Source organism: Streptomyces sp. NPDC036764 (assembly GCF_055609385.1).
In genome coordinates this window covers 57,672-113,779 of sequence record NZ_JBVJPT010000021.1, presented here as the reverse complement: position 1 = coordinate 113,779, position 56,108 = coordinate 57,672, and the positions used below count along the sequence as shown (strand labels likewise).

Sequence of the window (56,108 nt, the reverse complement as noted above, 5' to 3'; positions counted from 1 at the left end):
CGGTGCGACATCGGAGCGCCGGACGGCGCCCCCGAGTGCTTGGCGTGCGCCCGCACACCGGCTGGTGTGGTCGTTGCCATGGGATTCCTTTTCCTACTGGGTGATCGCGGGTGTACGGGTGGGGTGTTCGGGTTGGTCGGGGGCCGGCGGCCGGTGCGCGGACCGGCAGTCGTCGAAGCTCGCCCGCAGCCGGGTCATGAGCCGGGTCAGCAGGGTGATCTCGTCGTCGGTCCAGTCGCTCAGCCGCTCGGCCAGCAGTTCGGTGGTCAGCCGGGACATCTCCCGGACGCGGTCCTCGCCCGCCGGGGTGAGGCGCAGAATGCGGCTGCGTTTGTCCGCCGGGTCGGGGGAGCGCTCGATCCAGCCGCGCTCGGCGACGTGGGCGACATGGCGGCTGGTGACCGACATGTCCACGGCCAGCAGCTCCGCGAGCTTGCTCATGCGCATGTCCCCGTGGCGGCTCAGCAACGTCAGTACGGCGGCGGAGCCGGACGGGCAGTCGGACGGCAGGATCCGTCCCATCTCCCTCTTCACGGCGCCGAAGGCGCTGAACTGACGGACCAGCTCCTCGTACTGCGCCTGCTCGGCCATCACACCCCCGGTCGTTTGTTGCTTAGGGCAACCATAGAAGCGCTTGGTTGCTACAGGCAAATAAGTAGGGGTGGGTGCGATACAAAAACTTGGCAAAGGCAAGTATTGCGACCGTAAATGTGCAGGTGGGGCGGGTTCTGTGGCCCCCTGTGCAGGGGTCGGGCCCCCACTTGGGCCGCACGGGCGGATTCGCTAGGGTCTCAGGCCATGGCTAACACCCAGGGCCCCCAGGGCAACCACGACCCCGCAGGCAGCACCCAGATGTTCCGCGCGTTCGTCGACGAGGGCCCGCAGGGCGGTCGGCAGCAGCAGGCTTCCTCCGGTCCGCGCATCGGCATGATCATCGGCGTGCTCGCCGCGGTCGTGATCGTGGCGGCGGTGGCCTGGCTGGCGCTCAAGTAGTCGCCGCCGGCTCCCGTCGGCGCCGGTTCACTTCCACTGGACGGCGACGTCCCGCGTCTCGATGTGCATGCCGAGCGGCACGCGCCAGGCGTCGACGCACACCGTCCAGGTCTTCTTCTTGCGCACCCCGGCCCCGATCGGCGCCGGGAGTTCCTCCGACGACTCGATCGTCGCCCAGTCGATGCCGAGCGCGCCGATGATGTGGGTGCCGAAGGTCACGGTGCCCGAACGCACGGCCGTGCCGCCCGAGTTGTGCAGATCGAGGGTCACCTCCTCGCACCAGCGCTGGTCCGTGGGCTCCCGCACGGGGTCGCTCACGGTCAGCCTCGCGGGCGAGGGGGTCGCCGAGGGCGCCGAGCCGCCGGGCGTGGCGGGCGAGTCGGACGGCGGGGCCGCGGGGCCGTGGGTGCCGCCCGGGGGTCGGGCGGGGTTGTCCGTCCCGGCGGGTTCCGTTCCGGAAGAGGGCGTCGGCCCCTGACTCCCGCCCGATCCGGGGGAGTTGCCGGGATCCCCCGCACCGCTGCCGGCGTCCTCGCCCGTGCCGGCATCCGTGCCGGCGTCGCTCTCCGGTTCGTCGAGCGGCACCAGCGTCACCTCGCCCGTCGGCGCGGCGGCCGTACCGACGACCCGGGGCGGGCCTCCCGCCGCTCCCGTGGCGACGTACCCGTCCTCGCCCCCGCCGCTCCCGCACGCGGCCAGCGTCCCGCCCAGGCAGACGACGGCCGCCGACGCGCCGATCAGGGCGCACCGACGGCCATGTGTCGAGGTCGTCCATATCCGGCGAAGCATCCGGCCATGGTGGCTGACGCTCCGTCAAATATGAAGGGGTCAGTCGGAGATGAGACCCTCGCGGAGCTGCGCCAGGGTCCGGGTCAGCAGCCGGGAGACGTGCATCTGGGAGATGCCGACCTCCTCGCCGATCTGCGACTGGGTCATGTTGGCGAAGAAGCGCAGCATGATGATCCGCCGCTCGCGGGGCGGGAGTTTGGCCAGCAGCGGCTTGAGGGACTCGCGGTACTCCACGCCCTCCAGCGCGGTGTCCTCGTAGCCGAGCCGGTCGGCCAGGGAGCCCTCGCCGCCGTCGTCCTCCGGGGCCGGGGAGTCCAGCGAGGAGGCCGTGTAGGCGTTGCCGACCGCGAGGCCGTCGACGACGTCCTCCTCGGACACGCCCAGCACGTTGGCCAGTTCGGTGACCGTCGGGGAGCGGTCCAGCTTCTGGGAGAGCTCGTCGCTGGCCTTGGTGAGCGCCAGGCGCAGCTCCTGGAGCCGCCTGGGCACCCGCACCGACCAGGACGTGTCGCGGAAGAACCGCTTGATCTCGCCGACCACCGTCGGCATCGCGAACGTCGGGAACTCCACGCCCCGTTCGCAGTCGAAGCGGTCGATCGCCTTGATCAGGCCGATGGTGCCGACCTGGACGATGTCCTCCATCGGCTCGTTGCGCGAGCGGAACCGGGCCGCCGCATAGCGCACGAGCGGGAGGTTGAGCTCGATCAGCGTGTCCCGGACGTAGGCGCGCTCGGGGCTGTTCTCGTCCAGTGCGGCGAGCCGCAGGAACAGGGAGCGGGACAGGGTGCGGGTGTCGATGGCTCCCGGGGACGGGAGGGCCGGTACGGCCTCGAGGGCCGTGACGTCGTCGAGAACGGCGTCGGGCGCGGACTCGCTCTTCGTGAGCGTGAGCACCTTCGAGCTGCCCTGGTCTGCGGACATGCCACCCCCTTTGGGTCGCGGGACGGTCGTGACGAACGCTCCGATCGAGGAACGCCAGCCTTCACCTGAATACCGGAGCCGAAGCCACGGCAAACGCGCTTCCCGAAGAATGTCACATGTCGGCAACACGCTGTAGTGACATGTCGACATGTGAGACTTGAATCCGCCCTGGATAAAGGGGGTCTGACGGTATTTCGGGTCAGAACTGTCGGGATCGGTCCTGGTGAGCGATTCGCTCGCGACGGTTACCGGTCGATCGTCTATGCGGTTACGCGTCGATCCGGTTCGCCGAACGAAGCCGCTGGAAGCTACGCGCGAGTAGCCTCGAAACGTGCATCTGTGATACCCCGAGTTCCGCACTGATTTGCGACTGGGTGAGGTTGCTGTAGTACCGCAGAAGAAGGATTCTCTGCTCCCGTTCGGGGAGTTGCACCAGCAGATGCCGTACGAGGTCCCGGTGCTCCACGCCGTCCAGGGCCGGATCCTCGTAGCCGAGCCGGTCCAGCAGTCCGGGCAGTCCGTCGCCCTCCTGGGCGGCCTCCAGCGAGGTGGCGTGGTACGACCGTCCGGCCTCGATGCAGGACAGCACCTCGTCCTCGGTGATGCGCAGCCGCTCGGCGATCTCGGCGGTCGTGGGGGTGCGTCCGAAGGCGGTGGTGAGGTCCTCGGTCGCGCTGTTGACCTGGACCCACAGCTCGTGCAGCCGGCGCGGCACATGCACCGTGCGGACGTTGTCCCGGAAGTACCGCTTGATCTCGCCGACCACCGTCGGCATCGCGAACGTCGGGAACTGCACGCCCCGGTCCGGATCGAAGCGGTCGATGGCGTTGATGAGCCCGATGGTGCCGACCTGGATCACGTCCTCCATCGGCTCGTTGCGGGAGCGGAAGCGGGCGGCCGCGTAGCGCACGAGCGGGAGGTTCGCCTCGATGAGCGCCCCACGTACGCGGTTGTGCTCCGGCGTGCCCGGCGTCAGCTCCTTGAGCTCGCCGAAGAGGACCTGGGTGAGTGCCCGGGTGTCGGCGCCGCGGCTGCGGGGCGGCGGGGACGCGGGGGTGTCCTCCTGGGTCGGGGCCTGAGGCGCAGTACTGGCCGGCACGGTCAACTCCACCTCGTGATCCATCAACTCATCCGTCAAAAGCGGTCATAGCATCACAAGACAGTTCATTGTGTTCAAGTACCGCATAATCCCGTGTTGAGAATGAAAGGATGCGTAAGACACGCGAAAACCCCCCGCCGTTCCGGCGGAGGGCATCGGGTGGATCGAGGGGCGGCCCGGCTCAGAATTCGTAGTCGGCGATCACCCAGGTGGCGAACTCCCGCCACAGGGCGACGCCCGCCTGGTGCTCGGGGTGCTCCGCGTAGACGCGCAGGGCGGCCGTGTCCTCGAAGGCGGAGTTGATGGCGAAGTCGTAGGCGATGGGGCGGTCGCTGAAGTTCCAGCCCAGCTCCCAGTGCCGTAGCTCGGGGATCTTGCCCTCCAGCGAGCGGAAGGCCTCGACGCCCTCCACGACCCGCGGGTCGTCGCGCTCGACACCCTCGTTCAGCTTGAACAGGACGAGGTGGCGGATCATGAGTCTCCTCCGTTGGCGATCCAGGTCATGAAGTCGCCGATGGCCTTCGCGGCGTCCGAAATGCCTTCGAACCCTACCTGGACGTAGTCCGCCGCCTTGGCCGGGTCCGTGATGATCACGTAGAGCACGAAGACCGCGAGCACGTAGACGGCGATCTTCTTCGAATTCACCGCCATCGCGGCCTCCCCTGTGGCTGGTGCGCCTGCCATGCCTGCCGTGCCGAATGAGTCGAAAGAGCCGAAAGGGCCTCGAGTTACCGGCGGTGAGTGTAACCTTCGCCCCTCTCGGGAGATCAACAGCACGAAGGGCCCCGTCCATCGGACGGGGCCCTTCTTCAGCGGTAGCGGAGGGATTTGAACCCTCGGTGACTTGCGCCACACTCGCTTTCGAGGCGAGCTCCTTCGGCCGCTCGGACACGCTACCGAGGGAGACCTTACAGCAAGCCGGGCCATGCTCTGAAATCGGTATTCGCGGACCGTCAGCGAGCCCTGAAGAAGTCGGTGAGCTGCCGGGCGCACTCCTCGGCGAGCACGCCCTCGATCACCTCGGGCCGGTGGTTGAGCCTGCGGTCGCGCACGACGTCCCAGAGGGAGCCGGCCGCGCCCGCCTTCTCGTCCCGTGCGCCGTAGACGACCCGGTCCACCCGGGACTGCACGATCGCGCCGGCGCACATCGTGCAGGGCTCCAGCGTGACCACGAGCGTGCAGCCCGACAGCCGCCACTCGCCGAGTTCGGCCGCTGCCCTGCGGATCGCCAGCACCTCGGCGTGGGCGGTCGGATCGCCGGTCGCCTCACGCTCGTTGTGGCCGGCGCCCAGCACGGTCGTGCCGTCGGCGCCCAGCACGACGGCACCGACAGGGACGTCCCCGCCCCGGACGGCCCGTTCGGCCTCGTCCAGGGCGAGCCGCATCGCGGGCCGCCAGCGGTCTCGTACGGGGTCGGGCACCGAGGCCTTCGGGGGCTCCGAGGGCACCCCGGCTGCCGACCCCCGGTCGAACGAGGTCAGCGGACGGTCTCCAGCACCTCCGAGGCGCCCAGCGCCTCGGCGATGGTGCTGAGGGCGTCCTCGGCGTCCAGCGACTTCAGCTCCTTCTCGCCGACGCCGAGGTCGTCGAGGATCTCGCTGTCGCCGACGGGGCTGTGCGGGACCGCGTCGGCGCCGCCACCGCCCTCGTCGTCGTCCTCGGAGTCCCCGTCCGGCTCCTCAGTGCCGTCGAGGTCCAGGGAGTCGAGGTCGGCGCCGTCGTCGCCGGGCTCCCTTCCGAGCAGTTCGTCGGTGAGCAGGATCTCGCCGTAACTGCTGCGGGCGGCTGCTGCGGCGTCCGAGACGTAGATACGAGGGTCGTCCTCGCCGTCGATGCGGACGACACCGAACCAGGCGTCCTCCTGCTCGATCAGCACCAGCACCGTGTCGTCCTCCGGTGAGGCTTCACGGGCCAGTTCGGCCAGATCCGACAAGGTCTCCACATCGTCGAGCTCTGTGTCGCTCGCTTCCCACCCGTCTTCGGTGCGCGCGAGCAGTGCGGCGAAGTACACCGTGACTCTCCCACTGGTCATAGGCGTGCCGGTTGGGGGTCCCCCCGGCGGAGGTTGGGGGTGGGGTGGCTTGGGGTCCGAGCCCCACCCACTCGGAATCGTGGCAGAAACAAGGCGTTCAGGGGACGTCTTCGGCTCCCTGTGTCCGGCAGTTTTGATCGCGTTGGCCCGAGGGGGTCCGCGAGCGCGTCCGCAAAGGACTCACCAGCGCACTCGTTGCCGCCACGTGCGGATCGTACGCGGCTTTTCCGGGTGTCCACGCACGCCCACCACGCAACCGCCCGCAGACCAGCCGATCTTCCCGCGCGACTCGCCCTACCAGCGGAACGTGCGCATGCGCAGGGCGTGCCGCAGACGGGCCGCCTTGGCGCGGCGCGGCTGGACGCGGTCCCGCAGTTCGCGGGCCTCGGCGAGTTCCCGCAGGAACTGGGCCCGGCGCCGCCGGCGCGCGGCATCGCTCTCGTCCGGCGCGTCCTGCATGGGACGCTCTGGGGTCTCACGATCAGGCATCGGCTCACCACCCCCGCTACGTCCCTCCCACTTTCCCTCCGATGGGCGGTTTGATGCCAGCGGTCGGGTGATGCCGGGGCCCCGGACTTGCCGGGTGAGGGGGCGCCGGGCATACCCGGCACGGTTAATGTTGTGGACATGCGTCTCCACGTCGTCGACCACCCCCTGGTCGCCCACAAGCTCACCACGCTGCGCGACCAGCGCACCGACTCCGCGACCTTCCGTCGGCTGGCCGACGAACTGGTCACCCTGCTCGCCTACGAGGCCACGCGGGACGTGCGCACCGAAGCGGTCGACATCACGACCCCGGTCACCGCCACCACCGGCGTCAAGCTGTCCCACCCGCGCCCGCTGGTGGTGCCGATCCTGCGCGCCGGGCTCGGCATGCTGGACGGCATGGTCCGGCTGCTGCCGACCGCCGAGGTGGGCTTCCTGGGCATGATCCGCAACGAGGAGACGCTCCAGGCGTCCACGTACGCCTCGCGCATGCCGGAGGACCTCTCGGGGCGCCAGGTGTACGTCCTGGACCCGATGCTGGCCACCGGCGGCACGCTGGTCGCGGCGATCCAGGAGCTCATCAAGCGCGGCGCGGACGACGTGACCGCCGTGGTGCTGCTCGCCGCGCCCGAGGGCGTGGAGCTGATGGAGCGGGAGCTGGCGGGGACGCCGGTGACCGTGGTGACGGCCGCCGTCGACGACCACCTCAATGAGCACGGGTACATCGTGCCGGGGCTGGGCGACGCGGGGGATCGTCTTTACGGGGCGGCCGAGTAGGGGGCGGGAACGCCCTCTTTCGCCGTAGGGGTGCGGTTGCGTGGCGACTGCGGGTCCGTCGTGGCTGGTCGCGCCCACGCGGCGGAGCCGCATGTCGACACGGTCCCGCGCCCCTTTCGGGGCGCTTCTAGCAGCCCTTCTTCGAAGTGGAGGGTGCCGGCTTCGGGTTGGCCAGCGCGGCCAGGGCCTTGTCGGCGTCCGGCTTCTTCGCGAGCTGCTTGAAGCGGTCGCCGATGATCAGGTCCACGGTCGCGCCCTTGCGGGTGGCGTCGGTGCGGCGTTCGGCCGTGGTGAGCTGGGTGGCGAGCACCGGCAGCGAGGTGTTCAGGGACGCGGCCGGGCCGAGGAGCAGCCCGGTGCCCTTCACCTTCTTGTCGTAGTCCTTGGTCGCGTTGCCCACGTCACCGATCTTGAAGCCGCGTTTCTTCAGCTCGTCCGCCGTCTGCTTGGCGAGCCCGCTTCGGGTCGTGGCGTTGAGCACGTTGACGGTGATGCCGGCCGGCTTGGGCAGCGGCGCGGTCGCGGCGGGCGAGGGCGTCGCCCGGGTCCCGCAGTCGGACTTGGGGCCGGCCGCCGAAGCCTCTCCGCCGCCGCCCGTGAAGACGTCGATGAGCTGGAGCGTGCCCCAGCCGGCCATGCCGAGCGCGGCGACGGAGGCTACGGCGAGAACGACGAGTCTGCCGCGCCGCCGACGCGGCCGCATCCGTGGGTACTTGTCCCCCCGGATGCGGTACTGGCCGCCCATGCCGGAGGGAGTCAGCATGCTCATGGGCGCAGCGTAGTGCGCCCGGGCGGCAATGCCTACTAGATGATCAATCGAGGCGGCCGTTCGGACCAACCCGAAATGGGCAACGGCTGACGCCCGGGCGTGTCAGCCCGGGGTCGGTCCGTGGTCGGCCGGGGGTCAGCCCGCAGTTCAGTCCAGTTCCAGGACTCTCGCGTGCAGCACCTGGCGCTGCTGGAGCGCCGCGCGCACCGCGCGGTGCAGGCCGTCCTCCAGATACAGGTCGCCCTGCCACTTCACGACGTGCGCGAAGAGGTCGCCGTAGAACGTCGAGTCCTCGGCCAGCAGGGTTTCCAGATCGAGCTGACCCTTGGTCGTCACGAGCTGATCGAGGCGGACCGGGCGCGGCGCGACGTCCGCCCACTGCCGGGTGCTTTCCCGGCCGTGGTCGGGGTACGGCCGGCCGTTTCCGATGCGCTTGAAGATCACACGGAAAGCCTACCGGTCAAGACCTTCCGGGCGCAGCCATGGCGCCGGAGTGCGACGCTGGAAAAGATGCACCAAACCAGGATCAAACGGCAAAGGTCGAGAGAATGACGGCCGGATCGGAAGCCGGAAACGGCCCGTACGGAAGCCGAGGTGGCGACCGGGGCCGGGTCGAACACCGTGTCGGATCGGGTGGAACGCCGTGTCGGACCCGAGTCGGTCGCCCGTTCGAGGGCGGGAAGCGTGCGGAGGGCTGACATGAGCGACCGCAAGAGCACGCCCAAGGCCGGGGCAGGGGCCGGGACCGCGCCGCGGGCCGGTGCGCCGGAGGTGGGCCGTGCCGCCGCCCTGCCGCGCGAGGCCCTGGAGATCGCCGCCGGCTACGCCTTCACCGGGCCCGCCCTGAACCTCGGCGCCCTGCTCTGGGAGGGCGGCTGCCTGCCGGACGCGCAGATCCGGGTGCCGTTGCCCATGCTCAACCGGCACGGCCTGGTCGCGGGCGCCACCGGCACCGGCAAGACCAAGACGCTCCAGCTCATCGCCGAGCAGCTTTCGGCGCAGGGCGTGCCGGTGTTCCTGGCGGACGTGAAGGGCGACCTCAGCGGGATCGCGGCGCCGGGGCAGCCGGACGACAGGGTCGGCGCGCGTGCCGCCGAGGTCCATCAGCGGTGGGCGGCGAAGGGATGTCCGGCCGAGTTCTACGCCCTTGGCGGCATCGGCCGGGGCATCCCCGTGCGCGCCACGATCACCAGCTTCGGCCCGGTGCTGCTGTCCAAGGTCCTGCGGCTGAACGCGACCCAGGAGCAGTCCCTCGGACTGATCTTCCACTACGCCGACACCAAGGGCCTGGAGCTGGTCGATCTCAAGGACCTCAGGGCCGTCGTCGCCTTCCTGACGTCGGACGAGGGCAAGGGCGAGCTGAAGGGCATCGGCGGGCTGTCGACCGCCACCGCCGGGGTGATCCTGCGCTCCCTCACCGCCTTCGAGGCGCAGGGCATGGCCGACTTCTTCGGGGAACCGGAGTTCGACACGGGCGAGCTGCTGCGGACGGCGCCGGACGGGCGGGGTGTGGTGTCGGTGCTCGAACTGCCCGCGGTGCAGGACCGGCCGCGGCTCTTCTCGACGTTCCTGATGTGGCTGCTGGCCGACCTCTTCCACGATCTGCCCGAGGTCGGGGACGCCGACCGGCCGAAGCTCGTGTTCTTCTTCGACGAGGCGCATCTGCTGTTCGACGACGCGTCCGAGGCGTTCCTGGACGCGATCACGCAGACCGTCCGGCTGATTCGCTCGAAAGGGGTCGGTGTCTTCTTCGTGACGCAGACGCCGAAGGACGTGCCCGCCGAGGTGCTCGGCCAGCTCGGCAACCGCATCCAGCACGCGCTTCGCGCCTTCACCCCGGACGATCAGAAGGCGCTGAAGGCCACGGTGAAGACGTTCCCCAACTCGGCGTACGACCTGGAGGAACTCCTGACCGGCCTGGGCACCGGCGAGGCCGTGGTGACCGTCCTGAGCGAGAAGGGCGCCCCGACACCGGTCGCCGCGACCCGGCTGCGCGCACCGGAGTCACTGATGGGCCCGCTCGACGCCACCGCGCTGGAGCGGGCGGTGACCTCGTCCGCGCTGTACGGGCTGTATGCACAGGCTGTGGACAGGCAATCGGCGTACGAGAGGCTCCGGACGCCGCGCGGGGGGAAGGGACCCGACGAGATGCGGGGAGGGAAGGGGCCCGACGAGATCCGCGGGGGCAAGGGGCCCGACGAGATCCGCGAGGCGGAGGCGGGGGCAGGCGAGGACAGGGCCCGGCAGAAGGAGCAGCCCTCCGTCGTCGAACAGGTTGTCGGGAGCGCCATGTTCAAGTCCCTGGCTCGGTCGGTCGGTACGCAGATCGGACGGGAGATCACCCGGTCGGTCTTCGGCACGGCGCGTCGGAGGCGGTAGGTCCGGTCGGCTCCGTTGCGGGGCGGCGCCAATCGGTGGATCCGGTCGGTCCCGGTACGGGGTGGCGGAATCGGTGGGCCCGGTGACGTGCTGTGCGGCGGAGGCGGTGACCCGGAGAAGTCCGCCTCCGCCGCGGCCATGTCAGCCGCGCTCCCGGTCCTTCCGGGGTTGCTGCGGCTTGTCCTTCTTCGACTGCGGTTTCGGCGTGTTGCGTACGGCCTCGGCGCGCAGCAGGGCGCGCAGGACCGCGTAGTGGTCGGTGGGCATGACTGTGCTCCTTGCGTCGAACTGGCAGACCTCATCGCGGGGTCTGTCAGCAACGCAGGACCACGGTGCGCAGGATGTGCGGGACGTACGGCGGCCGGGGCGGCGCGCAGCGCCGGGTGCCCGCCGGGGTGCCGGTCGCCGGCCCGGGCGCCATGCCCGGCCGCTGCTGTACGGCGGTGCGCCGCTCGGCGCGGGCCACCGGCCGCAGGGCCGTGTCGAGGACGTCCTGCTCGGCGATCTCGGCGGCGGCCACCGAGGGCAGGGCGTGCGCCTGCGTGTGCGCGCCCGGCACCAGCAGCGCGAGCAGCAGCACGAGGACCCGCAGCCAGGTGCGGCTGCGCGAGCGGCATCGTGCGGTACTCACGGAAGGTCATCTCCCCGGATGCCGTACGAGGTTCATCCCGTCCGGCGGGAGAACCGCCCGCACGGCGTACGGGGCAGGGGTGGGTATCACTGTGCGTGTCACAGTTCGCGGGGGACCTGTCGGGCCAGTCCCCTCAGCCGCAGCGCGGTGACCATCTCGACCAGGCCGACCGCAATCAGCCAGCAGCCGCCGAGCACCATCAGCACGGTGATCGACTCGACCGGCGAGACGATCAGCACGACCCCGGCGAGGAAGGTGACGACGCCGAGCAGGATCTGCCAGCCGCGGGCCGGTACGGAGCTGTCGGAGGCGGCGGCCAGGGACTGGGTGATACCGCGGATCAGCCAGCCGATCCCGATCCACAGCGCGAGCAGCAGGATCGACTGCATCGCGCCGCGGAAGCAGAACAGGCCGAGCAGGACCGACACGGCGCCGCTGACGAAGGCCAGTACGCGCAGCGAGGTCGTGCGGTGTGTGCCGAAGGCGGCGACCAGTTGGAAGACGCCGCTGATCAGGAGGTAGAGACCGAAGAGGACGCCGGCGACCCGCAGCGAGGCGTCCGGCCACACCAGCACGAAGACGCCGAGGACCAGGGAGGCGACGCCGGTGACGAGGACGACCTGCCAGGCGGCGCGGGAGAGGGCGTGCAGCGGGCCCTCGAAGGGCGGCTCGGGCTCATGGGCGGGGCCCGGGGGCCCGGTCGGGTGGCCGGAGTGGATCCGGCGGTCGTCGTAGTCCCGGCCCCAAGGGGAGCCGCTCGGCGCCTCGGTCATGCTCCATGCTGCGAACGAGGCCGCCCGACCCGCCATCCGGGGCGGTCCAGTCGACTGACGCCGGCGCCTGGCTGCGCGGGGGCGCTGCCGGGTGTGGGGGCCCCGCCGGCCGCCATCCGGGGCGGACCTGTCGGCTGCCCACGGCGCCTGCCCGTGCGGGGATGAGGCCGCACCACACGCCTTCCGGGGCGGGTCAGTCGGCTGAGGCCGGCGCGCCCGGTGCGGGGATGAGGCCGCCCGACCCGCCATCCGGGACGGTCCAGTCGACTGACGCCGGCGCCCGCCCGTGCCGGGACGCTACTGGCGGCTCGCCTTCGCTGCCTTTGCCGCCGCCTTCATCTCCTGCTTGTGTGCGCGCACCTTGGTCAGCGACTCGGGCCCGGTGATGTCGGCGACCGACCGGAAGGACTCGGCCTCACCGTAGGCGCCCGCGGCCTCCTGCCAGCCCTTCGGGTGGACGCCGAGCTGCTTGCCCAGCAGCGCCAGGAAGATCTGTGCCTTCTGCTTGCCGAACCCCGGCAGCTCCTCCAGCCGGCGCAGCAGCTCGCGCCCGTCGTCGACGCCCTTCCAGACGAGCTCGGCGTCGCCGTCGTAGCGCTCGACGAGGTACTGGCAGAGCTGCTGGATCCGCTTGGCCATGGAGCCCGGGTAGCGGTGCACGGCCGGCTTCTCGGACAGCAGGGCCACGAAGGCGTCCGGGTCCTGGGCGGCGATGTCGTGCGCGTCCAGGTCGTCCGCCCCGAGCCGGTCCGCGATCGTGCGGGGTCCCTTGAACGCCCACTCCATCGGAACCTGCTGGTCCAGCAGCATGCCGACGAGCGCGGCGAGCGGGCTGCGGCCGAGGAGTTCGTCGGCCTCGGGGTCCTGGGCGAGATGCAGGGTGACGTCCATGCCCCCGATGATGCCGCGCACCCCGCCCGGACGCGCGCGGGGGCTGCCGGGTCCGGCACGGGCGTATCAAGGGGTGTACGCCCGTGCCGGGATCAGGGGCGCCAGTACCCCAGCGCGTTCACCCGCTGCTTGGGCAGGCCCAGCTCCTTGCGGACGTAGGAGGTGAGGGCGCGGGTGGTCGCCGTGTCGCAGGCGATCCAGACGTACGGGTCAGGCGTGTCGGCGAGCAGGCCGGGCAGGTTCTCCTTCACCTGCGCGACCAGGTGGGCCCCGGCGTCGCGCCGCGGCAGGGTCCGTACGTCGTGGCGGGACGCCTCGTCGCGGAAGGGCAGGCCGTCGCGCTCGCCCTCGAACCACACCGTCGCCGGGGCCTCGTCCAGGGCGTCGAGCAGGGAGTTGAGGGCGGGCAGGGAGGCGGTGTCGGCGATGGCGAAGACGTGCGAGGGGGCCGGGTCGGGGTCGGTGAATCCCGTGCCGTGGATGGTCGCCTCGATCGTGTCGCCGGGCTTCGCCGAGCGCGCCCAGTCGCTGGCGACGCCCTCGTGCAGGGCGAACTCCAGGCTGAAGGTGCCGGCCTCGGGGTCCGGGTCGACGAGGGTGTAGGCGCGCTGATGGGGCTTGCCCGCGTTGTCGAACCACAGCCGGACCCACATCGTGGGGTGGACGCCGGTCGCCGCCAGCATGCCGCCGTCAGTGAGATGCACGCGGCGGTAGTGCTCGGTGACGTCCTCGCCGCCCGTCACCGTGAACGCGAAGTCCTTCGCGCGCAGCAGCTTCAGGACCGCGCCCTCCCAGCCGTGCCCCTGCCCCATGGCTTCTTCACCCTTCAAGTACCATTCCCGCACCAATAACTTAGGGAAGCCTAACCTAAAGCAAAGGAGGGGCACAGGTGACCGGCGAGATCTTCCGCGATGCCTGGGGCATTCCGCATCTCCGGGCCGACGGGGCGAGTGAACTCGCCCGGGTACAGGGCCGCGTCACCGCCCGCGACCGGGCCTGGCAACTGGAGGTGGAACGGCACCGGGCGCGGGGCACCTCCGCCTCCTTCCTCGGTGCCGAGGCCCTGCCCTGGGACCGGTTCGTCAGACGGGCCCGCCTCGACGACACGGCCAGACGCTGTTTCGCCGAGCTGGAGAGACGGGACCCGGAGACGGCGCGGTGGGTGGGGGCGTACGTCGACGGGGTCAACGAGGGGCTGGACGAAGGCGCTCGCCGCACACCGGAGTTCGCGAAGACGGGTCTGACTCCGGGGCGTTGGGAGCCCTGGACCCCGCTCGGCATCTGGCTGGGCATCCACATCCTGTTCGCGGGCTTCCCGGCCAAGCTCTGGCGCGAGCAGGCCGTACGGCACCTCGGTGCCGACGCGGTCGGGCTGTTCGCCGCCGACGGGCCGGGCACCTCGGGCAGCAACGGCTGGCTGGTGAGCGGCGAGCGGACCGTCACCGGGCAGGCGATCATCGCCGGCGACCCGCACCGCTTCATCGAGGACCCCGGCGTCTACCAGCAGATCCATCTCTCCTGCCCCGAGTTCGACGTCATCGGCCTCGCCGTCCCCGGCATCCCCGGCATCGCCCACTTCGGCCACACCGGCACGGTCGCCTGGGCCATCACCAACGCCATGGCCGACTACCAGGACCTGTACCGCGAGAAGCTGCGGCGCACCGGGGCGGGCATCGAGGCCCTGGACCCGGACGGGGTGTGGCGGCGCGCGGCGCGGCACACCGAGGTCGTGGAGGTCGCGGGGGAGGACCCGGTCGAGATCGAGGTGATCGAGACGGCTCGGGGGCCGGTGGTGATCGGGGGCCCGGAGGGGTTGCCCGACGGCTCGCAGGAGGACTTGCGAGGGGGTCTGCCGGAGGACTTGCCGGACGGCTTGGGAGAGGGCTTGCAGCAGGGGCTGCCGGAGGGCCTGCGGGAGGGCTCGCAGGCGGGTCTGCCGGACGGCTTGCGAGAGGGCCTGCAGGAAGGTTTCGCCAGCGAGTTCTCCGACGACACGCCGCCCCTCGCCATGGCCCTGCGCTACCCGCCCCGCGTCACCGCCGACCTCGGCTTCGGCGCACTGCTCCCCCTCCTGCGTGCCCGCCGCGTCGCCGACGTCGACCGGGCCGTGGACCTGTGGGCCGAGCCCGTCAACGTCGTGCAGGCCGCCGACACCGAGGGCGGGCTGCTGCACCGCGTCGCCGGGAAGGTGCCGGTGCGGTCCGCGGCCAACGGCATCCGGCCGGTGCCCGCCTGGGAGAGCGGCCACGACTGGGACGGCTGGCACGAGCCACCGCGCGGCGATCTCACCGACGGCGTCGCCGCCATGGCCAACCAGCGCGGGGTCGCCGCACCGCTGGGCGTCGAGTTCGCCCCACCTCATCGCGCCGACCGCATCACGGCCCTGCTGGGGGAGAAGGAGCGCTGGTCGGCCGCCGACATGCCGGCGATCCACATGGACACCCGACTGGCCTCGGCGGAGCCCCTGCTGGACCTCCTGCGCACCCTCGACACCCTCGGCCCCGAGGCGGATCGGATCCGCCGGACCCTGCTGGACTGGGACCGCCGGATGGACGCGGACAGCGAGGCCGCGGCCGTGTACGCGGCGGTGCGCGGTGCCGTCGTACGGCGGCTCGCCGCGCACCCGGCCTTCGCCGCACTGGCCGTCCCGCCCGCCTACCCCGAGGTCCTCCTGCCCTGGCTGGCCCTGCTCCCGCGCGTCGGCTTCGCCCTCGAACACCTGCTGCGCGCCGAGGAGCTGTACGGCATCGACCGCGCCGAGGCCGTCCGGGCGGCGGTCGAGGAGGTGGCCGCCGAGCCGCCCTCCGGTGGCTGGGGCGACACCCACCGCCTCGCCCCCTGGCGGGCGCTGACCGACACGTCGTACGAGGAACCCCGCCTGTCCGGCGACCACGACTGCGTGCTGTGCACCTCCGCCGTCCCCGGCCTCACCGACCTGAGCGCGCGCGGGCCCGCCGCCCGCTACGTCTGGGATCTGGCCGACCGCGAGGCCGGCGGCTGGCTGGTCCCGCTCGGCGCCTGGGGCATCCCCGGTTCGCCCCACCACCGCGACCAACTCCCCCTGTGGGTCCGGGGAGACCTGGTTCCGGTCGTCACCGATTTCACCCAGTTCGAGAAGGAATCCGATGCCTGAGCCGTCCGCGACGATCCACGAGACCACCGTCCGACCCGTCCACGAGCAGACCGTCGACGGCTTCGGCAGCGTCCGCATCCGCCCCCTCGACCCGCACGCCGACGCCGGGATCGTCCATGAGTGGGCCAGCGCGGAGCGCGCCTCCTTCTGGGGCATGAACGGCCTGACCAGGGACCAGGTGTCCGAGATCTACGCCCACATGGCCGGCCTCGACACGCACCACGCCTTCCTGATCCTGTGCGACGACGTCCCGGTCGCGCTCCTGCAGACCTACGATCCGCAGGCGGACCGGGTCGGCGAGGTCTACGAGGTCCTGCCCGGGGACATCGGCGTCCATCTGCTGCTCGCCCCCGCCGGTCCCGAGGGGGCGCGGCCCGGCTGGACCTCGGTGCTGCTCTCCGTCGTCGCGTCGTACGTCTTCGGCACCCTGGAGCGCCGGCGCGTGGTCGTCGACCCGGACGTCCGCAACGACAAGGCCGTCGCCCGTTTCCTCAAGCAGGGCTTCGAAGCCGGTCCCGTGGTCGTGCTGCCGGAGGTCGACATCCCGGACGTGTACATCCCGTCGAAGGAAGCCCAACTCGCCTTCCTCACAAGGGAGGTAGCTTTTGGGGCGTGACCCCCGAAGAACTCGTCGCGCACTACGGCCTGGAGCCGATCCCGCGTGAGGGCGGGCTGTTCCGGCGCACCTGGGCGGGGCCCGAGCTGTCCGACGGGCGGCCGCAGGGCACCGCGATCGTCGTCCTGCTCACCGCGGACGACTACTCGGCCCTGCACCGCCTGCCGTCGGACGAGGTGTGGCACTTCTACCTGGGCGACCCCCTGGAGATGCTGCTCCTCGCTCCCGACGGCACGTCCCGCACCGCCGTGCTCGGCCCCGACATACAGCGCGGCCAGCACATCCAGCTCACGGTCCCGGCAGGGACCTGGATGGGGGCGCGGCCGGCGGCCGGTGGTTCGTGGACCTTCTTCGGCTGCACGATGGCGCCCGGCTTCACCTACGAGGGCTACGAGCACGGCGACCTGGCGGACCTGACGGCGCGCTATCCCGCCGAAGCGGCCCGGATCGCGGGACTGTGCCGCCCATGAGCGGACTCCTCGAAGGACAGGTCGCCCTGGTCACGGGCGCCGGCGGCGGCATCGGGCGGGGGATCGCGACGCGGTTCGCCGAGGAGGGCGCGGCGGTCGTCCTGCACTGCCGTACGGCGGTGCGGGCGGCGGACGAGGTCGCTCGCCGCGTCCGGGATTCGGGCGGGCGCTCGCTCGTGCTGCGGGCCGACCTGACGGACGAGGAGGAGTGCCGGCGACTGCTGGGCGAGGCCGCCGAGTGGGGCGGCGGGCGGCTGACGGCGCTGGTCAACAACGCGGGCGTACAGCCGCTGCGGGAGCTGCCGGGGATGTCGGCGGCCGAGTGGCGGGCGGTCGTGGACGCCAATCTGACGAGTGTGTTCGCCTGCACGCAGGCGGCCGCCGAGATCATGCGGACGCAGGCCGGCGGCGGTTCGGTGACCCACATCGCCTCCATCGAGGCGACCCACCCGGCTCCCCTGCACGCCCACTACAGTGCCGCCAAGGCGGCGGTACGCATGCACGCGCGCTCCGCGGCCCTGGAGTACGGTCCCGCGGGAATCCGCGTCAACACGGTCTCCCCCGGTCTGATCGACCGCGAGGGGCTGGAGGAGTCCTGGCCGGAGGGCGTGCGCCGCTGGAAGCAGGCGGTCCCCACCGGACGCCTGGGCCGGCCCGAGGACGTGGCGGGCGCCTGCGTGTTCCTCGCTTCGCACCTGGCGTCCTGGATCACCGGGCACGACCTGGTGGTGGACGGAGGGGTGTCGGCCCGGCCGACGTGGTGAGCCCGGTGGGGGAAGGGCCGGGCGGCAAGTGTGCCGGGTGGCCGGTGAGTGCTGCCGGCTTCCCGCCCGTACATAACCCCTGAGGCCTCAAGTCCGACGACGGAGATGTGAACAGACGTGGTGGGGTGCGATGACCGACGACGCCCGCGGAGCCGATTCACCGACCGGCGACGACTTCAGAGGCTGGTGCTGCTGGGCACCCTGCTGGTCGTGCTCCTCCTCGGCGGCACGGGCCCCGCGTCGGCCCACGCGGCCCTCCGCGGCACCGACCCCGAGGACGGAAGCGTCCTCAAGTCGGCCCCGGGCGACATCACCCTGACGTTCACGGAGTCCGTCGGCCTGCTGGAGGACTCCTTCCGCGTCCTGGACCCGGACGGCCGCCGGCTGCGCACGGGCGAACCCGAGCACGCGCGAGGCGGCGGCGCCGAAACGGCCCGCGTGACGCTCCCCGCGAAGCTGGCCGAGGGCACGTACACCGTCGCCTGGCGGGTGGTGTCGGCCGACAGCCACCCCGTCTCCGGCGCGTTCACCTTCTCCGTCGGCAAACCCTCGCTCACCGTGGCCCACGTGGACACCGGCCCCACCGAGGACCCGGCGACCAAGAGCCTCTACAACATCGCCCGCTATCTGGCCTACCTCGCCGTCGCCCTGCTCATCGGCACGGCGACGTTCATGGCCGTCTGCCGCCCGCCGGACGCCCCCGTCCTGCACCGGTTGCTGAGGGCCGGCTGGTGGACCCTGCTCGCCGCCACCCTCGCCCTGCTGGTGCTGCGCGCCCCGTACGAGACGGGCGAGGGCCCCCTGGGCTCCCTGAGCGCGGACTCCGTCACCCGCACCCTGACCGGCCGACCGGGCGAGGTACTGCTGGCCCGGCTGGCCGTGCTGCTGGTGGCCGCCCCCTACCTCGTACGGCTGTCCCGGCGCGGTAAGCCCTACGGCTGGACCGGCGCCGCCCTCGCCGTAGGACTCGCCATGACCTGGGCCGCCGGCGAGCACGCCTCCGCGGGCATCCAGGTACCGGTGGCGATGACCTCCTCGGCGCTGCATCTGCTCGCCACGGCGGTCTGGCTGGGCGGCCTCGCGGCCCTGCTCCTCACCCTGTACCGGGCCCACCTCACCCCCGCGGCCGTCACCCGCTTCTCGCGCCTGGCGTTCGCATCCGTGACGGTCCTGGTCGTCACCGGCGTCTACCAGTCCTGGCGCGGCCTCGGCTCCTGGGACGCGCTCACCGGCACGACCTACGGCAGGCTCCTGACCCTCAAACTGGCCGCCGTGGTGCTGCTGCTCGGCGCGGCGGCCGTGTCCCGCCGCTGGACGGCCCGGCTCGCGACGGCCGACGCGGAGACGGTCGTGGACGCGGAGACGGCCCTGCGGGCGAAGGTCCCGGAGCCGGTGGGCGGCCCGCCGCTGCCGCAAGCGCCCGACACGGCACCGGAGTCCCCCGAGCCCGCGGAATCTTCCGCACCGGCGGAAGGCGAGCCCGCGCGGCGCCGCGCCCTGCGCCGGTCCGTCCTCGCCGAGGTCGCCGTCGGCGCGGTGGTCCTGGTCGTCACCACGTTGCTCACCAGCACCCTGCCCGGCCGGGCCGAGGCCGAGGCGGCGGCCGGTACGCCCGCGGTCGTCGGCGCCTCCGTCAGCAACGTGCCGTTCGACGTCGGCACCCCCGTCGGCCACGGCAACGTGCAGATCACCCTCGACCCGGGCCGGGTCGGCGACAACTCGATCGAGGCCCTCGTCTTCGGGCCCGACGGCGGCGTCGCCGTCGTCCCCGAGCTGCGCGTCTCCTTCACGCTGCCGGCCAAGGACATCGGCCCCCTCGACGCCGAGCTCGCCGACAAGGGCGGCTACTGGGGCAACAGCTTCCTCAACCTGCCCATCGCCGGGAAGTGGGAGATGAAGGTGACCGTGCGGACCAGCGAGGTCGACCAGGTGAGCGTGACCAGGACCGTGCTCGTCCGCTAGCGACCGGCCGACCGTGCGCGTCGTCTCTCCGGCCCGGCAGTGCCGTGAACGTTCCCGGATTCGATCATCTCGACGGTGAGCACCGGGTTCGAGATATCAGTCACGTTTCCGAAACGACGATCGTCACCTCTTGACGCATGACCAGACATACGGCTGTTATTGCGCCACCGTGTTCGGTCAAGTTGATTTCTGATCGATTACGACGGACTTCGACACCCTCGACCCTCATGATCGAACCCTGCCATCAGGAGCCGTAGATGCAGCACTTCTCCCCCTCCGGTCTCTCGCTGCCCTCGCCGAGCCGCCGCACCCTGCTGCGCGGGATAGGCGGCGCCGCCGTTCTCGGCGCGGGCATCCCGCTGCTGAGCGCCTGCGGCGGCAGCGGTACGGCGAGCGACCCGAAGACCGTCACCCTCGGCTCCAAGGCGTCCGACGCCGTGCCGAAGAAGGCGTTCGCGGACATCTACGCGGCGTACAAGAAGAAGTCCGGCATCACGGTCGACGTGAACACCAAGGACTCCAACACCTTCCAGGAGCAGATCAACTCCTACCTCCAGGGCACGCCGGACGACGTGTTCACCTGGTTCGCCGGCTACCGGATGCAGTTCTTCGCGGCCAAGGGCCTGGCCACCCCGATCGACGACGTGTGGAAGACCATCGGGGGCAACTTCCCCGAGGCGATGCACAAGCTCAGCAAGGGCGAGGACGGCAAGTACTACTTCGTGCCGCTGTACACGTACCCGTGGGCGATCTTCTACCGGAAGAGCGTCTTCAAGGAGAACGGCTACGAAGTCCCCACCACCTGGGACGACTTCGTCGCGCTGTGCAAGCAGATGCAGAAGGACAAGCTCGTCCCGATCGCCTTCGGCGACAAGGACGCCTGGCCCGCGCTCGGCACCTTCGACCAGATCAACTTCCGCCAGAACGGCTACGACTTCCACGTCGAGCTGATGGCGGGCAAGGCCTCCTGGACCGACGCCAAGGTGCGCAAGGTCTTCGACCTGTGGTCCGAGATCCTCCCGTACCACCAGGAGGGCGCCGTCGGCCGCACCTGGCAGGACGCGGCCCAGACGCTGGCCTCCAAGAAGGCCGGCATGTACCTCCTCGGCACCTTCGTGGCCCAGCAGTTCACCGACAAGGCCGCCCTGGACGACCTGGACTTCTTCGCCTTCCCGGAGATCGACCCGCAGTTCGGGCAGGACACCGTCGAGGCGCCGACCGACGGCTTCATGATGAGCAAGAGCCCGAAGAACAAGGCCGAGGCCGTCAAGCTGCTGGAGTTCCTGGGCACCACCGAGGCCGAGGACATCTACCTCAAGTCCGACCCGAGCGTGGTCCACGCCGCGACCGGCGCCGACACGTCGTCGTACAGCGCCCTGCAGAAGAAGGCGTACGACATGATCGCCGGAGCCAAGTCCCTGACCCAGTTCATGGACCGCGACTCCCGCCCGGACTTCACCTCCACGGTGATGCAGCCCGCGCTGCAGAAGTTCGTCCGTGACCCCAAGGGCGTCGACGGACTGCTGTCGTCGATCGAGCGTCAGAAGAAGACGATCTTCGCGTCGGGCTGATCGACATGACAACGGAAACCACCAAGGAGATCCCGGAGGCGGCCGCCGTGCCGCCTCCGGGCGCTGCCCCCGCGAAGAAGGTGTCCCAGGGACACCGCCGCCTGCTGACCCGCCGCGACCGGCTCACCCTCGGTCTGATGGCGGGTCTGCCCACGATCCTGCACATCGCCCTCGTGTGGGTGACGGCCCTCGCCTCCGTCGCGCTGGCCTTCACCACCTGGGACGGCATCGGCTTCGACTCGATCAAGTGGGTGGGCCTGGAGAACTTCAAGGAACTGTTCTCCAACAACCCTCAGTTCTGGCCCGCCGTCGAGCACAACGTCATCTGGTTCGTCGTCCTGATCGTGATCCCGACCCCGCTCGGCCTGTTCCTGGCCGTGCAGTTGGACAAGAAGATCCGGTTCAGCAGGGTCTACCAGACCGCGTTCTTCCTGCCCGTCGTGATGTCGATGGCCGTCATCGGCTTCGTCTGGCAGCTCATCTACAACCCTGACACCGGCCTGATCAACAGCCTCATCGGGGCCAACGAGCCCGGCAAGTACATCGACTGGATCGGCGACCCGGACCTCAATCTCTGGGCCATCCTCGTCGCCGCGTCCTGGCGGCACGCCGGCTACATGATGATCCTGTACCTGGCCGGCCTGAAGGGCGTCGACCCCTCGCTGCGGGAGGCTTCCTCGCTCGACGGGGCCAACGAGTGGCAGACGTTCAAGAACGTCATCTTCCCGACGCTGCGCCCCACCAACACCGTCGTCCTGGTCGTCACCATCATCGAGGCCCTGCGCGCCTTCGACCTGGTCTTCGTCTTCAACAAGGGCGCCGAGGGCACCGAGCTGCTCTCGATCCTGGTCACCAACAACATCATCGGCGAGTCCAGCCGCATCGGATACGGCTCCGCCATCGCGGTCGTACTGCTGCTGATCTCCCTCGTCGTGATCATTCCCTACCTGGTGGCCACCTTCCGGAAGGAGCGGCGCGCATGAGTATCACCGCGATGACCAAGGCCCGTACGCCGATCCGCCCCGCCCGGATCCTGCTGCACGTCTTCCTCGCCGGCGCGGCGCTGGCGTGGCTCGCCCCGCTGCTCTGGGCGGTCTACGCGGCCCTGCGGCCGTACTCGGAGACGAGCGAGAAGGGATACGTGTCCTGGCCGGACACGCTGAACTTCGACAACTTCACGAACGCGTTCACGCAGTCGGACATGAGCCACTACTTCGTCAACACCATGATCATCGCCGTCCCGGCGGTGCTGTTGACGCTGTTCCTGTCCTCCATGGTCGCCTTCTACGTGAGCCGCTTCGACTTCCGCGTCAACCTGGCGCTGCTGCTGGTCTTCACCGCCGGCAACCTGCTCCCGCAGCAGGTCATCATCACCCCGCTGTACAGGCTGTACCTGCTGATCGACCTGCCCGGCATCACCATGAGCGGCAAGCTCTACGACTCCGCCCTCGGCCTGGTGTTGATCCATGTCGCCTTCCAGTCGGGCTTCTGCGCCTTCGTGCTCAGCAACTACATGCGCACGCTGCCGCACGAGCTGACCGAGGCCGCGCTGGTGGACGGCGCCTCGGTGTGGCGGCAGTACTGGCAGATCGTGCTGCCGCTGTGCCGCCCGGCGATGGCGGCCCTGGCGACACTGCTGTCCATCTGGATCTACAACGACTTCTTCTGGGCCCTGGTGCTGATCTCGACCGGGGAGAACATGCCGATCACCTCGGCGCTGAACAACCTCTCCGGCGCGTACTTCACGGACCCGAACCTGGTCGCCGCGGGCGCGTTGCTGACCGCGATCCCGACGCTGATCGTCTACTTCGTGCTCCAGCGGCAGTTCGTCAGCGGTCTGACGCTGGGCGCCAACAAGGGCTGACGGCCCCTTTCTTGAAAGAGACACCCGTGCACCACCCCTTCACCCCCGTCGCCTCCGTGCCGGTGGACATGCGCACCGCTCTTGTCCACGAGGAGGGCTGGCAGTCCTGGAGCCCGAGCGGCGCCTATGCCCTGGGCGAGAAGCCGTACCGCCCGACCAACGACAACTGGGCGACTGTCTGTTACCGGCCGGGCGTCACCGTCCCCGACGGCACCTTCCAGGGCGAGGGCCTGCTGGCGCTCGACCCCGGCGACGGTTCACCGGTCCGCCTGTGGGCGGCGACGGATCCCCTCAGCGAGATCCCGTCCATCCGGCTGGCCGTGACGGACGACGGCGTCGCGGAGGTCACCGCCGACGGCCCGGTGAAGGAGTGGGCGGGCGCCACCGTCCAGTCGGTGCTCGGCGACTGGGCCGACAGCCTCCGACTGCCGGCGCCCCGCCCGGCCCCGACGGTCTGGTGCTCCTGGTACGAGTACTTCACCGCCGTCACCGAGGACGACATCCACGAGAACCTGCGCGCGATGGACACCCTCGACCTGCCCGTCGACGTCGTCCAGATCGACGACGGCTACCAGAAGGCCCTCGGCGACTGGCTCACCCTCTCCGGCCGTTTCCGCTCCCGCGCGGGCATCGCCGACGCCATCCGGGCGCGCGGCCGCCGCGCAGGCATCTGGACGGCCCCCTTCCTGGTCGACCCGGCGAGCGACCTGGCCGCCGAGCACCCCGAGTGGCTGGTCCGCGACACCGCGGGCGGCTTCGCCCACGCCGGCCGAAACTGGGGTCACGACCTGCGGGTCCTGGACACCACGCACCCCGAGGCGGCGGCGTACCTGACCGAGGTCTTCCGGACGCTGCGCGCCGAGGGCTACGACTACTTCAAGGTCGACTTCCTCTACGCGGGCGCGCTGGACGGCGTACGGCACAAGGCGGTGGACGCCCTGACGGCGTACCGCGACGGTGTGCGGCTGATCCGGGAGGCGATCGGCGCGGACGCCTACCTGCTGGGCTGCGGAGCGCCGATGCTGCCGTCCCTCGGCCTGTTCGACGCGATGCGGGTCAGCCCCGACACGGCCCCGCACCGCCGCCCCGAGGCCGACGACTACAGCCAGCCCGGCCAGGACCCGGCCGAGTTCACCGGCGTCGGCCGCCAGTGGCAGCACGGCCGCCTGTGGATCAACGACCCGGACTGCCTGATGGCGCGCCCGGCGGTGGAGTCCCGCGAGCGGTGGGCGGCCCATGTCGAGGCGACGGGCGGCCTGATGGCCTCCAGCGACCGCCTGCTGTCACTGGACGAGTGGGGCGTGGCCACCACCCGCCGACTCCTCGGGGGAGGCGCCCGATGAAGCGCGAACTGTCCGTCCCCGGCATCGCCTACGGCGGCGACTACAACCCCGAGCAGTGGCCCGAGGAAGTCTGGGCCGAGGACATGCGCCTGATGCGCGAGGCCGGGGTGACCATGGTCAGCGTCGGCATCTTCTCCTGGGCACTGCTGGAGCCGAGCGAGGGCACCTACGACTTCTCCCTCCTGGACCGCGTCCTCGGCCTGCTGCACACCCACGGCATCGCGGCCGACCTCGCGACCCCGACGGCGGCGCCCCCGGCGTGGTTCTTCCGCGCCCACCCCGAGGCACTGCCCGTCGACAAGGACGGCCGCGGACTGTCGTACGGCAGCCGTCAGACGTTCTGCCCGTCGAGCCCGGCCTACCGGGAGGCGGCCGTGCGCATGGCGGGCGAGCTCGCCCGGCGGTACGCGGACCACCCGGCGCTGGCGATGTGGCACGTCCACAACGAGTACGGCTGCCACAACGCCGAGTGCTACTGCGACGAGAGCGCGGCCGCGTTCAGGCGCTGGCTGCGCGGGCGGTACGCGGACGACCTGGCCGCCCTCAACGACGCCTGGGGCACCCGCTTCTGGAGCCAGTGGTACTACGACTGGGACGAGATCCTCCCACCCCGCCCCACCGGCGCCGTCCCGAACCCCACCCACCAGTTGGACTGGCGCCGCTTCTGCAGCGACGAGCTGCTCTCGCTGTACGAGGCGGAGCGCCAGGTGCTGCTGGAGGCGGCCCCGGAGATCCCCGCCACCACCAACTTCATGGTGATGTACAACTTCGACGCCCTCGACTACTGGCGCTGGGCCCCGAAGCTGGACGTCGTCTCCAACGACCACTACCTCCAGTCCGCCGACCCCGCCTCCGAGATCGACATCGCGCTCAGCGGCGACCTGGTCCGCTCCCTCGCGGGCGGCCCGTGGCTGCTGATGGAGCACTCGACGGGCGCGGTCAACTGGCAGCCGGTGAACCGGGCGAAGGGCCCCGGCGAGCTTCGGCGCAACGCGCTGGCACATGTCGCACGCGGCGCGGACGGCATCGCCTACTTCCAGTGGCGCGCGGCCAAGGCGGGCGCCGAGCAGTGGCACTCGGCGATGCTGCCGCACGCCGGCACGGACAGCCAGATCTGGCATGACGTCGTCCGGCTCGGCGCGGACCTGAAGGCCCTCGCGGAGGTGCGCGGCAGCACCGGCACGGCCGAGGTGGCGATCGTCTGGGACTGGAACGCCCGCTGGGCCATGGAACTCCCCTCCCAGCCGAGTGCCGAACTGCGTTTCCAGGACCTGGTCCGTGCCTGGTACGAGCCGCTGTGGCGGTCGGGCGTGGCGGTGGACTTCGTCCGCCCGGACGCGGACCTGTCGCGCTACCGCCTGGTCCTGGCCCCGAGCCTGTACCTGGTGGACGACGAGGGCGCGGCCAACCTCACCGGCTTCGCCGAGCGCGGCGGCACCCTGGCCGTCGGCTTCCACAGCGGCGCGGTCGACGAGAACTGCCATGTCCGGCTGGGCGGTTACCCCGGCGCGTTCCGGGACGCGCTCGGGGTGCGGACCGACGAGCTGTTCCCGCTGCTGCCGGGGGAGTCGGTGGGCCTGAGCGGCGGCGGCACGGGGTCCCTGTGGTCGGAGCGGGTACGCCTGTCCGGCGCGTCGTCGGTCGAGTCGTACACGACCGGCCCGCTGACCGGGGTCCCGGCGGTGACCCGCAACAGCCTCGGCGAGGGCGCCGCCTGGTACCTGGCCACCCTGCCCGACGAGTCGACCCTGGCCGCGCTCCTGGACCGCATCCGTACCGAGGCCGGGGTGCGGCCGGTGCGCGAGACCGGTCCCGGTGTGGAGGCGGTCCTGCGGCGCGGCCCCGACGCCGACTACCTCTTCCTGATCAACCACACCGGCCGCCCCGCCGAGGTCACGGTGGCGCCGGACGCGACGGAACTGCTGACCGGCAAGCCGGCGCCGGGCTCGGTCGCCGTACCCGCGGGGGAGACGGCGGTGGTGCGGGAGCCACGCTGAGGGCACGCCCGCCCCTCGCACGCGAACACCCTTTCGTACCCGACCCGGTGTGACAGGGTGACGGGAAAGCACTGGGGGATTTTTCGAGGGGTGGGCGGTATGCCGGAGCTGAGCAAGGGCGGGAACATCGCGATGGGCTCCGGGCCCGTCGTCGCCGAACTGCACGCCGTGGGCGGCACGGTCGACCTCAGCGCCCTGCTGGTCGCGGCGGACGGCAAGGTCAGGTCCGACGACGACCTGGTCTTCTACAACCAGCCGTCCGCCGAGTCCGACGCGGTACGGCACCTCGCCGCCGACGCGGAGGGCGCCGAGCGCATCGAGGTGAACCCGGCCGCGCTGCCGGCCGACGTGGACCGGGTGGTCCTCGTCGGTAGCTGCGACCCCGACGACGCGAGCCGCACCTTCCGCGAGGTGAAGGACGTCCTGATCCGCGCCTGCCAACCGGGCGCGGACCCGGTCCACTTCCGCCCGCCTGCCCTCACCGACGGCGAACGCGCCGTTCTGCTCGTGGAGCTCTACCGCCGGGGCGAGGGCTGGAAGCTGCGGGCCATCGGCCAGGGGTACGCGAACGGCCTGGCCGGGCTCGCGACGGACTTCGGCGTCGACGTGGCGCAGGAGCCCGCCGAGGAACCCGAGCAGCGCCGAGAGGCCCCCGAAGCGCGGACACCGGCGCCGGCCGCCGCGCCCCCGATGAGCCTGCGCAAGCCCCCGCTGGGCACCATCAGCCTCGACAAGGGCAGCCAGGTCTCGATGAGCCTGGACAAGGCGGACCGCGAGCTGGTGGTCACGGCGACCCTGGAGTGGGACGGCGGCAGCGACCAGCGCCGCAGACGGGGCGCCGACCTCGACCTCTACGCCCTGTTCGTGCCGGCGTCGAAGGCGGTACACGGCGAGCAGCCGCCCGGCAGCCTGCGCACCCGGAAGAAGGGCTCGGCCCCCGCGCCCGACACGGGCACGGCGAAGAAGGGCAAGGGCGCCGACGTCGTCTACTACAAGCGCCTCGGCTCCCTGAAGAACCGCCCGTTCGTCCACCTCGACGGCGACTCCCGGGCCCCCGGCCGCGAGACGCTCCGGATCGTGCGCCCCGACGAGCAGGGCTACGTCCTGCTGTGCGCCTACTCCGCGCTCAGCAACGGCTTCGGCTCCTTCCGCAGCTTCGGCGCGAAGGTCGTGGTCACCGACGACCGCGGCTCGACCGTCACGGTCCCGCTCTTCGAGAACACCAAGACGCGGTACTGGGTGGCCATCGCCCTCGTCGACTTCACCTCGCCCGACGGCGCGGCGATCCACCACATCGAGGCCTACAGCGCCCGGATGACCGAACGCCGCCCGGTCCTGCACACCGACGGCACCATCGAGATGAACGCGGGCCCGGTGGAGTTCAAGCGGCGCTGAATTTTCTTTCCCGTAACCAGGGAAACCCACGTACGCCATTCAGATAGCATGATCGAACTGATTGACGATTCAATATCCTCATCTATCTGACAAATCGGCCAAAACAATTGATATCTATAGCGTCGCGGGTGCTCTCGCGAATAAGACGCGGAACTACGTTCGCCACGCGGCTCCGGCCGCAGGCGGTGCTGTGGGTCACGGCGGCCGTGGTGGGCCTCGGATTCCTCATCGCGCTGGAGATCGCAGCGCGACGCTACGGCGTACCGGGACCGATCACCAATCAACTGCGAGAGGTGATATTCCCGCCTAAATCAGGCTTTCTGCTGTATGCCGGCATGGCGTTGATGATGGTGGTCCTCACCTGGCGCCAACGCCTCATCGCGGCCGGCACCGCGATCGGCATCGACATCGTCATCCTGCTGGCGCGCCTGGCCTCCGGCGCCGGCCTCAAGGTGAGCGAGGGCCACCCCTTCGGCAACGGCGCCCTGCTGGTCGTCCTCGGCTGTGCCGTCCTCGCCTTCACCCACCGCACCGGCCGGGAACGCGTCCTGCTGCTGAAGGGCGCCGGGCTGGCCCTGCTGCTGGTCGCCGGCCGCAAGACGGGCGACACCTGGCTGCTCATCACCTCGAAGACCCGCCCCACGGTGCTCGACCAGTACGTGGCGACCGCCGACCACGCGCTGGGCAACCCGTCCTGGCTGGTCGGCCGGATCGTCAGGGCCACCGGCCCGGTCGGCGCCCATGTCCTGGACTGGGTCTACGTCCAACTGGCGGTGGCCGCGGTCTTCGCCGCCCTGTACCAGCTCCGCAACGTGGCCACCGAGCGCCGTTTCCCCCGCCACCACCTGGTCCGCACCTTCCTGACGATCGGCCTCCTCGGCCCGGCGATCTACATGATCTTCCCGGTCGTCGGCCCGATCTTCGCCTACGGTGCCGACGGCGGCCAGTGGGCCGCGGTCAACCTGTGGCCGGAGACGGCACCTCCGCTGATCACCCCGCAGGCGATGCCGTTCGACGGGATCACCCCCCGCAACTGCATGCCCAGCCTGCACACGGCCTGGGCGACCGCGATCTTCCTCCACACCCGCACGGGCCCGAGGTTCCTGCGCTTCGCCGGCACCTTCTGGCTGCTCGCCACCATCGGCGCCACGCTGGGCTTCGGCTACCACTACGGCGTCGACCTCGTCGCCGGCGTGGTCTTCACCCTCACCATCGAGACGGCCCTGCGCGCCCAGGCCCGCGGCTGGGACCGCCGGGCAACCCGGCTCGTCGCCCACGGCACCGCGGTCTTCGCCGTCCTTCTCACGTCCTACCGCTACCTTCCGACGCAGATGGCCGAACACCCCTGGCTCGCCGGCCCCCTCGTCATCCTGGCGATGACGTCGGTGATCGCCGCCTACGTCCGCACCACGACCCAATGGGACCCGAAGCCCGCTCTCACCCCCCAGCCGCAACCACAGCCCGAACTGGTCTGACAACACCCCCGCCTCCGCCACGGTTCTCCCCTCCCTCGGGTTCTGCTTGACTTCGGATTCCGATCGGAGGGGAGCCGGCATGCCGCTGGAATTCGGGCTGTGGCGAGTGGACGACGGGCCGGTGCGGATCGCGACACGGCCGATGCCGCTGGAGTCACGGCTGGAGGAGCTCATAGAGGCCGATCCGGGAATCCTGGGTCGGCCCCTGCTGCTGATCGGCCGCCAGGTGACCACCCGGTACGGAAAGATCGTCGACCTGCTCGGCATGGATGCCGAAGGCGGCCTGCACGTCCTCGAACTCAAGCGGGACCGCACACCCCGTGAGGTCGTGGCACAGGTCCTGGACTACGGCTCCTGGGCCCAGGAACTCACCAACGAGCAGATCCGCGACATCTACACCGCCTACGCCCGCGGCAGAGGCCTGCCGGAGGAACTGGACGAGGCCTTCGCCCTGCGGTTCGGCGGCAGCCCCCCGGAGGCCCTGAACTCCACGCACTCCCTGACCATCGTCGCCGGCGAGATCGACGCGGCGACCGAGCGGATCGTCACCTACCTGGCATCGGGGTTCCAGGTACCGGTCAACGTCCTGTTCTTCCGCTACTTCGAGGACGCCGGACGCTCCTACCTGGCACGCACCTGGCTGATCGACGAGGCCGAGGCCGTGGTCCCGTCGGGCGGCGCGAAAGGACGCGGGAAACAGGAGCCCTGGAACGGCACCGACTGGTACGTGTCGTTCGGCGACGAATTCGGCAGCGGCCGGAGCTGGGACGACGCTCTGCGCTATGGATTCGTCTCGGCCGGCGGCGGCGAGTGGTTCTCGCGCACGATCCGGTCCCTGCCGCTCGCAGCACGCGTGTTCACCCACATCCCCAAGGTCGGATACGTGGGCGTCGGCACGGTGTCCGGCGAACCGCAGCCGTTCGAGGACGCGGTTCTCACCGTCGGCGGTGAGAGCAGGCGGATGGCCGATCTCCGCCTGGAAGGCCGCTACCGGCCCGGAGAGGAGAGCGCGCGCAAGGACGCGGAGGATTCGGAGGACCGCCGCGAGTGGATCGTCCCCGTCACCTGGGAACGTGCCGTGCCCCGCGAGGAGGCGTTGTGGCGCCCGGGCTTCTTCGCGAACCAGAACTCCGCCTGCAAGCTCCGCGCCCGCTTCACGATCGACGAGGTCTCCCGCCACTTCGGCATCGCCGATCCGGATATGTGACGCCAGAGGGGCGGACCACTTTCATGGTCCGGCCCTCTGAGTCGGCGCGGGAAACGCGTCGGAACTGCCGCTAGGCAGCCTTGGGCCGCGCGGCACGCGTCCCGGGGCCGGGCTCCTGAACGTCCTCGGACCAGAGGGTCTCGTCCTCTCCGAAGTCCGGGGCCTGGAAGGGCGTTGTGGTCGGAGGCGGCGATACAGCGGTGGAACGGCGGGTTTGCCCTTCCAGGGCGGAGAACAGCGACGTCGGGTCGATGAGAGGTCTGCCTTTCGTTACAGGCCCCTGACGGGGCCTGGCATGCCCTGACCGGGCACGGCGGTCCTACAGCTTGGTCATCTTGGCGTACGGGCTCAGGATCCGCAGTTGCGCCGAGCCGAAATCCACGAGCGCGGCGATTCCGTCCTCGACGCCGATCACCCGGCCGAGGCCGTGCACGTCATGTGTGACCTGATCGCCCATGGCGAAGTGCTTGGGAGCCGGTTGGACCGGGGCCTTGAAGGGGCTGGTGGGCAGGTGACGCTTCGGTGCCGCAGGCTTTGTCATGGCTCAGTATGAGCCTTACCGGTACCCCGCCCGCTATGGCCATTGGCACAGATCCGTGCGGCCCCAACCCCGTCACGCCACTGACCTGGGGTTTCGAGCCCAGATCCGGTGAAACTCGACCGCAGGTCTGTTTCAACGGCCGCGGCCCGGTCCGCCTGGGCCAGACGAACGGAGACGGAAAGCGGGACGGGCAGACGCCAGAGGGCCGGACCACTTTTCTGGTCCGGCCCTCTGAGCTGGCGGAGGATACGAGATTCGAACTCGTGAGGGGTTGCCCCCAACACGCTTTCCAAGCGTGCGCCCTAGGCCTCTAGGCGAATCCTCCGCCGGAAACATTACATGACGTTGGAGGGTGCTTGCGAACTCGTTCGGGCGCCCGGCGATCAGGTACGCTGGGCCTCAGCCCCTCACGCGGCGCTATCTGACTGAACTCCCCCAGGGCCGGAAGGCAGCAAGGGTAGGTTGGCTCTGGCGGGTGCGTGGGGGGTCTTCTCGTACCCGGAGCCCACAGCGCATGTGCGCCCGGCCAGGATCCCGCCGTCGCGGGCGGGACAAGCCCCCGCAACCGGGCGGTCCGCGTTGTCAGTGGGCGCCTATAACCTCGTATGCGTGTCGTCTCTCGCGCTGTACCGCCGCTATCGCCCGGAGTCGTTCGCCGAGGTCATCGGGCAGGAGCATGTCACCGACCCGTTGCAGCAGGCGCTGCGGAACAACCGGGTCAATCACGCGTACCTGTTCAGCGGTCCGCGCGGATGCGGCAAGACGACCAGCGCGCGGATCCTCGCGCGGTGTCTGAACTGTGAGCAAGGTCCCACGCCGACCCCCTGCGGGGAGTGCCAGTCCTGCCGCGACCTCGCTCGCAACGGCCCGGGGTCGATCGACGTCATCGAGATCGACGCCGCGTCGCACGGTGGTGTGGACGACGCCCGTGAGCTGCGCGAAAAGGCCTTCTTCGGACCCGCGAGCAGCCGCTACAAGATCTACATCATCGACGAGGCCCACATGGTCACGTCGGCCGGCTTCAACGCGCTGCTGAAGGTCGTCGAGGAGCCGCCGGAGCATCTGAAGTTCATCTTCGCCACCACCGAGCCCGAGAAGGTCATCGGGACCATCCGGTCGCGGACCCACCACTACCCCTTCCGGCTCGTCCCGCCCGGCACCCTGCGCGAGTACCTCGGCGACGTGTGCGGCCGCGAGAACATGGCCGTCGAGGAAGGCGTACTGCCGCTCGTCGTGCGCGCGGGCGCCGGCTCGGTGCGTGACTCCATGTCCGTCATGGACCAGCTCCTCGCCGGAGCGAAGGAGGACGGGGTGACGTATGCCATGGCCACCTCTCTCCTCGGCTACACCGACAGCTCGCTCCTCGACTCCGTCGTGGAGGCGTTCGCGACCGGTGACGGCGCCGCGGCCTTCGAGGTCGTGGACCGGATCATCGAGGGCGGCAACGACCCCCGCCGCTTCGTCGCCGACCTGCTGGAGAGGCTGCGCGACCTGGTGATCCTGGCCGCCGTGCCGGATGCCACCGACAAGGGCCTCATCGACGCCCCCGCCGATGTCCTGGAGCGCATGCAGGCCCAGGCCGGCACCTTCGGCGCCGCCGAGCTGAGCCGCGCGGCCGACCTCGTCAACGAGGGGCTGACCGAGATGCGGGGCGCCACCTCGCCCCGCCTCCAGCTCGAGCTGATCTGCGCGCGCGTGCTCCTGCCGGCGGCATACGGGGACCAGCGTTCGGTCATGGCCCGCCTCGACCGGCTTGAGCGGGGCGTGAACTTCTCCGGGGGCGGTGGGATGCCCGCGATGGGGTACGCCCCCGCTCCCGAGGCACACGGAGGGGCGGCCGCTGCCGCTGTTCCGCAGGCCCCGCAGGTTCCGCCGGGTGGCGGTCCCGCCGCGGCCCGGGCGGCCGTACGGGCATCGGGTCCGTCCACGCCCGGCCCCGGCCCCGGCCCCGGCGCCGCTCCGGCAGGGCAGCAGGGCGCACCCACGGAGCAGGCCCCGGCCCAGCCCCCGGCTCAGCCCCCGGCTCAGCCCCCGGCCACCCCCGCGCCCACACCACCGCCCCCCGCGCCCGCCCCGGCCGCCGAGCCTTCCCAGCCGCCGCCCTCCGCCCCCGCCCCCGGCGCCTGGCCCACCGCCGCGCCCGCGGGCGGCGGCCGACGCCCCGGCGGCTGGCCCACGGCAGCCCCGGCGGGCGGTGGCGCCCAGCCCGCCCAGCCCCCGACCGGGCCCGGCAGCACCCCTGCCCCCACCCCGCAGCCGACGGCGTCCGCACCCGCCCCGGCCGCGGGCGGGGCATCCGCCTACGCCCCGCCGAGCGGCGGCCCCGACCCCCGCACGCTCTGGCCGAACATCCTGGAGGCGGTCAAGAACCGCCGCCGCTTCACCTGGATCCTGCTCAGCCAGAACGCCCAGGTGGCCGGCTTCGACGGCACCACCCTCCAGCTCGGCTTCGTCAACGCCGGAGCGCGCGACAACTTCGCGAGCAGCGGCAGCGAGGACGTGCTGCGGCAGGCGCTGGCCGAGCAGTTCAACGTCCAGTGGAAGATCGAGGCGATCATCGACCCGTCGGGCGGCGGCTCGGCTCCCCCACCGACCGGCGGCTCCTCCGGCTTCGGCGGCGGTGGCGGCACCGGCGGGTACGGCGGCGGTGGCAACAGCGGCTACGGCGGTGGCGGTGCGGCCGCCCAGCGCCCGCCAGCGCCCCAGCCGACGCCCACCCCGCCTCCGGCAGCCCCGTCGGCACCCGCTCCTGCCTCGTCCCCCCAGCCGCCCACGTCAGCCGCTCCGGAGCCGCCCGCCCCGGTCGCCCCCGAGGACGACATCCCCGAGGACGACGACCCCGACCTCAACGAGTCGGCGCTCTCGGGCCACGACCTGATCGTGCGCGAGCTCGGGGCGACGGTGGTCGAGGAGTTCATGAACGAGTAGGGGAGCGCAGGACGCTCGACGCCCGCCCCATCAATCGCGGCGGGAGGGCATCTGGCGGCGGCCGTCCCGGACCCGTCCACTCGCGGATACCGGCTCGACAGGCGGCTCTCCTGTCAGTGCCGGTCCGCATCATTCAGCCCGTCCGGCGTTTGAGGACGAGGCCCGTTCAGGGCCGAAGCGGGGGTCTGGGGGCGGCTGCCCCCAGGGCACGGCCAGGGTGAGCGCCGAGCAGCTCTTGGAGGAACATCCAGCCCCACCGGAGCGGCCCCTTCGGATGCCCGCACAGGAACCCCGTTAGGCTGACCCCCGTGAAGGTCCTCGTCATCGGCAGCGGTGCCCGCGAACACGCCCTGTGCCGTTCCCTGTCCCTCGACCCCGATGTCACCGCGCTGCACTGCGCCCCCGGCAACGCCGGCATCGCCGAGGTCGCCGAGCTGCACCCGGTCGACGCCCTGGACGGCGCGGCCGTGACCGCGCTCTCCGAACGGCTCGGCGCCGACCTGGTGGTCGTAGGGCCGGAGGCGCCCCTCGTCGCCGGGGTCGCCGACGCCGTGCGCGAGGCGGGCATCCCGGTCTTCGGCCCCTCCGGGGAGGCCGCGCAGCTCGAGGGCTCCAAGGCGTTCGCCAAGGACGTGATGGCGGGAGCCGGCGTCCCGACGGCCCGCTCGTACGTCTGCACCACGCCCGACGAGGTCGACGAGGCGCTCGACGCCTTCGGCGCCCCGTACGTGGTCAAGGACGACGGCCTCGCCGCGGGCAAGGGCGTCGTCGTGACCGACGACATCGAGGCGGCCCGGGCCCACGCCAACTCCTGCGAGCGCGTCGTCATCGAGGAGTACCTCGACGGCCCCGAGGTCTCCCTCTTCGCCATCACCGACGGCGAGACGGTGCTCCCGCTCCAGCCCGCCCAGGACTTCAAGCGGGCGCTCGACGGCGACGAGGGCCCCAACACCGGCGGCATGGGCGCGTACTCCCCGCTCCCGTGGGCCGACCCGAAGCTCGTCGAGGAGGTCCTGGAGACGGTCCTCCAGCCGACCGTCGACGAGATGCGCCGCCGCGGCACCCCGTTCTCGGGTCTGCTCTACGCCGGTCTCGCGATCACCTCCCGGGGCGTACGGGTCATCGAGTTCAACGCCCGCTTCGGCGACCCCGAGACGCAGGTGGTCCTGGCCCGCCTGAAGACCCCGCTGGCCGGTGTCCTGCTGGCCGCCGCCAACGCCGGCCTGGCCGATCTGGAGCCCCTGCGCTGGAGCGAGGACGCCGCGGTCACCGTCGTCGTCGCCTCGCACAACTACCCCGGCACCCCGCGCACCGGCGACCCGATCACCGGCCTCGACGAGGTGGCCGCCGAGGACGCCCCGCACGCCTACGTCCTGCACGCCGGCACCAAGCGCGACGGCGACGCGGTCGTCAGCGCCGGCGGCCGCGTCCTGTCGGTGACGGCGACGGGCAAGGACCTCACCCAGGCCCGCGACCGCGCGTACCGGGCGGTGGCCCGCATCAAACTCGACGGCTCCCAGCACCGCACGGACATCGCGGCGAAGGCGGCGGGCGAGTAACCCCCACTCCCGATAAAGGCGAGTAACCCTCACTCCCGATAAACCGGACAGGCCCCGATTCCGTCTCAGGAATCGGGGCCTGACCCGTTCGGAAGTCCGGGGCCCGACCCCCGGTCAGTTCCCGGATCGGCGACTGGATTTTGGTCAGGATCGGGGGCCTGATCCTCGCTTTCCGTCATCCACCTCTCCCCAAAGCCATTCCATCGAGTGACCGATGCCCCATCCGGCTGACGTGGGTCGACGCCCCAACTAGGGTGCGGCGCAAGCGTTCCGGCACTTGGCCCACCGGCATTGCGATGTCAGTCGTGGGTGCCACAGTGGGGGAGTGAGCAAAGCCAGGACAGTACGGACAGCCAGGGCACCGCGGAGGGGGTGAGGTCCGGCCGTGACCGGTATGGGTGTGGAGGCGGGTGCGCAGGCCGCGCGCGCCCGGGCCCTCGCGGTGCTGCGTATCCGCAGCCGCGCACTGGCCGTCGCCCTGCTGCCCGCGGCGTTCGCCGTGGTGCTGCTCGCCGGCCCCGCGACGGGCCACCTCGTCGGCCCCGGCTGGCATGCCGCCCGCTGGGTGCTCACGCCGCTCGCCGTCCTCGTCCTGCTGGCCGCCGCGGTCGTCGCGCTGGTCGTCGCCCGCGCCCACCCCGCCGTCACGCCCACGGTCCCGATCGCCGAGGAGCAGGCCCCGGACCTCTACCGGCTGGTGCGCGACCTCGCCGACCGCCTCGACGTGCCCGCGCCGTCCGCCATAGCGCTCACCCCGGACTGCGACAGTTGGCTGGAGGACCGCACCCACCCGGCGCACGCCCCGCCCCCGGCCGTAGGCCGTGAGGACGACGGGCTCAACGGCCTGCACGGCGGAAGCGCGCACGGCCCCCATCGCCGTACGCCCGCCGCCCCCGTCCTCGTCATCGGCTCCCCGTTCCTGTGGTGGATGCGCGTCGGTGAACTGCGCGCGGTCCTCGCCCCGGTCGTCGCCGGTACGGGACCCTCGGCGCACCCGGACATAGCCCAGGCCCGGCGCTTCGTACGGGGCCTGGACGCCGCCGTGGCCGTCGCCTCCACGCGCGGGCGCTGCCCGGGTTCGCGGGCGGTGTGCGCGGGGATCGGCTGGGTCGCACGGCTGCTGCTGCGCAGTTGCCGGGAGCACGCCGTCGAGATGGAGCGGGGCGTGGCCGCCGCGGCCGCCGAGCGTGCACAGGCTGTGGATTATGGACTGCGGATCGTCGCCCAGGAACAGGTCGGGCTGGCGTACGCGGGCTGGGACCGGCTGCTCACCCGGGTCGCGCTGCCCGCCTGGCGGATGGGCCGCTGGCCCTCGCGGCTGGATGCCGGCGTCGTCGCCGCGCTGACCGAGCTGTCCCGCCGGGACCGGCTGGCCGAGGGCTTCGCCTCCCGGCTCGGTGAGCGCCCCGCCTGTGACCTGCTCGAAGAGCCCGGCCTGATCGACGAGGCCGCCTCGCTGCTCGCCGCCCGCCTCTTCCACGGCGGCCCCGCCGAGCCCGGCCCGGACTGGTCCCCGGTGGACTGGCAGGCGTATCCGGAGGAGGTCGTCGACCGCAAGTGGCGCACCGACGCGGCCCGTCTCCACCGTGTCCTCGACGCCCTGGGCGTCCGCCGCACCACCCACGACACCTCCCCGGGGACCGACGGCCCGACCCTGGCCCGCGTCCTGGACCACCTGGCGACACCGCCGGACGGCACGGTCACGCGGCCCGCCGACGGGCAAGCGGTTGCCGAGCCCGGCACGGGCGGCATCCAGCCCTCGCCGCTCCCCCGTGCGCCCGAGGTCACCAAGCTGACCGACAGTGCCGAGGCCACCGAGCTGACCGACGGCGCCGAGGCCACCGAGCTGACCGACGGCGCCGAGGCCACCGAGGCCGCCCCCGACACCCACGAGAGCCCCGAGGCGCTCGACGCTCACGAGGCGCCCGAGGTCCCGCAAGCCCACGCGGCCCCGCAAGCCCACGCGGTCCCTCAAGAACCAAAGCCTCCCAACCCCCCCAAACCCCCCTACGCCGCCATGGCCGAGGACCATCCCGGCGACGGCGATCCGGAGACCGAGCGAAGCTCTGCCCTCGCCGCCGGCCTGACCGCGGAGATGGCCCGCGAAGAGGCCGCGACCCCCGCGGAGCACTCGACGTCCCCCGCCCCCGGCACCACCCTCCTGGACATCGGCGCGCTCCCCCTGTTCCCGCTCCAACCGCCGCGTACCTCACGCGAGTTGCTCACCGATCATGTGACGGCGATGGTCTGCTGCGCCGCGATGGACACCGCGGGCGCGACCCCCGGCCTGGACTGGCTGGACGGCCCCACCCTCCTGATCGACGGCGCCCGGGCGGCCGATCTGACCCCCCGCGTCCTCAGCCTCATCGAGGAAGGCGACCCGGGGCCTCTGCGCGCCTGGTTGGTGGAGTCGGGGATACGCCCCGAGAAGCCCGTGCGACTGGTCTGACGGCCGCACCCGCCCGGGCCCGACGGGCAGTACAAGCCCAGGCCAGACGGTTGTGGAGCCCATATGCGGCCGGAGCCCCCGGTTCCACTTTCGGCCAATTCGCAACGAATAGTGACAGGATGCGTGCGCAATGTGATGTGCTGGGACCGATAGCGCATATGGCAAGGGCTTACGACATACGACAGCCGTACAAAAGCGCACGCCGTACGACCGAAACCCCGAGCGCGCGCACCACACCGGGCACGGCAGGCACAGCAGACCCGCTCGCACACCACACATCACACAACGCTCGATGCACCACCACGGGGGAACGAGGGAGGGGTACGGCCATGGGGTCGGAGCAGATCCGCCGCTGGGAGTCGGGAGCACTCGCGCACGCCGTGACGGACCCCTTCGGTCAGGGCCCCGTCCCCTGGCTGCGCGGAAACGTCACATACTTCGACGACACCGGCCAGGTCGTCCCCTGGTACGTCGACGGCCAGGCGCACCCCCCGACGTCGGACGCCCCCAGGGTCCCGGCCCCGCGGAGCGCCGGCCCGCGCTCCGCGGACGACGTCCACCGGCAGATCAAGGGCTTCATCTCCACCGGCGCGGTCGCCCCCGGCGAGGCGGTCGACTTCCACATCACCGTGGACCCGCCCCAGGAGTTCGCCGTCGACATCTACCGCATCGGCCACTACGGCGGCGACGGCGCGGCCAAGATCACCACCAGCCCCCGGCTGTCCGGCATCGTCCAGCCCGCCCCGCTCACCGCCGACCGCACGGTCTCCTGCCACCACTGGTGGCTGTCCTGGCGCCTGCAGATTCCCTCGTACTGGAGCATCGGCGCGTATGTCGCCGTCCTGACCACCGTCGACGGCTACCGCTCCCACATCCCCTTCACCGTCCGCGACAACCACCCCGCGGACCTGCTCCTGCTCCTGCCCGACGTCACCTGGCAGGCCTACAACCTCTACCCCGAGGACGGCCGCACCGGCGCCAGCCTCTACCACGCCTGGGACACGGACGGCCGGCTGCTCGGCGAGGCGGACGCCGCCACCACCGTCTCCTTCGACCGCCCGTACGCGGGCGCGGGCCTGCCCCTGCACGTGGGCCACGCCTACGACTTCATCCGCTGGGCCGAGCGCTACGGCTACGACATCGCCTACGCCGACGCCCGCGACCTGCACGCCGGCCACATCGACCCCACCCGCTACCGCGGCCTGGTCTTCCCCGGCCACGACGAGTACTGGTCGACGAACATGCGCCGCACGGTGGAGCTCGCCCGCGAGAACGGCACCTCCCTCGTCTTCCTCTCCGCCAACACCATGTACTGGCAGGTCGAGTTGGCCCCCTCCCCGTCCGGCGTCCCGGACCGCCTGCTCACCTGCCGCAAGCGCAGGGGCCCCGGCCGCCCGGTCCTCTGGCGCGAGATCGACCGCCCCGAGCAGGAGGTGATCGGCATCCAGTACGCGGGCCAGGTCCCCGAGCCGCACCCCCTGATCGTCCGCAACGCCGACCACTGGCTGTGGGAGGCGACCGGCGCCCACGAGGGCGACGGGATCGAGGGCCTGGTCGCCGGCGAGGCCGACCGCTACTTCCCGCGCGCCCCGCTGCCCGACCACGAGGAGCGCATCCTGCTCTCCCACTCCCCCTACACGGACCGCGAAGGCGCCCTCCGCCACCAGGAGACCTCCCTGTACCGCGCCCCCTCCGGCGCCCTGGTCTTCGCCTCCGGAAGCTTCGCCTGGTCCCCGGCGCTGGACCGCCCGGGCCATGTCGACGCCCGGGTCCAGCGCGCCACCGCGAACCTCCTGGACCGCATCTGCAAACGTGACTGAGCTCACCCAGCACACCCCAAGTCCAAGGTCAGCGGCCCATACGGGACAATCGACCCGTTGGACAGAACCACGGGGAGGAACCGTGTCCGGATTCGTAGAAAAGCCCGAGCCGATTCAGGTTCCGGGCCTGGTGCATCTGCACACCGGCAAGGTGCGCGAGCTGTACCAGAACGAGGCGGGCGACCTCGTGATGGTCGCCAGTGACCGTATGTCCGCCTACGACTGGGTGCTGCCGACCGAGATCCCCGACAAGGGCCGCGTCCTCACCCAGCTCTCCCTGTGGTGGTTCGACCAGCTCGCCGACCTGGTCCCCAACCACGTGCTGAGCACGGAGGTGCCAGCCGGCGCCCCCGCCGACTGGGCGGGCCGCACCCTGGTGTGCAAGTCGCTGAAGATGATCCCGGTGGAGGCCGTGGCCCGCGGCTACCTCACCGGCTCGGGCCTCGTCGAGTACAACGCCTCCCGCACCGTCTGCGGCCTCGCCCTCCCCGAGGGCCTGGTCGACGGCAGCGAGCTGCCCGCCCCGATCTTCACCCCGGCCACCAAGGCCGCGGTCGGCGAGCACGACGAGAACGTCTCCTACGAGGAGGTGGCCCGTCAGGTCGGCGCCGACACCGCGGCCCGGCTGCGGCAGGCGACCCTCGCCGTCTACTCCCGGGGCCGGGACATCGCCCGCGAGCGCGGCATCATCCTCGCCGACACCAAGTTCGAGTTCGGCTTCGAGGGGGAGACGCTGGTTCTCGCCGACGAGGTGCTCACCCCGGACTCCTCCCGCTTCTGGCCGGCCGACCAGTGGGAGCCGGGCCGGGCGCAGCCGTCGTACGACAAGCAGTTCGTCCGTGACTGGCTGACCTCGCCGGCCTCCGGCTGGGACCGCAAGAGCGAGCAGCCTCCGCCGCCACTGCCGCAGGAGGTCGTGGACGCGACCCGTGCGAAGTACGTCGAGGCGTACGAGCGCCTGACGGGCATGAGCTGGAGCTGACCCCATGACAAAGGCCCCGGTCGATGACCGGGGCCTTTGATCTGGAGCGAACGACGAGGTTCGAACTCGCGACCTCAACCTTGGCAAGGTTGCGCTCTACCAACTGAGCTACGTTCGCATGCGCCGTGGCGCGAGACCCACTATACCCAACCTCGCTCCCGCGCGAGACGAACCGCCGCGTGACGGTTCTCCGCGCCGAGTTTCGACGCGGCGGACGACAGATAGTTCCGCACGGTCCCCTGGGACAGCGCGGCCCGCTCCGCGATCTCCGCGACGGGCGCCCCGTCGGCGGCGAGTTCCAGCACCTCCGCCTCCCGCGCGGTCAGCGGCGAGTCCCCGGCGGCGATGGCGTCGGCGGCCAACTCCGGGTCGACGTAACGGTTACCGGCGTGCACGGTACGGATGATCTCGGCGAGCCGCTGCGCGCTGACGGTCTTCGGGACGAACCCGCGCACACCCGCCGCAAGGGCCCGCTTCAGATGCCCGGGCCGCCCGTGACTGGTCACGATCAGCACCCGGCAGCCGGGAAGTTCGGTCCGCAGGGATGTGGCCACCCTCACACCGTCCGCCCCCGGCATCTGAAGATCCAGCACGGCGACGTCGGGCTCGTGCGCCCGGGCCATCGCCAGCGCCTCGGGCCCGCTGGCCGCCTCGGCGACGATCACGAGGTCGTCCTCCAAGGAGAGCAGCGTGGCGAGCGCGCCCCGGATCAGATGCTCGTCGTCGGCCAGCAGCAGCCGCACCGGCCCGCTCATACGGTGACCTCCCGCACACCCGCCACAGCCAGCGGCACGTCCGCCACCAGCCGGAACACCGCCTCGCCGACGTGACCGGCCTCCAGCGTCCCGTCGACCGCGGCCAGCCGCTCCCGCAGCCCGATGAGCCCGGAGCCGCCACCCCCGTCGGCGGCTCCGGCGGCCCCGTCGTTCTCCACCGTCAGCACCACACGTCCCTCGCTCACCCGTACCCCCACCGAGCACCGCTCGGCATTCCCGTGCCGCAGCACATTGGTGGTCGCCTCCCGCACCACCCAGGCCAGCGCCGACTGCACCTCGACGGGCAGCCCGCCGGCCCGGCCGGTCACCCGGCACTCGATCCCGGCCGCCGTCAGCACCCCCTGCGCACCGGCGAGTTCGACCTCCAGGTCGGCCTCCCGGTAGCCGCGTACGACGTCGCGCACCTCGCGCTGCGACTCGCCCGCGATCCGCTGCACCTCGATCATCTGCTCCACGGCCTCGGGCCGCCCGCGCCGCGCGAGCTGCACCGCGAGTTCGCTCTTGAGCGCGATGACCGACAGATTCCGCCCCATGACGTCGTGCAGATCCCGCCCGAACCGCAGCCGTTCCTCGGCGACCGCGAGCCGGGCGCGGGTCTCGCGGGCCTCGTCGAGTTCGTAGACCGCTTTGAGGAGCCAGACGGAGAAGAGGGCGACGAAGGCGAAGAAGACGCTGCCGAGCAGCGTGATCAGGGCGATGACCAGCGCGGCGAAGACGGACCGGCTGATCAGGAGCACGAAGAGTCCGGATCCCGCCGCGAAGCCCGCGACGAGGGCGTACACACGCCTGCGGCTGTGCACCCCGAGCGTGATCATGCCTACGCCGAAGAACACTACGGCGCCGAAGACGCTGCCCGCCGCCGAGTCGACGCCGTCGCCCTTCGGGCCGTACTGCACCACGGCCAGACCTGTGGCGGCGATCGCCGCGGTGACGGCGCCGAGCGTCCACAGCAGTCGTACGGGCTGCTCACGCCGACCGCACACCCAGTCCAGCGCCCGCGACACGACCATGGCGCTGACCGTCGCGTGCGCGCACACCACGAGCAGCAGCCAGCCGCCCAGCGCGGACGACATCTCGCCGAGGACCGGCAGCGCGACCGACACGACCTCCATCACCGCGAAGAAGTGGAACGACCACCTCGTGTACGTCTCCACCTTCGCCGGCGTGCTCTTGCCCCGCCACCATGTGCCCGGCCCGCGCATCTGCCGTCCCCCTGCCTCAGTGCCGTGGCTCCCAGCGGAACCACCGTCGCACAGCCAACACGCCCAGGACCGTCCAGGCCAGCCCGGTCAGCACGGGACCGATCGCCTCGTACGCCGACAGTTCGCCGGTCCAGCCGCCCCGCAGCAGGGTGATCACCGGGGTCAGCGGCAGGAACTCGCACACCGAGGCCATCCGGTCCGGCAGCACCTCCAGCGGGACGAACATCCCGGAGAAGATCATGGAGAGGAACACCACGGGCAGCGTCGTGACCTGCGCACTCTCGACCGTGCGAGTGAACGACGCGGTCACGGCGCCCAGCGACGCGCACAGGACGATCCCCAACAGCAGGCCCAGCACGGCGAGATGGGGAGCCTCGGGCGCGCCCACGTCGAGCAGGACGGCGCAGCCGACCGCCAGCACCAGGCTCTGAGCGATCCCCGTGGCCACGGCAGGCAGCGCGGCCCCGGCCAGGATCTCGGCGTCCTTCAGCTCGCCGGTGCGCAGCCGCTTGAGGACGAGTTCCTCGCGCCGGGCGGTGTAGACGGAGACGAGCGTCGCGTACACCGCGTAGAGCAGTGAGAAGCCGATCGAGGCGGGCAGGACGACCGTGCCGAGGGAGAGGCCGGCCTCCGCCAGGTCCATCCCCTTCGCCGCCTCCCGCACGCTGAAGGGCAGCAGCAGCGGCACGAACAGCGCCGCGAACAGCGTGCCCCTGCTGCGTCCGAGCAGCGTCACCTCCGCGCGGGCCAACGCCGTCATGCGTCCCACCGGGGTCGTCATCGCCGTACTCATGCCGCGTACTCCTTCTTCTCGGCGGCGCCGGCCGCCTCCCGCGCGATCCCCAGGAACGCCTCCTCCAGCGACGCCGGCCGCACGTCCAGCCGCCGCAGCTCCACCCCCGCCGCCTCGGCCCACACCAGGAGCCGGGTCGCGGTCCGCTGCAACTCATGGGTCCGCAGCCGTACGACGCGCCCGTCGACCTCGTGCTCGCGCACACCCATGCCGTCGAGGGGCGGCAGGTCACCCACGAAGTAGCCCTCGGGCAGCTCGAAGGTGATCCGCGAGGGCTGGGCCGCCGTCACCTCCGCCGGCGTCCCGGCGGCCGCGATACGTCCCTCGTGCAGGATCGCGAGCCGGTCGGCGAGGTTCTCGGCCTCTTCGAGGTAGTGCGTGGTCAGCAGCACGGTCGTGCCGGACTCGCGCAGTTCCCGTACCAACTCCCAGGTGTCCCGCCGCCCTTCGGCGTCGAGCCCGGTCGTCGGCTCGTCCAGGAACAGCACCTCGGGCCGGCCGAGCAGCGCGAGTGCCAGGTCCAGCCGCCGTCGTTCACCGCCGGACAACTGCTTCACCCGCACCCCGGCCCGCCGCCCGAGCCCGACCAGGTCCAGGGCCTCGGCCTCGGGCATGGCCCCGCTCACGCACCCCGCCCACATCCGCGTGGTCTCGGCGACGGTCAGCTCGGACGGAAAGCCGCCCTCCTGCAACATCACCCCGGTGCGCGGCCGTACGACGGCCCGCTCGGCGTAGGGGTCGTGCCCGAGCACCCGCACACGCCCCGCGGCGGGCTCGGCGAGCCCTTCGAGCAGTTCGACGGTGGATGTCTTTCCGGCGCCGTTGGTGCCGAGCAGCGCGAAGACCTCCGCGCGGTCCACGGAGAAGGTGATGCCGCGCACCGCCTCGAACCCGCCCCCGTAGACACGTCGTAGGTCGGTGACCTCAATCACGTGTTCGTGTTCGTTGAAGTTCATGACATCAGCGTCCCCGCGCCAGGAGCCCGGCAGCAGTGCGCGCTGTCACCGCTCGGCATGACAAATGTCAGGGAGGTGCGCGGACACGAGAAAGCCCCGGTCCAATGGACCGGGGCTTCTATCAAGAGCGGACGACGAGGCTCGAACTCGCGACCTCAACCTTGGCAAGGTTGCGCTCTACCAACTGAGCTACGTCCGCATTGCCCCCGACCGGCTCTCACCGATCGGTGCGAGCACCAGCCTACCTGATCCACATCAGTGGTCGGATCGGCGGTGCAGAGCGGGTGACAGGAATTGCACACTGCGCCTTCCCCCTGGAAGGGGGATGTTCTGCTACTGAACTACACCCGCATGCTCGGCGAGCTGGACTTTTTCGGCCCCGCCCGGCGGCGTGCTCCAGACATTAGCTGATCAGCAGGGGGGTAGCGCAAGTCGGTTGTCGCACCGGCCCAAGTCGGCCGCCCTCAGGGCCCGCTGACGGCGCCTGAGGGCACCCTCCCGGATCGCGTCACTGCGCCGAGGCGAACGCCTCGTAGACCTTCTTGGGGATGCGGCCGCGGGCCGGCACCTCCATCTTGTTGGCCTGGGCCCAGGCCCGGACGGCCGCCGGGTCGGGAGCGACCTCGGTCTGCTTGTACGCCTTGCCGGACTTCGACCGCTTGCGGCCGGCTTCCACGTAGGGCGCGAGCGCCTTACGCAGTTTCTTGGCATTGGCTTCATTCAGGTCGATCTCGTACGACTTGCCGTCGAGTCCGAAGGCGATCGTTTCCGCCGCTTCCGAGCCGTCGATGTCGTCAAAGAGAGTGACCACGACCTTCTGCGCCACGAATATCGGTCCCTTCAGGCGGCACCTCATACAGCTCTGCTGCTACGACGTGCCGAGTCTCGGCTTTTGCCAATTCATTTGTACAGTGCGCGGCAATGCAATGTGAAGCCCGACTAAATCTCTCCGCGTGTCCGAGCGCAATAGCTATCCGCGGCTGTTCGGGGATCTTTCCCGTAACTTTTCGTGAACGCACCCCCTCGATGCCGGATCGTGATGGCTGTCACGTAGCTTCCTACAACTCTACTCGCGTAGAAATTTTGTACGGGTAGTCTGAAGGAACCTGCTCAGCACCACACACCGGGAGTGCCAGTGGCACGCGTCGTAGTCGACGTCATGCTCAAGCCGGAGATCCTCGACCCCCAGGGCCAGGCGGTGCAGCGCGCACTGCCGCGGCTGGGATTCGAAGGCATCTCCGACGTACGTCAGGGAAAGCGATTCGAACTGGAAGTTGACGGGCCGGTCGACGAGGCCACGCTCGCCCGCATCCACGATCTTGCGGAATCCTTCCTCGCCAACACCGTGATCGAGGACTTCACCGTCAAGGTCGAGGAAGTCGCGGAGGCCGCGAAGTGACCGCTCGTATTGGCGTCGTCACTTTCCCGGGAAGTCTCGATGACAGGGACACCCAGCGCGCGATCCGCCTCGCGGGCGCCGAACCGGTCGCTCTCTGGCACAAGGACAAGGACCTCAAGCAGGTCGACGCCGTGGTGCTGCCCGGCGGTTTCTCCTACGGCGACTATCTGCGGGCCGGCGCCATCTCCCGCTTCTCGCCGGTGATGGAGACGGTCATCGAGCAGGCTAAGGCGGGCCTTCCGGTCCTCGGTATCTGCAATGGCTTCCAGGTCCTCACCGAGGCCCACCTCCTCCCGGGCGGGATGCTCGGCAACGACCACCTGCACTTCATCTGCCGCGACCAGAAGCTGCGGGTGGAGAACGCGGAGACGGCCTGGACGAGCGACTACAGCGCCGGCCAGGAGATCCACATCCCGCTGAAGAACATGGACGGCCGTTACGTCGCCGACCAGTACACGCTGGACAAGCTGGAGGCCGAGGGCCGGGTCGCGTTCCGGTACCTGGACTTCAATCCGAACGGCTCGCTCAACGACATCGCCGGCATCACCAACGAGGCCGGCAACGTCGTGGGCCTGATGCCGCACCCGGAGCACGCCGTGGAGCCGCTCATCGGCACCGGCCGCTCCGACGGTCTCCCCTTCTTCACCTCGATCCTCAAGAAGCTGGTCAACGCATGAGCCGGACGCCTCTGGACACGGTCGAGCACGCGGCCGCGACCCCCGACGTCGAGCTGCCCTGGGCCGAACTCGGTCTGAAGAAGGACGAGTACGAGCGGGTCGTGGAGATCCTCGGCCGCCGGCCCACCGGTGCCGAGCTCGCCATGTACTCGGTGATGTGGTCCGAGCACTGCTCGTACAAGTCGTCCAAGGTGCACCTGCGCCAGTTCGGCGAGAAGGCGCCCGAGTCGGACGCCCTTCTCGTCGGCATCGGCGAGAACGCCGGTGTCGTGGACGTCGGCCAGGGCTACGCCGTGACCTTCAAGGTCGAGTCGCACAACCACCCGTCGTACGTGGAGCCCTACCAGGGCGCGGCCACGGGCGTCGGCGGCATCGTGCGCGACATCATCGCCATGGGCGCCCGCCCGGTCGCGATCGTCGACCCGCTGCGCTTCGGCGCCGCCGACCACCCCGACACCAAGCGGGTCCTGCCGGGCGTCGTCGCCGGCATCGGCGGCTACGGCAACTGCCTGGGCCTGCCCAACATCGGCGGCGAGGTCGTCTTCGACTCCTGCTACCAGGGAAACCCGCTGGTCAACGCCGGTGCCATCGGCGTCATGCGGCACGAGGACATCCATCTCGCGAAGGCGTCCGGCGCGGGCAACAAGGTCATCCTGTACGGGGCCCGCACGGGCGGCGACGGCATCGGCGGCGCGTCGATCCTCGCCTCGGAGACCTTCGACGACGCCAAGCCGTCGAAGCGTCCGGCCGTCCAGGTCGGCGACCCCTTCCAGGAGAAGCTGCTCATCGAGTGCACCCTGGAGGCGTTCGCCGAGAAGCTGGTCGTCGGCATCCAGGACCTGGGCGCGGCGGGTCTGTCGTGCGCCACGTCCGAGCTCGCGTCCAACGGCTCCGGCGGCATGCGCGTGACCCTGGACGACGTACCCCTGCGTGACTCCACGCTCTCGCCCGAGGAAATCCTCATGAGCGAGTCGCAGGAGCGCATGTGCGCGGTCGTCGAGCCGGCAAAGGTCGACCGGTTCCTGGAGATCTGCGAGAAGTGGGACGTCATCGCCACCGTCATCGGTGAGGTGACCGACGGCGACCGCCTGGAGATCTACTGGCACGGCGGCAAGATCGTCGACGTCGACCCGCGGACCGTGGCGCACGAGGGCCCGGTCTACGAACGCCCGTACGCCCGCCCCTCCTGGCAGGACGAGCTCCAGGCCGACGACGCGAACAAGCTCCCGCGGCCGACCACGGGCGACGAGCTGAAGGACCAGGTCCTGAAGCTGGTCGGCTCCCCGAACCAGGCCTCCAAGAAGTGGATCACCTCGCAGTACGACCACTTCGTGCAGGGCAACACCGTCCTCGCCCAGCCCGAGGACTCCGGCATGATCCGCATCGACGAGGAGACCGGCCTCGGCGTCGCCATCGCGACGGACGGCAACGGCCGGTACGCGAAGCTGGACCCGTACCACGGCGCCCAGTTGGCGCTGGCGGAGGCCTACCGCAACGTCGCGACGACCGGCGCGAAGCCGCTCGCCGTCTCCGACTGCCTGAACTTCGGCTCGCCCGAGGACCCGGCGGTGATGTGGCAGTTCGCGGAGGCGGTGCGCGGACTGGCGGACGCCTGTCAGCAGCTCGGCACGCCAGTCACCGGCGGCAACGTCTCGCTCTACAACCAGACGGGCGAGGTGGCCATCCACCCGACCCCGGTCGTGGCCGTCCTCGGTGTGATCGACGACGTCGCGCGCCGCACGCCGGTCGCCTTCCAGGAGGACGGGCAGTTGCTCTACCTCCTCGGTGACACGCGTGAGGAGTTCAGCGGCTCGGCCTGGTCGCAGGTGGTGCACGATCACCTCGGCGGTCTGCCCCCGAAGGTGGACCTGGAGCGCGAGCGGCTGCTCGCCGAGATCCTGATCTCCGCCTCCCGCGACGGCATGATCGACTCCGCGCACGACCTGTCCGACGGCGGTCTGATCCAGGCGGTCGTCGAGTCGGCGCTGCTCGGCGGCAAGGGCGCCCGCCTGATCGTCCCGGACGGTCTGGACGCCTTCACCTTCCTCTTCTCCGAGTCGGCCGGCCGCGCTGTCGTGGCCGTCCCGCGCTCCGAGGAGGTCCGCTTCAACGACATGTGCGGCGCGCGGGGCCTGCCGGCCACCCGCATCGGTGTCGTGGACGGCGACTCGGTGGAGCTCCAGGGCGAGTTCGCGCTGCCGCTTCAGGGGCTGCGCGAGACGCACGAGGCGACGATCCCGGCGCTGCTCGCGTAAGCAGTCGTACGGCCTTCAAGCCCCCGTCCGGTCCGCCGGGCGGGGGCTTTCGCGTGCACCCGTTCGCCGGTTGCACGTAATTACGTAGTTCCGTAATATCGTCGGAGTGGAACTCGAAGAACGTGTCGCCGACCTCGAGCGCCGGCTCGCCGTCCTGGAGGGCGCACAGCGCACCGCGCCAAGCCTGGGCGAGGGCGACTTCTGGGCTCTGGACGGCCTGAAGGAGCGGCTCGCCGAGCTGGGCGAGGCCGACGGGGGCGTGCTGTTCACCGGTGCCGTACGGCTGCCGACGGGGGAGCAGTACGCCTGGCAGCAGGGCGCGTCGACGCAGGAGCTGCTGGACGCCGAGTGGACCGAGGCCGCCGAGCCCTTCGCGGCGCTGGGACATCCCGTGCGGCTGCGGCTGCTGCGCGAGATCCTCGGCGGCCGGCGCACCGCGGCCGAACTCGCCGAGCCCGACGAGGTCGGCACGACCGGCCAGATCTACCACCACCTGCGCCAACTGACCGGCGCGGGCTGGCTCCACACGACCGGCCGGGGCCGCTACGAGGTGCCGCCGGGGCGGGTCGTACCGCTGCTGGTGGTGCTCTCGGCGGCCCGTACGTAACAGCGAAGACTGACTGGGGGAACGATGTCCGGGCGCAAGCTCGTCAAGATTGTCTACCGCCTGCTGCAACTGACCTTCGTCGGCCTGGTGATCGCCGACGTCTTACTGGACCTGGGCCATCCGTGGTGGTGGAACCTCCTGCCGCTCGCGCTGTCCTACGTGATCCTCATCGCGGCCCACCGCCGGGGCGGCGCCCCGGACAGCCCCCGCGCGGCCCGCGAACCGGTCGAGGTCGCCCCGCCCGTCACCGGCCGCTGGTCCGCGCTGAACAGCCCGGCCGACCGCACGCCGAGCCATGGCACGCACGCCTACGGCCAGACCTTCGCCATCGACGTCGTCGCCGAGCCCGAGGAAGGCGCCCGCCCCGGCTTCCGGTGGCTGTGGCCGCTCGCCCGCCGCAACAGCGCCTTCCCCGCCTTCGACGCCCCGCTTCTCGCCGTGGCCGACGCCACCGTCGTACGGGCCGTCGACGACCAGCGCGACCACCTCAGCCGCACCTCGCTGCTCGGGCTGCTGTACCTGATGATCGTGGAGGCGTCCGTGCGCGACCTGGCCGGCGTCAAGCGCATCGTCGGCAACCACGTCGTCCTCGACCTCGGCGACGGCACCCACGCCCTCTACGCCCACCTGCGGCGCGGCTCGCTCACCGTCCGCGAGGGAGACCGGGTGACCACCGGACAGGCACTGGCCCGCTGCGGCAACTCCGGCAACTCCAGCGAACCCCACCTCCACTTCCAGCTCATGGACACCCCCGACCCGGACACCGCCCGCGGCATCCCCTTCACCTGGCGCGGAGTGGGGGTCCCGCGCAACGGGGAGATCTTCGAGCCGCCCAAGGCGGATGCCCGGCCCGCATAGACAGGGTCGGCGGAACGGTCTACTGCCCTGACCTACCATGAACCCGTCAAACACGCGGGGGAGTGCGCGATGAGCGCTGTGGGGGCCGGGAGCGGCTACCAGGTGCAGGCCGGCGAGTTGGATACGGAGGCCGACAAGCTGGACGCCGCCGGGGACGACACCGACGGGATACGCAAGGCGATCACCGCCACTCAGTGCTACACGCCCGAGGCCCTCGGCGGGTCCGACATGGGCCCCGCCTTCACCGACTACGCCGAGGCCTGGGAGGCCGAGGCCAAGGTCCTGGCCGAGGCACTGTACGAACTCGCCGACCGGGTGCGTGTCTCCAACCGTGCCTACAGCGGGGCCGAAGGGGACGCCATCGCCGGGCTGAGCGCCGCGTCCGCCACGTCCTCCGGCAGCGCTGTCGTCGCCCCCGTCGCCCCCGTCGCCCCCGTCGCCCACGGCGACCGGCCGCCGGCCCTCGGGGGCGTCAGCACACAGCCCGCTCAGGCCGCCCCGGGCGCCACGCTGTCCGACTTCGGCTGATCCCCGCCTTCCGACGCCCCTTCCCGCACCGCCCAGGGACCGCTGTGACCGAATCCACCACCGACCGCCGTCAACGCCTCGCGCAACTGCGTTCCGTCGTCGCGGGCGCCGAGAGCAAGAACGATCTGATCGAGGCCATCGTCAACAACGTCTACATCGGGCAGGGCTGAGGACCGTGCGCCTCCGTACCGCCCTCGTGGCGCTCCCCCTCTTCGCTCTCGCCGGCTGCGGGCTGACCGGACCTACCGCGTACGGCACCGATGAGCGCACGGTGACCGCCGAGGTCGGCGACGAGTTCACCCTGGAGGTGCCCGCCAGCCCCGCGCTCGGCGAGAACTGGTATCTGGCGGAGCCCCGCCCGGACTCGGCCGTGCCGAGCTACGAAGGCAGCGGTGAGGACACCGAGGGCGGCGACGAAGGCGTCACCGGCAGCGGCGACGGCACCCAGCACTTCGACTTCACCGCGGTGGCCCCGGGCAGGACCACGGTGAGGCTGCTGTACTGCCCGCACGGGCTGTGCCACAGCGCCGCCGAGGTCGCCGCGAGTCCGTCCGCCGGGGGCACCGCATCGCCGGTACCGGTCACGACGGCAGCCGAGACGGCCATCCCGGACGACACGGACAACCCCACCTACTACCTCTACACGATCACTGTCCGCTGATCGCCACCCAGCCGAGGACCCCGCCATGCCACCCACCCCCGCCACCCGGACCGACGACGAGTTGATCGAAGCCACCGACGTCGCCAGGCTGCTGCTCTTCGGGCTGACCCGGGACACCTTCCGCACCGCTCTGTTCGGGGAAGGGGCCGTCGCCGCCGCCGTCACCCTGGACCGGCTCGGGGTGCTGCCGCGCTCGGTGGCCTTCCTCGCCGACACGGTGCGAGCCGGGGGACGTGCGGTACGTCGTCGAGCTGCCCGAACCCTTGCCCTCGGCCGAGCCGTCGGAGGTGCTGCGGGGCTGGCTGCGCAGTGCCGCGGACGTGGCGGCCACCCCGGACGCCGAGGACCGCGCCGCCCGCTGGCTGGACGCCGTCGCCGAACTCCTCGGAGCGCGCCGCGATGCACGCGGGCCCCACCGGTAGAGCCGGACAGGCTCTGACGAGGGCACCACAGCCCACATAGGCTGCCCCCCATGCCCCCGGCCAAGAAGCGTGCCCGTACGTACGACTCCGGCAAGATCCGCACCGCGGTGCTCACCCAGTTCGGGCACGTACGGCTGGCCGTACGCACTCTGACGGACGAGCAGCTCGCCCTCCCCACCCGGCTGCCGGGCTGGACCGTGCGGGACCTGGCCGCGCACGTGTCCATGGCCGTGGGGAGCGTCAGCCGCAACCTCGACCGCGACGAGCCGGCCAAGGCGGAACTGACACTCCTGGACTGGCCCTTCGCCACCGCCGCCCGCGCCGGCGACATCTCCGACCGCACCCAGGCACTCGCCGCCGACAACCCCGACCTCGACGCCCTCTACGCCCGTACCGAGGAACGCCTCACGCGGGACCTGGCGGAGGAACCCGATGCCCGCCTGCTCGCCGCCCTCACCGGTGCGATGACCCTCGCCGACTACCTGGTCACCCGGACCGTGGAACTGGTCGCGCACACCGACGACCTGAACGCCGCCGTCGACGGCCTGGACATCCCCCACGACCGACAGGCCCTCGCCGCCTGCACCCGCCTCCTCGCCGACGCGCTCGCCGTGAAGGCGCCCGGCGGTTCGACCGAGGTGCGGATCCCGCCGTACGCCGTGGTGCAGTGCGTCGAGGGGCCGAGGCACACCCGGGGCACGCCGCCCAACGTCGTCGAGACCGACCCGCTGACCTGGATCCGGCTCGCGACCGGCCGGGTGACCTGGACGGACGCCGTCGCGGAGGCCAAGGTCAGCGCGAGCGGGGAGCGGGCGGACCTCGACGCCCTGCTGCCGCTCCTGGCGTGATCGGCGACGGCCGGGCACCGGGACCGGCAAGCGGAATCGAGCGGAACCGGTCCCGCGTCCCTCCCGTCCCACCGGCATGGACACACTCGGCATGGACACAAAGCGACTGGCCGCCCTCGCGGCACTGACCCTCCTCCCGCTCGCCGCCGCCTGCGGCAGCAAGGACGCGGGCAGCGAATCGGTCGGTGCCGGGGCCGCGGCCTCCGTCACCGGCGTCCACTGGGCCGTCGACGGCGTCACCGTCGACGGGAAGAAGAGCGACGCCCCGAGCGGCGCCTGGCTGAAGATCGCCGACGGCGGCAAGGTCAAGGGCAACCTCGGCTGCAACAACTTCGGCGCCGACGCCGCCTTCGCCGACAGCAACGTCACCTTCAAGCAGGTGCAGGCGACCGAGATGGCCTGCGAGGGCGTCCCGCCGGGCTTCGAGCAGACCCTCGCCCGCACGCTCGCCGACGGCGGCCTCAGCACCGACGTCGACGGCGACAAGCTCACCCTCACCACCGCGGACGGCGACCGGGTCGCCCTCACCAAGCAGGAGGGGGCCCCGCTCTACGGCACGAAGTGGACCGTCACCAGCCCCGACACCGGAGGCAAGGCCCACCTCACGTTCGACCGGAAGACCGGAGAGGTCAGCGGCAGCCTCGGCTGCAACAAGGTGAAGGCCACGGCGACGGTCCGCGACGGCAGCATCACCCTCGGCACCGCGTCCACCACGCGAATGATGTGCGACACCTCACTCATGGATACGGAGAAGACGCTCCTCGGCCTCTTCGACGGCACGGTGAAGTACGGCATCGATCACCGCAACCTCACTCTGACCAGCGAAAACGGCGAACATGTGAATGCGGCCGCCGCAGAGTGATCGTTTACAGGCGCGTATCCCCAATTCGGACCAGTGGTCGATCTCGCCTACACTCGGTGCCGTGCCACGTGGTGACGGTCGACTCAATCACGATCTGCTCCCCGGCGAGAAAGGCCCCCAGGACGCGTGTGGCGTCTTCGGTGTCTGGGCTCCGGGCGAAGAGGTCGCAAAGCTCACGTACTTCGGGCTCTACGCCCTCCAGCATCGGGGCCAGGAATCCGCGGGAATCGCGGTCAGCAACGGCTCCCAGATCCTCGTCTTCAAGGACATGGGCCTGGTCTCGCAGGTCTTCGACGAGACTTCCCTGGGCTCGCTCCAGGGTCACATCGCCGTGGGTCACGCCCGCTACTCGACCACCGGCGCCTCCGTCTGGGAGAACGCCCAGCCGACGTTCCGTGCCACCGGTCACGGCTCCATCGCGCTCGGCCACAACGGCAACCTGGTCAACACGGCCCAGCTCGCCGAGATGGTCGCCGACCTGCCCAAGCAGGAGGGCGGCCGCACCCCGCGCGTCGCGGCCACCAACGACACCGACCTGCTCACCGCGCTGCTCGCGGCCCAGGTCGACGAGGACGACAAGCCGCTGACCATCGAGGAGGCCGCCCACAAGGTCCTCCCGCAGGTCAAGGGCGCCTTCTCGCTCGTGTTCATGGACGAGCACACCCTCTACGCGGCCCGTGACCCGCAGGGCATCCGCCCGCTGGTCCTCGGCCGCCTGGAGCGCGGGTGGGTCGTGGCCTCCGAGTCCGCCGCCCTCGACATCTGCGGCGCCAGCTACGTCCGCGAGGTCGAGCCGGGCGAGTTCGTCGCCATCGACGAGAACGGCCTGCGCACCTCCCGATTCGCGGAAGCGAAGCCCAAGGGCTGTGTCTTCGAGTACGTGTACCTGGCCCGCCCGGACACCGACATCGCCGGCCGCAACGTCTACCTCTCCCGAGTGGAGATGGGCCGCCGGCTCGCGAAGGAAGCCCCGGTCGAGGCCGACCTGGTCATAGCGACCCCGGAATCCGGCACCCCGGCCGCGATCGGCTACGCGGAGGCCAGCGGCATCCCGTTCGGCGCGGGCCTGGTGAAGAACGCCTACGTCGGCCGTACGTTCATCCAGCCCTCGCAGACCATCCGCCAGCTCGGCATCCGCCTGAAGCTGAACCCGCTGAAGGAAGTCATCAAGGGCAAGCGCCTGGTCGTCGTCGACGACTCGATCGTGCGCGGCAACACCCAGCGCGCCCTGGTCCGCATGCTCCGCGAGGCCGGCGCGGCCGAGGTCCACATCCGGATCTCCTCGCCGCCCGTGAAGTGGCCCTGCTTCTTCGGCATCGACTTCGCCACCCGCGCCGAGCTGATCGCCAACGGCATGTCGATCGAAGAGATCGGCACCTCGCTCGGCGCCGACTCGCTGTCCTACATCTCCATCGACGGCATGATCGAGGCGACCACCATCGCCAAGCCGAACCTGTGCCGCGCCTGCTTCGACGGCGAGTACCCGATGGAGCTCCCGGACCCCGAGCTGCTCGGCAAGCAGCTCCTGGAGACCGAGCTCGCGGCCGGCACGGCCGCCCCGGCTGCCGTCGACGCGATCCGTCGCCCGTAAGCCCAGTAACCAACCCGAAAGATCCCAGGCAATGTCTGAGACTGTTGTGCCCGGTGGAGCTTCCTACGCGGCGGCCGGCGTCGACATCGAGGCGGGCGACCGCGCGGTCGAGCTGATGAAGGAGTGGGTGAAGAAGACCCAGCGCCCCGAGGTCCTCGGCGGCCTCGGCGGTTTCGCCGGCCTCTTCGACGCCTCCGCCCTCAAGCGCTACGAGCGTCCCCTCCTCGCCTCCGCCACGGACGGCGTCGGCACCAAGGTCGACATCGCACGCCAGATGGGCGTCTACGACACGATCGGCCACGACCTGGTCGCGATGGTCATGGACGACATCGTGGTGTGCGGCGCCGAGCCGCTGTTCATGACCGACTACATCTGTGTCGGCAAGGTCCACCCCGAGCGGGTCGCCGCCATCGTGAAGGGCATCGCCGAGGGCTGCGTGCTCGCCGGCTGCGCCCTGGTGGGCGGCGAGACGGCCGAGCACCCGGGTCTGCTGGGCGAGAACGACTTCGACGTCGCCGGTGCCGGCACGGGCGTCGTGGAGGCCGACCGGCTGCTGGGCGCGGATCGCATCCGTACGGGTGACGCGGTGATCGCCATGGCGGCGTCCGGCCTTCACTCGAACGGGTACTCGCTGGTCCGCCACGTGCTGCTGAACCAGGCCGGTCTCGCCCTGGATGCGCAGATCGAGGAGTTCGGCCGCACCCTCGGCGAGGAGCTGCTGGAGCCCACGAAGATCTACTCGCTGGACTGCCTGGCCCTCACCCGCACCACGGACGTGCACGCCTTCAGCCACATCACGGGTGGCGGTCTGGCCGCCAACCTGGCCCGGGTGATCCCGGACGGCCTGCACGCGATCGTCGACCGCTCCACCTGGGCCCCGGCCCCGATCTTCGACCTCGTCGGCAAGACCGGCTCCGTCGAACGCCTGGAGCTGGAGAAGACCCTCAACATGGGCGTCGGCATGATCGCGATCGTCCCGGAGGAGTCCACCGACGCGGCGCTCGCCACGCTGGCCGACCGCGGGGTCGACGCGTGGGTCGCGGGCGAGATCACGGAC

57 protein-coding genes, 5 tRNA genes and 1 other RNA gene (2 of these 63 cut by a window edge) are annotated in these 56,108 nt (G+C 71.1%); 35 read left to right on the top strand and 28 right to left on the bottom strand.

Features of this window, described 5'->3' with window-relative positions; genetic code table 11:
* Both ACZ69Q_RS43240 and ACZ69Q_RS43235 read right to left on the bottom strand, forming a co-directional pair.
* Positions 1-11, bottom strand: the 5' portion of a protein-coding gene (locus ACZ69Q_RS43240) for an MFS transporter (RefSeq protein WP_471053930.1). 2,431 nt of this gene lie to the left of the window's left edge; only the first 11 of its 2,442 coding nucleotides appear in the window; the start codon lies at positions 9-11; the stop codon falls past the left edge of the window.
* Positions 12-93: 82 nt separating this feature from the next.
* Positions 94-591: a MarR family winged helix-turn-helix transcriptional regulator gene (locus ACZ69Q_RS43235; RefSeq protein ID WP_471053832.1), complete on the bottom strand. Its 498-nt coding sequence runs from the start codon at positions 589-591 to the stop codon at positions 94-96.
* Between the two features lie 207 nt (positions 592-798).
* Between ACZ69Q_RS43235 and ACZ69Q_RS43230 the strand changes: the two genes are divergently transcribed.
* The gene (locus ACZ69Q_RS43230) at positions 799-993 is read left to right on the top strand and encodes a hypothetical protein (protein ID WP_471053831.1); all 195 of its coding nucleotides are present in this window, start codon (positions 799-801) and stop codon (positions 991-993) included.
* Between the two features lie 27 nt (positions 994-1,020).
* Here ACZ69Q_RS43230 and ACZ69Q_RS43225 read toward each other — a convergent pair whose 3' ends face one another.
* The 9 genes from ACZ69Q_RS43225 to ACZ69Q_RS43185 form a co-directional block, all read right to left on the bottom strand.
* Positions 1,021-1,782: a hypothetical protein gene (locus ACZ69Q_RS43225; RefSeq protein WP_471053828.1), complete on the bottom strand. Its 762-nt coding sequence runs from the start codon at positions 1,780-1,782 to the stop codon at positions 1,021-1,023.
* A gap of 39 nt (positions 1,783-1,821) precedes the next feature.
* On the bottom strand, positions 1,822-2,703 hold the full coding sequence (locus ACZ69Q_RS43220) for an RNA polymerase sigma factor SigF (RefSeq protein ID WP_471053825.1): 882 nt from the start codon (positions 2,701-2,703) through the stop codon (positions 1,822-1,824).
* A gap of 268 nt (positions 2,704-2,971) precedes the next feature.
* Positions 2,972-3,826: an RNA polymerase sigma factor SigF gene (locus tag ACZ69Q_RS43215; RefSeq protein ID WP_194044085.1), complete on the bottom strand. Its 855-nt coding sequence runs from the start codon at positions 3,824-3,826 to the stop codon at positions 2,972-2,974.
* Positions 3,827-3,983: 157 nt separating this feature from the next.
* The gene (locus ACZ69Q_RS43210) at positions 3,984-4,277 is read right to left on the bottom strand and encodes a Dabb family protein (protein WP_328426324.1); all 294 of its coding nucleotides are present in this window, start codon (positions 4,275-4,277) and stop codon (positions 3,984-3,986) included.
* Positions 4,274-4,453, bottom strand: coding sequence for a hypothetical protein (locus ACZ69Q_RS43205; protein ID WP_403458739.1), 180 nt, complete (start codon positions 4,451-4,453; stop codon positions 4,274-4,276). The genes ACZ69Q_RS43210 and ACZ69Q_RS43205 overlap by 4 nt, the downstream gene beginning before the upstream one ends.
* A 162-nt stretch (positions 4,454-4,615) precedes the next feature.
* A tRNA-Ser gene (locus ACZ69Q_RS43200) sits at positions 4,616-4,700 on the bottom strand.
* 55 nt (positions 4,701-4,755) lie between these two features.
* Positions 4,756-5,187, bottom strand: coding sequence for a tRNA adenosine(34) deaminase TadA (gene tadA, locus ACZ69Q_RS43195; RefSeq protein ID WP_471053927.1), 432 nt, complete (start codon positions 5,185-5,187; stop codon positions 4,756-4,758).
* A gap of 92 nt (positions 5,188-5,279) precedes the next feature.
* Positions 5,280-5,813, bottom strand: a complete 534-nt coding sequence (locus ACZ69Q_RS43190; protein WP_471053926.1) for a tRNA adenosine deaminase-associated protein — start codon at positions 5,811-5,813, stop codon at positions 5,280-5,282.
* 315 nt (positions 5,814-6,128) lie between these two features.
* Positions 6,129-6,323 carry a hypothetical protein gene (locus ACZ69Q_RS43185; RefSeq protein ID WP_471053821.1) on the bottom strand — a complete coding sequence of 65 codons (195 nt, stop codon included), beginning with the start codon at positions 6,321-6,323 and terminating at the stop codon, positions 6,129-6,131.
* Between the two features lie 138 nt (positions 6,324-6,461).
* Here ACZ69Q_RS43185 and upp point away from each other — a divergent pair, with 138 nt between their 5' ends.
* A complete protein-coding gene (upp, locus tag ACZ69Q_RS43180; protein ID WP_471053818.1) occupies positions 6,462-7,097 on the top strand; it encodes a uracil phosphoribosyltransferase in 636 nt (211 codons plus the stop codon).
* A gap of 127 nt (positions 7,098-7,224) precedes the next feature.
* On the opposite strand, the gene ACZ69Q_RS43175 is transcribed toward upp, so the two are convergent.
* Together ACZ69Q_RS43175 and ACZ69Q_RS43170 are read right to left on the bottom strand one after the other, a co-directional pair.
* Positions 7,225-7,842: a LytR C-terminal domain-containing protein gene (locus ACZ69Q_RS43175; RefSeq protein WP_471053923.1), complete on the bottom strand. Its 618-nt coding sequence runs from the start codon at positions 7,840-7,842 to the stop codon at positions 7,225-7,227.
* A gap of 171 nt (positions 7,843-8,013) precedes the next feature.
* Positions 8,014-8,310, bottom strand: a complete 297-nt coding sequence (locus ACZ69Q_RS43170) for a type II toxin-antitoxin system VapB family antitoxin (protein WP_003999914.1) — start codon at positions 8,308-8,310, stop codon at positions 8,014-8,016.
* 255 nt (positions 8,311-8,565) lie between these two features.
* On the opposite strand from ACZ69Q_RS43170, the gene ACZ69Q_RS43165 reads away from it, so the two are divergent.
* Positions 8,566-10,245, top strand: a complete 1,680-nt coding sequence (locus ACZ69Q_RS43165; RefSeq protein WP_471053815.1) for a helicase HerA-like domain-containing protein — start codon at positions 8,566-8,568, stop codon at positions 10,243-10,245.
* Between the two features lie 141 nt (positions 10,246-10,386).
* On the opposite strand, the gene ACZ69Q_RS43160 is transcribed toward ACZ69Q_RS43165, so the two are convergent.
* From ACZ69Q_RS43160 to ACZ69Q_RS43140, 5 genes are all read right to left on the bottom strand, one after another.
* The gene (locus ACZ69Q_RS43160) at positions 10,387-10,512 is read right to left on the bottom strand and encodes a hypothetical protein (protein WP_471053813.1); all 126 of its coding nucleotides are present in this window, start codon (positions 10,510-10,512) and stop codon (positions 10,387-10,389) included.
* Between the two features lie 46 nt (positions 10,513-10,558).
* Positions 10,559-10,876: a hypothetical protein gene (locus ACZ69Q_RS43155; RefSeq protein WP_471053812.1), complete on the bottom strand. Its 318-nt coding sequence runs from the start codon at positions 10,874-10,876 to the stop codon at positions 10,559-10,561.
* Positions 10,877-10,974: 98 nt separating this feature from the next.
* Positions 10,975-11,649: an HdeD family acid-resistance protein gene (locus ACZ69Q_RS43150; protein ID WP_471053810.1), complete on the bottom strand. Its 675-nt coding sequence runs from the start codon at positions 11,647-11,649 to the stop codon at positions 10,975-10,977.
* Positions 11,650-11,946: 297 nt separating this feature from the next.
* Positions 11,947-12,540, bottom strand: a complete 594-nt coding sequence (locus ACZ69Q_RS43145) for an HhH-GPD-type base excision DNA repair protein (RefSeq protein WP_471053808.1) — start codon at positions 12,538-12,540, stop codon at positions 11,947-11,949.
* A gap of 92 nt (positions 12,541-12,632) precedes the next feature.
* Positions 12,633-13,352, bottom strand: a complete 720-nt coding sequence (locus ACZ69Q_RS43140) for a siderophore-interacting protein (protein WP_471053806.1) — start codon at positions 13,350-13,352, stop codon at positions 12,633-12,635.
* A gap of 77 nt (positions 13,353-13,429) precedes the next feature.
* Between ACZ69Q_RS43140 and ACZ69Q_RS43135 the strand changes: the two genes are divergently transcribed.
* From ACZ69Q_RS43135 to ACZ69Q_RS43075, 13 genes are all read left to right on the top strand, one after another.
* Positions 13,430-15,673, top strand: coding sequence for a penicillin acylase family protein (locus ACZ69Q_RS43135; RefSeq protein WP_471053803.1), 2,244 nt, complete (start codon positions 13,430-13,432; stop codon positions 15,671-15,673).
* Entirely contained in the window at positions 15,666-16,289 is a 624-nt protein-coding gene (locus tag ACZ69Q_RS43130; protein ID WP_471053800.1) for a GNAT family N-acetyltransferase, read from the top strand. Before ACZ69Q_RS43135 ends, ACZ69Q_RS43130 begins: the two co-directional genes overlap by 8 nt.
* Positions 16,286-16,759, top strand: a complete 474-nt coding sequence (locus tag ACZ69Q_RS43125; RefSeq protein ID WP_471053797.1) for a cupin domain-containing protein — start codon at positions 16,286-16,288, stop codon at positions 16,757-16,759. The genes ACZ69Q_RS43130 and ACZ69Q_RS43125 overlap by 4 nt, the downstream gene beginning before the upstream one ends.
* Positions 16,756-17,523: an SDR family NAD(P)-dependent oxidoreductase gene (locus tag ACZ69Q_RS43120; protein ID WP_471053795.1), complete on the top strand. Its 768-nt coding sequence runs from the start codon at positions 16,756-16,758 to the stop codon at positions 17,521-17,523. Before ACZ69Q_RS43125 ends, ACZ69Q_RS43120 begins: the two co-directional genes overlap by 4 nt.
* A 186-nt stretch (positions 17,524-17,709) precedes the next feature.
* Positions 17,710-19,485: a copper resistance CopC/CopD family protein gene (locus ACZ69Q_RS43115; protein WP_471053792.1), complete on the top strand. Its 1,776-nt coding sequence runs from the start codon at positions 17,710-17,712 to the stop codon at positions 19,483-19,485.
* Between the two features lie 257 nt (positions 19,486-19,742).
* Positions 19,743-21,056 carry an ABC transporter substrate-binding protein gene (locus ACZ69Q_RS43110; protein WP_471053789.1) on the top strand — a complete coding sequence of 438 codons (1,314 nt, stop codon included), beginning with the start codon at positions 19,743-19,745 and terminating at the stop codon, positions 21,054-21,056.
* 5 nt (positions 21,057-21,061) lie between these two features.
* Positions 21,062-22,039, top strand: a complete 978-nt coding sequence (locus tag ACZ69Q_RS43105; protein ID WP_471053786.1) for a carbohydrate ABC transporter permease — start codon at positions 21,062-21,064, stop codon at positions 22,037-22,039.
* Entirely contained in the window at positions 22,036-22,920 is an 885-nt protein-coding gene (locus ACZ69Q_RS43100; RefSeq protein WP_471053783.1) for a carbohydrate ABC transporter permease, read from the top strand. The genes ACZ69Q_RS43105 and ACZ69Q_RS43100 overlap by 4 nt, the downstream gene beginning before the upstream one ends.
* A 26-nt stretch (positions 22,921-22,946) precedes the next feature.
* Positions 22,947-24,263 carry a glycoside hydrolase family 36 protein gene (locus tag ACZ69Q_RS43095; protein WP_471053780.1) on the top strand — a complete coding sequence of 439 codons (1,317 nt, stop codon included), beginning with the start codon at positions 22,947-22,949 and terminating at the stop codon, positions 24,261-24,263.
* On the top strand, positions 24,260-26,260 hold the full coding sequence (locus ACZ69Q_RS43090; protein ID WP_471053778.1) for a beta-galactosidase: 2,001 nt from the start codon (positions 24,260-24,262) through the stop codon (positions 26,258-26,260). The genes ACZ69Q_RS43095 and ACZ69Q_RS43090 overlap by 4 nt, the downstream gene beginning before the upstream one ends.
* A 99-nt stretch (positions 26,261-26,359) precedes the next feature.
* On the top strand, positions 26,360-27,655 hold the full coding sequence (locus tag ACZ69Q_RS43085) for a TerD family protein (RefSeq protein ID WP_471053775.1): 1,296 nt from the start codon (positions 26,360-26,362) through the stop codon (positions 27,653-27,655).
* A gap of 128 nt (positions 27,656-27,783) precedes the next feature.
* The gene (locus ACZ69Q_RS43080) at positions 27,784-29,130 is read left to right on the top strand and encodes a phosphatase PAP2 family protein (RefSeq protein WP_471053772.1); all 1,347 of its coding nucleotides are present in this window, start codon (positions 27,784-27,786) and stop codon (positions 29,128-29,130) included.
* 79 nt (positions 29,131-29,209) lie between these two features.
* A complete protein-coding gene (locus tag ACZ69Q_RS43075) occupies positions 29,210-30,337 on the top strand; it encodes an endonuclease NucS domain-containing protein (RefSeq protein ID WP_471053769.1) in 1,128 nt (375 codons plus the stop codon).
* 319 nt (positions 30,338-30,656) lie between these two features.
* On the opposite strand, the gene ACZ69Q_RS43070 is transcribed toward ACZ69Q_RS43075, so the two are convergent.
* Both ACZ69Q_RS43070 and ACZ69Q_RS43065 read right to left on the bottom strand, forming a co-directional pair.
* On the bottom strand, positions 30,657-30,878 hold the full coding sequence (locus ACZ69Q_RS43070; RefSeq protein WP_471053766.1) for a hypothetical protein: 222 nt from the start codon (positions 30,876-30,878) through the stop codon (positions 30,657-30,659).
* Positions 30,879-31,115: 237 nt separating this feature from the next.
* Positions 31,116-31,203, bottom strand: a tRNA-Ser gene (locus ACZ69Q_RS43065).
* Between the two features lie 73 nt (positions 31,204-31,276).
* On the opposite strand from ACZ69Q_RS43065, the gene ffs reads away from it, so the two are divergent.
* From ffs to ACZ69Q_RS43035, 6 genes are all read left to right on the top strand, one after another.
* Positions 31,277-31,373, top strand: an RNA gene (gene ffs, locus ACZ69Q_RS43060) — signal recognition particle sRNA small type.
* 114 nt (positions 31,374-31,487) lie between these two features.
* Positions 31,488-33,806: a DNA polymerase III subunit gamma and tau gene (locus tag ACZ69Q_RS43055; protein ID WP_471053763.1), complete on the top strand. Its 2,319-nt coding sequence runs from the start codon at positions 31,488-31,490 to the stop codon at positions 33,804-33,806.
* A gap of 308 nt (positions 33,807-34,114) precedes the next feature.
* A complete protein-coding gene (purD, locus tag ACZ69Q_RS43050) occupies positions 34,115-35,365 on the top strand; it encodes a phosphoribosylamine--glycine ligase (RefSeq protein ID WP_471053760.1) in 1,251 nt (416 codons plus the stop codon).
* Between the two features lie 385 nt (positions 35,366-35,750).
* The gene (locus tag ACZ69Q_RS43045) at positions 35,751-37,814 is read left to right on the top strand and encodes a hypothetical protein (protein WP_471053757.1); all 2,064 of its coding nucleotides are present in this window, start codon (positions 35,751-35,753) and stop codon (positions 37,812-37,814) included.
* Positions 37,815-38,143: 329 nt separating this feature from the next.
* Positions 38,144-39,634, top strand: a complete 1,491-nt coding sequence (locus tag ACZ69Q_RS43040) for a N,N-dimethylformamidase beta subunit family domain-containing protein (protein ID WP_471053754.1) — start codon at positions 38,144-38,146, stop codon at positions 39,632-39,634.
* 82 nt (positions 39,635-39,716) lie between these two features.
* Positions 39,717-40,616, top strand: coding sequence for a phosphoribosylaminoimidazolesuccinocarboxamide synthase (locus ACZ69Q_RS43035; protein ID WP_471053752.1), 900 nt, complete (start codon positions 39,717-39,719; stop codon positions 40,614-40,616).
* Positions 40,617-40,658: 42 nt separating this feature from the next.
* On the opposite strand, the gene ACZ69Q_RS43030 is transcribed toward ACZ69Q_RS43035, so the two are convergent.
* The 8 genes from ACZ69Q_RS43030 to ACZ69Q_RS42995 form a co-directional block, all read right to left on the bottom strand.
* A tRNA-Gly gene (locus ACZ69Q_RS43030) sits at positions 40,659-40,734 on the bottom strand.
* A gap of 22 nt (positions 40,735-40,756) precedes the next feature.
* Positions 40,757-41,371, bottom strand: coding sequence for a response regulator (locus ACZ69Q_RS43025; protein WP_471053749.1), 615 nt, complete (start codon positions 41,369-41,371; stop codon positions 40,757-40,759).
* Positions 41,368-42,594: a sensor histidine kinase gene (locus ACZ69Q_RS43020; RefSeq protein ID WP_471053746.1), complete on the bottom strand. Its 1,227-nt coding sequence runs from the start codon at positions 42,592-42,594 to the stop codon at positions 41,368-41,370. Before ACZ69Q_RS43020 ends, ACZ69Q_RS43025 begins: the two co-directional genes overlap by 4 nt.
* Positions 42,595-42,610: 16 nt before the next feature.
* On the bottom strand, positions 42,611-43,387 hold the full coding sequence (locus ACZ69Q_RS43015; RefSeq protein ID WP_471053743.1) for an ABC transporter permease: 777 nt from the start codon (positions 43,385-43,387) through the stop codon (positions 42,611-42,613).
* Positions 43,384-44,343, bottom strand: a complete 960-nt coding sequence (locus tag ACZ69Q_RS43010) for an ABC transporter ATP-binding protein (protein WP_471053741.1) — start codon at positions 44,341-44,343, stop codon at positions 43,384-43,386. The genes ACZ69Q_RS43015 and ACZ69Q_RS43010 overlap by 4 nt, the downstream gene beginning before the upstream one ends.
* 126 nt (positions 44,344-44,469) lie before the next feature.
* Positions 44,470-44,542: transfer RNA gene (locus ACZ69Q_RS43005), tRNA-Gly, on the bottom strand.
* A gap of 80 nt (positions 44,543-44,622) precedes the next feature.
* Positions 44,623-44,694: transfer RNA gene (locus tag ACZ69Q_RS43000), tRNA-Gly, on the bottom strand.
* A gap of 157 nt (positions 44,695-44,851) precedes the next feature.
* On the bottom strand, positions 44,852-45,169 hold the full coding sequence (locus ACZ69Q_RS42995) for a histone-like nucleoid-structuring protein Lsr2 (protein WP_030947653.1): 318 nt from the start codon (positions 45,167-45,169) through the stop codon (positions 44,852-44,854).
* A gap of 309 nt (positions 45,170-45,478) precedes the next feature.
* Between ACZ69Q_RS42995 and purS the strand changes: the two genes are divergently transcribed.
* From purS to purM, 13 genes are all read left to right on the top strand, one after another.
* Positions 45,479-45,742 carry a phosphoribosylformylglycinamidine synthase subunit PurS gene (gene purS, locus ACZ69Q_RS42990; RefSeq protein WP_217235954.1) on the top strand — a complete coding sequence of 88 codons (264 nt, stop codon included), beginning with the start codon at positions 45,479-45,481 and terminating at the stop codon, positions 45,740-45,742.
* Positions 45,739-46,419 carry a phosphoribosylformylglycinamidine synthase subunit PurQ gene (gene purQ / locus ACZ69Q_RS42985; protein ID WP_471053737.1) on the top strand — a complete coding sequence of 227 codons (681 nt, stop codon included), beginning with the start codon at positions 45,739-45,741 and terminating at the stop codon, positions 46,417-46,419. Before purS ends, purQ begins: the two co-directional genes overlap by 4 nt.
* Positions 46,416-48,674, top strand: coding sequence for a phosphoribosylformylglycinamidine synthase subunit PurL (purL, locus tag ACZ69Q_RS42980; protein WP_471053734.1), 2,259 nt, complete (start codon positions 46,416-46,418; stop codon positions 48,672-48,674). Before purQ ends, purL begins: the two co-directional genes overlap by 4 nt.
* 106 nt (positions 48,675-48,780) lie before the next feature.
* Positions 48,781-49,281: an ArsR/SmtB family transcription factor gene (locus ACZ69Q_RS42975; RefSeq protein ID WP_471053732.1), complete on the top strand. Its 501-nt coding sequence runs from the start codon at positions 48,781-48,783 to the stop codon at positions 49,279-49,281.
* A 24-nt stretch (positions 49,282-49,305) separates the two neighbouring features.
* Positions 49,306-50,139, top strand: a complete 834-nt coding sequence (locus ACZ69Q_RS42970; RefSeq protein ID WP_471053729.1) for a M23 family metallopeptidase — start codon at positions 49,306-49,308, stop codon at positions 50,137-50,139.
* Between the two features lie 69 nt (positions 50,140-50,208).
* Entirely contained in the window at positions 50,209-50,667 is a 459-nt protein-coding gene (locus ACZ69Q_RS42965) for a hypothetical protein (protein WP_471053726.1), read from the top strand.
* Positions 50,668-50,711: 44 nt separating this feature from the next.
* Complete coding sequence (locus ACZ69Q_RS42960) at positions 50,712-50,837, top strand: hypothetical protein (protein WP_471053724.1); 126 nt, start codon at positions 50,712-50,714, stop codon at positions 50,835-50,837.
* Positions 50,838-50,842: 5 nt separating this feature from the next.
* Positions 50,843-51,328, top strand: coding sequence for a protease inhibitor I42 family protein (locus ACZ69Q_RS42955; RefSeq protein ID WP_471053721.1), 486 nt, complete (start codon positions 50,843-50,845; stop codon positions 51,326-51,328).
* A gap of 233 nt (positions 51,329-51,561) precedes the next feature.
* Positions 51,562-51,750, top strand: coding sequence for a hypothetical protein (locus tag ACZ69Q_RS42950; RefSeq protein ID WP_471053720.1), 189 nt, complete (start codon positions 51,562-51,564; stop codon positions 51,748-51,750).
* Positions 51,751-51,800: 50 nt separating this feature from the next.
* Positions 51,801-52,598, top strand: coding sequence for a maleylpyruvate isomerase family mycothiol-dependent enzyme (locus tag ACZ69Q_RS42945; protein WP_471053717.1), 798 nt, complete (start codon positions 51,801-51,803; stop codon positions 52,596-52,598).
* Between the two features lie 91 nt (positions 52,599-52,689).
* Positions 52,690-53,460 carry an META domain-containing protein gene (locus ACZ69Q_RS42940; RefSeq protein WP_471053714.1) on the top strand — a complete coding sequence of 257 codons (771 nt, stop codon included), beginning with the start codon at positions 52,690-52,692 and terminating at the stop codon, positions 53,458-53,460.
* 61 nt (positions 53,461-53,521) lie between these two features.
* The gene (gene purF / locus ACZ69Q_RS42935) at positions 53,522-55,051 is read left to right on the top strand and encodes an amidophosphoribosyltransferase (RefSeq protein ID WP_471053711.1); all 1,530 of its coding nucleotides are present in this window, start codon (positions 53,522-53,524) and stop codon (positions 55,049-55,051) included.
* Between the two features lie 31 nt (positions 55,052-55,082).
* On the top strand, positions 55,083-56,108 hold the 5' portion of the coding sequence (gene purM, locus ACZ69Q_RS42930; RefSeq protein ID WP_471053708.1) for a phosphoribosylformylglycinamidine cyclo-ligase. It continues 51 nt past the right edge of the window; 1,026 of the gene's 1,077 nt are visible here — the first part of the coding sequence; it begins with the start codon at positions 55,083-55,085; its stop codon lies off the right edge, out of view.

Coding starts and splice junctions, on each gene's coding strand:
- ACZ69Q_RS43235 (WP_471053832.1), bottom strand. CDS start 591: ATGGCCGAGCAGGCGCAGTACGAGGAGCTGGTCCGTCAGTTCAGCGCC.
- ACZ69Q_RS43230 (WP_471053831.1), top strand. CDS start 799: ATGGCTAACACCCAGGGCCCCCAGGGCAACCACGACCCCGCAGGCAGC.
- ACZ69Q_RS43225 (WP_471053828.1), bottom strand. CDS start 1,782: ATGCTTCGCCGGATATGGACGACCTCGACACATGGCCGTCGGTGCGCC.
- ACZ69Q_RS43220 (WP_471053825.1), bottom strand. CDS start 2,703: ATGTCCGCAGACCAGGGCAGCTCGAAGGTGCTCACGCTCACGAAGAGC.
- ACZ69Q_RS43215 (WP_194044085.1), bottom strand. CDS start 3,826: ATGGATCACGAGGTGGAGTTGACCGTGCCGGCCAGTACTGCGCCTCAG.
- ACZ69Q_RS43210 (WP_328426324.1), bottom strand. CDS start 4,277: ATGATCCGCCACCTCGTCCTGTTCAAGCTGAACGAGGGTGTCGAGCGC.
- ACZ69Q_RS43205 (WP_403458739.1), bottom strand. CDS start 4,453: ATGGCGGTGAATTCGAAGAAGATCGCCGTCTACGTGCTCGCGGTCTTC.
- tadA (WP_471053927.1), bottom strand. CDS start 5,187: ATGCGGCTCGCCCTGGACGAGGCCGAACGGGCCGTCCGGGGCGGGGAC.
- ACZ69Q_RS43185 (WP_471053821.1), bottom strand. CDS start 6,323: ATGCCTGATCGTGAGACCCCAGAGCGTCCCATGCAGGACGCGCCGGAC.
- upp (WP_471053818.1), top strand. CDS start 6,462: ATGCGTCTCCACGTCGTCGACCACCCCCTGGTCGCCCACAAGCTCACC.
- ACZ69Q_RS43175 (WP_471053923.1), bottom strand. CDS start 7,842: ATGGGCGGCCAGTACCGCATCCGGGGGGACAAGTACCCACGGATGCGG.
- ACZ69Q_RS43165 (WP_471053815.1), top strand. CDS start 8,566: ATGAGCGACCGCAAGAGCACGCCCAAGGCCGGGGCAGGGGCCGGGACC.
- ACZ69Q_RS43160 (WP_471053813.1), bottom strand. CDS start 10,512: ATGCCCACCGACCACTACGCGGTCCTGCGCGCCCTGCTGCGCGCCGAG.
- ACZ69Q_RS43150 (WP_471053810.1), bottom strand. CDS start 11,649: ATGACCGAGGCGCCGAGCGGCTCCCCTTGGGGCCGGGACTACGACGAC.
- ACZ69Q_RS43145 (WP_471053808.1), bottom strand. CDS start 12,540: ATGGACGTCACCCTGCATCTCGCCCAGGACCCCGAGGCCGACGAACTC.
- ACZ69Q_RS43140 (WP_471053806.1), bottom strand. CDS start 13,352: ATGGGGCAGGGGCACGGCTGGGAGGGCGCGGTCCTGAAGCTGCTGCGC.
- ACZ69Q_RS43130 (WP_471053800.1), top strand. CDS start 15,666: ATGCCTGAGCCGTCCGCGACGATCCACGAGACCACCGTCCGACCCGTC.
- ACZ69Q_RS43120 (WP_471053795.1), top strand. CDS start 16,756: ATGAGCGGACTCCTCGAAGGACAGGTCGCCCTGGTCACGGGCGCCGGC.
- ACZ69Q_RS43110 (WP_471053789.1), top strand. CDS start 19,743: ATGCAGCACTTCTCCCCCTCCGGTCTCTCGCTGCCCTCGCCGAGCCGC.
- ACZ69Q_RS43105 (WP_471053786.1), top strand. CDS start 21,062: ATGACAACGGAAACCACCAAGGAGATCCCGGAGGCGGCCGCCGTGCCG.
- ACZ69Q_RS43100 (WP_471053783.1), top strand. CDS start 22,036: ATGAGTATCACCGCGATGACCAAGGCCCGTACGCCGATCCGCCCCGCC.
- ACZ69Q_RS43090 (WP_471053778.1), top strand. CDS start 24,260: ATGAAGCGCGAACTGTCCGTCCCCGGCATCGCCTACGGCGGCGACTAC.
- ACZ69Q_RS43085 (WP_471053775.1), top strand. CDS start 26,360: ATGCCGGAGCTGAGCAAGGGCGGGAACATCGCGATGGGCTCCGGGCCC.
- ACZ69Q_RS43075 (WP_471053769.1), top strand. CDS start 29,210: ATGCCGCTGGAATTCGGGCTGTGGCGAGTGGACGACGGGCCGGTGCGG.
- ACZ69Q_RS43070 (WP_471053766.1), bottom strand. CDS start 30,878: ATGACAAAGCCTGCGGCACCGAAGCGTCACCTGCCCACCAGCCCCTTC.
- ACZ69Q_RS43040 (WP_471053754.1), top strand. CDS start 38,144: ATGGGGTCGGAGCAGATCCGCCGCTGGGAGTCGGGAGCACTCGCGCAC.
- ACZ69Q_RS43025 (WP_471053749.1), bottom strand. CDS start 41,371: ATGAGCGGGCCGGTGCGGCTGCTGCTGGCCGACGACGAGCATCTGATC.
- ACZ69Q_RS43020 (WP_471053746.1), bottom strand. CDS start 42,594: ATGCGCGGGCCGGGCACATGGTGGCGGGGCAAGAGCACGCCGGCGAAG.
- ACZ69Q_RS43015 (WP_471053743.1), bottom strand. CDS start 43,387: ATGAGTACGGCGATGACGACCCCGGTGGGACGCATGACGGCGTTGGCC.
- ACZ69Q_RS43010 (WP_471053741.1), bottom strand. CDS start 44,343: ATGAACTTCAACGAACACGAACACGTGATTGAGGTCACCGACCTACGA.
- purL (WP_471053734.1), top strand. CDS start 46,416: ATGAGCCGGACGCCTCTGGACACGGTCGAGCACGCGGCCGCGACCCCC.
- ACZ69Q_RS42970 (WP_471053729.1), top strand. CDS start 49,306: ATGTCCGGGCGCAAGCTCGTCAAGATTGTCTACCGCCTGCTGCAACTG.
- ACZ69Q_RS42965 (WP_471053726.1), top strand. CDS start 50,209: ATGAGCGCTGTGGGGGCCGGGAGCGGCTACCAGGTGCAGGCCGGCGAG.
- ACZ69Q_RS42945 (WP_471053717.1), top strand. CDS start 51,801: ATGCCCCCGGCCAAGAAGCGTGCCCGTACGTACGACTCCGGCAAGATC.
- ACZ69Q_RS42940 (WP_471053714.1), top strand. CDS start 52,690: ATGGACACAAAGCGACTGGCCGCCCTCGCGGCACTGACCCTCCTCCCG.